This is a genomic window from Pedobacter sp. GR22-6, from assembly GCF_037402555.1.
Lineage (GTDB): Bacteria > Bacteroidota > Bacteroidia > Sphingobacteriales > Sphingobacteriaceae > Pedobacter.
Map to the genome: position 1 here is coordinate 980412 of NZ_JBBEUC010000003.1, position 57671 is coordinate 1038082.

The following is a 57671-nucleotide window of genomic DNA, read 5'->3' on the forward strand; positions in this document are numbered from 1 at the left end:
TGTTGTTTAGTCAGCAGGCAGATCCAAAAAAATGGGATCTCGCGGCCGATGCTTGTTTCGCAGCTTTGGATGCAAGTATTAAAAACGGGCTCAGGTTACATACATTTACCATTACTGGCAGAATTCCTACCACCCTGACAGATTCTTTGAAAAAGGTACTCACTTTGCAAACGGCAATCACTGAAAAATGGGAAATCAATAATGAGTTGATCTGGGCATTGAACCCAACTTATGGTTTTGGAAAACAGGAAAAAGCAATGCCAAGGTTAAATGCGCTGGCTGCGGGGAATCTGATCGCGCAGGGTACATTTGCAGTTCCGATTGCGCAGCAGGAACTATTTTACACGGATAAAGGCTTGCCCATCCAGGAAGATAAAACCTTCGACTACAGGAACCGCTACGCTTTGAAGACCGCGGCTTTTGCGGACAGGTTTTATGTCCATAATGGATATGAGACTGTTAATGCTCATTTTAACCGGGAACCCAGGTTTTATTCTTCTTTGGCCTTCGATGGAGGTGTTTGGTATGGAAATGGAAATGACGGCCTGGGCGATCCTGCAAATGCGCAGTATGTGCAAGCAAGGGGAGTCAACTCTTTTGCGGGGCCAAAAAATACTACCCACCTGAATATTTCAGGATACTGGCCGAAGAAATTGGTGCACTACCTTACCGCCTACAATGCAAATATGACCTGGGAAGATTTTCATTATCCACTCATCAGGCTATCTGATCTTTATTTGATGTATGCGGAAGCGCTGAATGAACAAGGTAAAAATTATGCACAGATCCTCCCATATATTGATGAGGTGAGGCAACGTGCGGGCATTCCGAAAGTAGCTGATGCCTGGACTGCCGCGCTGTCAACTAACCCAAATAAGTATACGACTCAGGCAGGCCTGCGTCAGATCATTCATCAGGAACGTAGGATTGAACTTGCCTTTGAATCCATTGCAGGTTGGGATTTGCGTCGCTGGAAAGAATTGCAGGCCGTCATGAGTGTGCCGGTACAAGGCTGGAGTATCTATGATGAGCAGCCCGTCAATTACTATCGCGCCCGCAATTTGTTCACCCCGGTATTCAATACCAAGGATTACCTGTGGCCTATTCGCGACGAGAGCATCACTGTAAATAGCAATTTGGTTCAAAACCCATTGTGGTAAACACATAACGATACTATTATGATACATATCAATAAACTCAGCCTATCATTACTCGTATTTGTGCTCATGGCGAGTATAACGGCCTGTAAAAAGAATAATGGCTTTAATGACGTCATCTCGGAGGATAAGACAAAGCCGGAACCGGTCAGCAATATCAAAGTCGACAATTTTAATGGTGGTGCCTACATTACCTATGATTTACCCAATTCGCCTAACATATTGTATGTGCAAGCCAAATATAAGATCAACGATGCTACTTCACGCGAAGCAAAATCCTCTTACTATCAGGATACTGTTGTCGTGAATGGCTTTGCAGAGGCTAAATCTTACGAGGTCACCTTGTATACTGTTTCCAGGGCCAATGTGAGTTCGGATCCAATAACGGTTACTGTAAATCCGACCACACCTGTTTATAAACTTGTTCGGCCAACTGTAAATATGACTGCAGATTTCGGGGGCATCAATGTGACCGCCAGCAACCCTGCTAAAATGGAAGTGGGCTTGATTTTCCTCAGCTACAATGCCAGTACACGGGCAATGGAAATTCAGGATCAGTTTTTTACGAAGGAGCCGGTCATTGATTACTCGGTTAGGGGCTACAGCTCTACCGCTCAGGATTTCGCCGTATATGTAACCGATCGCTGGGGCAACATTTCAGATACACTCAAACGCAATCTGACCCCAATCTTTGAAGTCGCCCTGGACAAAAGTAAGTTCAGTACGCTTAGTTTGGGCTCCGATACCCCAATCGACTTTGGCTGGAATACGCTTTATCTCTGGGATGGCAAAGGTGATGGAAACGGATGGCACACCAAATTTGGCGAGCCTTTACCCTACACGACTAGTTTTGGTGTAGGTGCAAGTTACAAATTGAGCCGTTTTGTTTTGTTTGAGCGGCTGGGAAATGGTTTTACATATAACTACGGTAACCCGAAGGAATTCTCTTTATGGGGCTCTAACCTAACCAATCCAAGAGATCAGCGGTTACCGGTACTTGCTGCCGAAGGTGCCGTCGTAGGTGATTGGGTCAACCTGGGGAACTTCAAATTTCCTGATCCGCCATCTGGAAACCCTCCTGGACAAACGATAGGTTCAGATGAGGACTTTGTTAGAAAGGGCGTCAACTTTAAGGTTTCTCTCCAGGCACCGGCAGTTAGGTTCCTGCGGATTTCAGTCGCGAGCAACTGGGGTAATGTTGCGGCTGCGCACATCATGGAAATTACGCCTTATGGAACCCCTCAATAAGCTCATGTTAATAGTTTTAAAATCTAGACAGATGAAACATCTTAAATATATCCTCGGATCATTATTGATCTTTATCGTATGGAGCTGCGAAAAACAGCAGACCGATTTCAAAGAATTTTTTGAGGGGAAAGAAATTGTCTACACAGGAAGTGTTGGCGATGTCATATCCCGGCCAGGGAACCTCAGAACAATGCTGAAATGGAAATCAAGTACAGATCCCAGTATTGTCAAGTACGTGGTATTTTACAATAAAAAAGATTCCACAGTGGTCAACATCACGAGTAAAACAGACAGTGTAACTGCGCTGATTCCAAATTTGGAAGAGTTTGTCTATTCCTTTACCATTTACTCTTACGATGCAAAGGGCAATAAGTCTATCCCGAAATTGGTTAATAATGTAAAGGTCTATGGGCCTACCTACACCACAGGCCTCTTAAATAGGGCATACAATGCCGCAAATCCTTATGTGGCTTACGCCAATGGTGAGGTAGAACTAAATTTCAATGCACCAGATACCATCAACATCACTACAAGAGTGAAGTATACAACCACGTCAAACGTAGTTAAAGAAGTCGATCTTGCACCTACTGCTAACGTACTGAAACTAACGGATTACAAACCTGGTACCCAAATCAGCTATAGATCTTCTTACATTCCGGAACGCAATTCTTTGGATATTTTCACTGTAACTGAATACAGCACGTTCCCTCAGGTGATCTTTTATATTCCTACGGACAAATCTCTCTTTAGGGAAGTTCGCTTACCTCAGGATGTCAATTACTATGAGTCGGGCACAAGTATCAGTAAGTTGTGGGATGGTAGCGTGGGGCCTCAGGGCTATCCAAATATTTTTCATAGCGATGGTAATCACATTCCTCATGTATTGACTTTCGATCTGGGCAGGAGTTACAACAGTCTGAGCCATATTGAAGAGACTGGCCGGGATTGCTGTAACAATCCGGACAAGTTCGAAGTTTGGGGCATCAATGACCTGAGCAATGCAACGACAACGCTCAGGGCTGATAACTCCGGCTGGAAAGCTGAAGCACTGGCCAAGGGTTGGGTGCTGCTCAAAGAAGTAACCCGTACAGATGATGGCAAAAATGCGCTAAGGGTTACGCTTATGGAGAATCCTCCTCCCGTTCGCTATATCCGTATCAGGGTATTGCATACCACCACAGGTTCCGGTTACAGCAATATGAGTGAGCTCTCTTTCTGGAACAAACAATAAAACATATCGTTACAGCATAATTACCAATACCATTCAGCAGGTAAATGAGCTCAGGCTTATTTACCTGCTTTTTTTTTAGGGCCAGCTATGTAATTTACAAGGTCTTTGTGCCTTAGCGATCCTGTCAGAATTTGAAAGCCATTCAGTATTTCTTCAAAATTGGATTCTAGTTTTGGAAGAAAAAACCATCATGCGTAGCATTATTTTCTTTCTGTTTTTGTTGTTTCCTTTGATGATCAGCGCCCAAACCGGTACAGGAATCACGGTGTCTGGTGTAATTAGAGATGCTGCTAAAGTTGGCATCCCCTATGCGAATGTTGCATTTAAATCGGCCAAAGACAGCAGTTTTGTCGTCGGGACGCTCAGCAATGAAGAAGGGAGATTTAGCTTGTCTGGCATAAAAAGCGACAACTATATCCTCGAAATATCGATGGTTGGCTTTAAAACAAAGCGACAGGCCTTTACAGTGGGTACTTTAAGTAAATTTCTGGACCTTGGTGTTTCAGAACTGGAAGAAGATTCCAGGTTACTGAATGAAGTAAAAATCAGCGCAAATCAGCAAGAAGGGCTTTCCTCCAAAATGGACAAGAAAAGTTTTACCCTTGCCAATAATGCAACCCAAACTGGCGGTTCTGTGCTTCAGGCCATGCAAAACCTTCCCGGTATAACGGTACAGGATGGCAAGATACAGTTTCGGGGCAATGATAAAGTTGCTGTACTCATAGATGGAAAGCAAAATGCAATAACCGGATTTGGCAGCCAGGTAGGATTGGACAATATCCCTGCTTCTGCAATAGATAGAATTGAGATCATCAACAACCCCTCAGCAAAGTATGATGCCAATGGCAATGCCGGTATCATCAACATCATTTATAAGAAAAACAGCCAGGAAGGATTTAATGGTAAAGTCGGCATGATGGCCGGGCTCGGCGCGCTTTGGCTCAGGAAAGAAAATTTGCCGGGTATCCGGCCTCAGTACCAGGCCACGCCAAAGTTAAATCCTTCCGTGTCCCTAAATTACCGGAGAAATAAACTCAATACCTTCTTGCAGGGAGACTGGCTGTATACGCAAACCTTAAACCGAAATGACTTCGGACAGCGGATTTATGATGACGGTACAATAATCAACCAGCAGGTAAAAAGGAACCGGACCACTACTTTTTCTACACTGAAGACGGGTATAGACTGGAACCCTGATGAAAGAAATACTTTTACCTTCTCTGCCTATTTGAACAGAGAGAAGATCCTGGATAGGGGAGATATCCCGTACTATAACGGGGATTTTAGCCTGCGCAACAGGTTATGGCAGTTTTTAGAAGATGAGGTAAAGTATACTGCTACAGGATCGGCACTTTATCAGCACAAATTTACTGAGCCAGGGCATTTGATGAATATAGGTTTCAATTATACCTTCCACCGGGAGGATGAAAAGTATTTTTTCACCAACATCATGCCCACTTTCACCGGCGAGGATGCTTTTAAATTGTTGTCTGATGAACATGTGGCAGATTTTAACCTGGACTATACCAAGCCTTTGAAACATGGGAGATTGGAAGGGGGCATCAAATTCAGGAGAAGGACCATACCCACCGACATGCAATTTTTTCCAGGTCTGAACTCACCTATAGACGTAAACGCAGGAGGTTGGGCAGATTATAAAGAAACCATTCCGGCAGTATATGGCAATTATGTTTTGGAACACAAGCGCTTCGAGCTGGAGGCTGGTCTAAGGTTTGAATACGTAAAGGTGAATTACGAGGTTAATCCAAAGCACAACACTTACACCAGCGATGGTTACGATTATACACGTCCATTTCCAAATGTCAGGCTGGGTTATAAGCTCAATGAAAAAAACAAGCTGTCTGTTTATTATAATGAGCGCGTCGACCGTCCAAACGAGGTCGATATCAGAATTTTTCCAAAATACGATGAGCCTGAAGTGATCAAGGTGGGCAATCCAACCCTGAGACCACAGTTCACCAGGAGTGTAGAGGCAGGGCATAAGCTAAGCTGGGAGAAGGGAAGTATATATTCTGCTGTGTTCCATAAGATGGTGGATGCAACGATTACGCGAATCGCGACTATAGTTCCGGGAAACACATTGATCTACAATATCTTTCAGAATGCCGGTAAGAGCCGCAATACCGGAGCAGAACTTAGCTATCAGCAGGAACTGGCCAGCTGGTTTTCATTTAATGTCAGTGCTACCTTGTACAGGAATACCATTGACGCCTTTAGGGTGACCAATAAATATCCTGTATTGACCGTGTATGATATGGAGGCGGAACGCATCACCTCCTGGAATACAAAGCTGAATGGAAATTTCAAATTACCTAAAAAAACAGAACTCCAGTTTTCAGCTGTCTACCTGGCACCGGACATCATTCCTCAGGGGCAGATCGGTTCCCGGTTTTCCTTAGACATGGGGATAAAGCAGCAGGTCCAAAATGGAAGGGCAGAGTTGTTCCTGAATGGTACGGATGTGTTGAATACCCTAAGTCCGAAAAGGGAAATACGTGGAAATGGCTTTAGGTTAACCAGTACGGATTACCTGGAAACCCAGGTATTCAGGTTGGGTTACAGCTACAAGTTCTAAGTTCAGGTATCATTTGCCGTTCAAAAAAACGTTTGCGTAAATAAAATTGACTTTCTCTGTAAGTCACTGATAAATACTGGGTATCTTTCTTAAATAACCCATATAAATTTAGATGATGTCATGTTTCCTTTAATCAAAAATGTGCTGTTGACGGGCCTGCTGACAGCTGTGGTTCTTTCTGTAGGTGCTCAGGCACGCAAGCCTTTTCCTCAGCATCCGCCCTACGCCAAGGGTATCATTATCCCGGACCATAAGCGAAGGGAACTGGTCGACGCAGATGTCATTAAGGTGTACCAGCGCTGGAAGAAGAACTACCTCACTGAGGATATTGGCGTAAGCGGTCAGTATTATATCAAATATCAGCCTGAAGCCGGAAAACCTGTCACCTGTTCTGAAGCTCATGGTTACGGAATGGTTGCCATGGCTTATATGGCGGGAGCCGATCCGGAAGCAAAAAAATATTTTGATGGCATGTATGCCTTCTTTAAAGCACATCCGAGTAAGGGTAATCCCAGGCTGATGAACTGGCAGCAGGCCATTAGAGACGGCAAGGTGCTTTCCGTTGGCGGGAGCTGCGCTACTGACGGGGATATGGATATTGCCTACGCGCTCCTGCTTGCCGACCAGCAATGGGGCAGTGCAGGTTTGATCAACTATAAGGCCGAGGCAATTGTGGTGATCAATGCATTGAAAGAAAGTATAGTGCATCACCAATACAAAACCTTGAAGATGGGAGACTGGGCCAGCAATGAGGGGAGCCGTGTCAATGATGCCACCAGGCCCTCCGATTTCATGTTCCAGCACCTGAAAGCTTTTAAAAAAGCCACTGCTGATCCCATCTGGGACCAGGTCGCCGAACAAACTTATGGGATCGTCAACCACATTTTTTCAAAATACAGCAATAAAACAGGACTTCTGCCGGATTTTGCTGAGCACAAGGATGGTTATTTCATACCAGCAATTGGACATTTACTGGAAGATAAAAACGACGGCAGCTATTCTTATAACTCGGCCCGTACACCCTGGCGGATCGGTACCGACATTGTTGTTACCCGAGACCAGCGTGCTAAAGCACAATTGACAACTTTAAACTCCTGGGTCCGCGCTGTGAGTAATGACAACCCTGCACAGATTTTTGCAGGCTACCATCTTGATGGAACAGTACTTCCCGGACGAAATTACCAGGACTTAACCTATCAAGCGCCCTTTATGGTCAGCGCGATGATCGATCCAAAGAATCAGGAATGGCTGAATAAACTATGGGATTATACGGTTAGCCATCACAATAGCTATTTTGGGGATTCTATTGCGATGCTCAGCATCATTACGGCTTCTGGCAATTGGTGGGTGCCGTAATATCTAAAATTCAGAATTTCTACTAAATTCAGTTCTAGGTTTGCACATATCGATTGAATATGCTGAACCAGTTTTATAGGAAATACAGCGTGCTGTTTTCATTTATTGTTGTTTTTGTCTCGACATCCTTCCTGATCAGGGCAGGCTTACTGATATGGTCATTGCCAAAGGCAGATTTTAATCTGTCATCCATATTGAAGGTTTTTTCCCTTGGTTTATGCTATGATCTTGCTGTGGCTTTAATGATCACATCAGTTTATAACCTCTATTTGCTTTTTATGCCGCGGAAGTGGTCTCTTTCAATTGTAAATAGAGGTTTTACTTATGTAGGTTTGTTTCTGGCGCTGCTCATCTCCTTCTTTTCCTTTTTTGCTGAGGTCACCTTCTGGCAGGAATTTGAAAGCCGCTTTAATTTTATCGCGGTAGATTACCTGATTTATACCTATGAGGTAGTGAACAATATCAATGAATCTTATCCTTTGCCCTTGCTGATCGGTGGAGTACTGGTATTGGTACTGATTGTCATGTGGCTTTTTCAGAAATTCAACCTGTTCCGGTTGTCTTTTCAGTCAGAAATGCCTTTCAGGCAAAGATTGATTCTATCGGTTTTCCTGATCTTAATTACCCTGTCCTTTCCCATTCTATTGAGCAATTCCTACGCCGAGTCAGGTACAAACCGTTATGCAAACGAACTATCGAAGGCAGGGATCTACTCGTTTTTTTCCGCCTTCAAAAACAATGAATTGAATTATAATGATTTTTACTCCCTATTGCCCGATGCAGAAGCTTACCGTCTGATGAGGGCAGAACTACATGAACAGCATTCAGAATTTCTGAATCAGGGGAAATCGATCAGTCGTAGGATCCAGAACAATGGTCGGTACTACAAGCCAAATGTCATCATGATCACCGTAGAAAGCCTCAGTGCCGATTTTATGCAACACTTTGGCAACACCCAGAATTTAATGCCGCAATTGGATTCCGCCGCCGATCAGGGCTTGCTTTTTACCAATATGTATGCAACAGGTACACGAACAGTCCGGGGAATGGAAGCGCTGACTTTATCTGTGCCACCTACACCGGGAAGCAGTATTGTCCGTCGTCAGGACAATCAAAACCTGACTACAGTTGGCTACATCTTTCAGAAGGCGGGTTACACAAGAACCTTCTACTATGGCGGGGACGGTTATTTCGATAACATGAATGAATACTTTGGCAGCAATGGTTTAGTAGACCGGGGGCGGAACCTGAAGATCAGCGATACCTACCAAACCCGAAGATCAGTCATCCCGGACAGTGTGGTCCATTTCGAAAATGCCTGGGGCATCAGCGATGGTGACCTGTTGGAAGAAGTAATCAGGGGAGCAGACCGGGACCATGCCTCAGGAAAACCTTTTTACGATTTTGTGATGACAACTTCTAACCATCGTCCCTTTACCTTTCCTGCGGTTAAAATAAAGGGATCTCCGGGTAGCCGCGAAGCTGCGGTTCGGTACACTGATTACGCTATAGGGACCTTTCTCAGGGAAATCCAGAGCAAACCCTGGTATAAGAATACAGTGGTCATTGTTGTTGCAGACCATTGTGCAGGCAGCGCGGGGAAAAATGAAATATCGATCAGTAAATACCATATTCCATGTCTGATCTTAAACCTGCCAGAAAAACGGACAGGAAAAATAGATCAGATGTGTTCCCAGATCGATCTGTATCCTACATTGTTTGGCATTTTAGGCTGGAAATATGAAAGTAATCTGTATGGTCAAAATGTATTGGACCCTACATTCCAGCCGAGAGCGGTTTTAGGTACCTACCAAAAGCTCGCCTATCTGAGAAATGATAGCCTGGTTATCCTGGGGCCACAGCAAAAGGTCGAGACATTCATTTATCGAAAATCAGATGATAGTCAAATCAGTAATAAACTATCCAGCTCGGTAATTAAGCAGGCAGAGGCCAACTATCAGACAGCATATGATCTGTTTAAGCATGGAGGTATGCGACAATGATTTTGTCCCTTTAAATTTATCACGATGAAATTAATAAGACCATGTGCGCTTTGTGCGCTGTTATATTTGGGCTTCAGCGCTCAGCTGCAGGCACAGGTACGGGATACAGTCGATCACAAACCAAAAATCAATTCATTTATTCTTCCCGCGGCCTTTATCGGTTATGGGCTGCTTTCGCTCGGCGAAAAAAACCTGTTTAGTGAACTGGACAGGACGACCAAGGAAGAGCTTCAGGAAGACCATCCGCTTTTTGCCGCCCATGCAGATGATTACCTGCAGTTTGCGCCAGCTGCGGCAGTATATGGCCTGCACATCGCCGGTATCAAGGGGAAGCATGATTTGGCAGATGCAACCGGAATATATCTTTTGTCAGAGGCGATTATGGGCGGAACCGTTCATGGCTTAAAATCCTGGACGCACCGTTTGCGGCCCAATGGTTCGGCATTCAACTCCTTTCCTTCGGGACATACTTCCAATGCATTTGCCTCAGCCGAGTTCCTCAATCAGGAGTACAAAGACAGTCATCCCTGGATTGGCGTCGCGGGATACACTGTCGCCACTGCCACAGGGGTCTTAAGGATGTACAACAACAAGCACTGGTTGAGCGATGTGGTTGCCGGAGCAGGTTTTGGTATATTATCCACTAAAATATCGTATCTTATTTACCCTAAACTAAAGCGTCTGGTTCTCGGTAAGGCTGGCTCCAATTATAACCTGGTACCTGCCTATCAGCAAAACAGGTTTGGGCTTATGTTCAGTGGCAGATTCTAATAATTTACAATGATGAAAAGTATAATGATCTTTTTTGTTTTTCTCGCAGCTTTCTCAACAGCAAGTGCCCAGAATGTTCCCCAGGAAAAAGATAGTCTCGGGATCCAGGATACCACGAGGGTCGAAATCAAATATAAACCCAAAGCAAGTGCCTATATTGTTCCCGGGGTGTTCATTGGTTACGGACTGATCTCCCTCGCCGGCGACAACGTGATCAGAAGGCTGGATTATACCACCAATGCCGAGCTTCAGGAGGACCATCCCAGTTTTGCATTTAAGTTGGACAACTACCTGCGTTATGCGCCGGCCGTAGCGGTATATGGTCTGGACTTGCTTGGGGTAAAGGCTAAGCACAGTATTGTCGACAGAAGTATCATGCTCCTTTCCTCCTATGCTTTGGTGACCGTAGGTGTCGGCTCCTTGAAAGGTGTGTCCAACCGTTTGCGCCCAAATGGTGCCAATGCACATTCTTTTCCCTCCGGGCATACCTCGCTGGCCTTCATGACGGCTGAATTCCTGCATCAGGAATATAAAGACCATTCGGTCTGGTACAGTATTGGGGGCTATGTCATTGCTACCGGAACGGGAATATTGAGGTTGTACAACAATGCCCATTGGGTCAGCGACGTAGTTGCGGGTGCTGGCTTTGGGATTTTGTCCACCAAAGTGACTTACCTGGTGTATCCGTATATTAAACGAAAACTATTCAAGAATAAATCAGTAGACATGTTGGTCAGCCCCAGCTATCAAAACGGAAGCATGGGTTTCAACCTGATCAAAAGATTCTAAAAAGATGAAGATCCTGATTATAGAAGATGAACCCGAACTGGCCAAAGGTATGGTCGACTACCTGTCCGGTCAGCATTATCTCTGCGAACTGGCCACCGACTACCATCAGGCCCGGGAAAAAATCGGTATGCACCAATACGACTGTATCTTGCTCGATTTAATGCTCCCCGGCGGAAGCGGAATGGAAATCCTGGACGAACTGAAGGCACAGCATAAAGAAGATGGGGTCATCATCATTTCCGCAAAAAACTCCCTGGAAGATAAAATCCATGGACTGGAACTCGGCGCAGATGATTACCTCGCGAAGCCCTTCCATTTGTCGGAGCTCTCTGCACGGATCTTTTCAGTGATCAGACGAAAGAATTTTGCCAATTCCAACATCATTCAGCAAGGCGAACTAAAGGTAGACCTCCTCGCGAAGACGGTAGAAGTAGCAGGTTCAGTTGTATTGTTGACAAAAAAAGAATTCGATTTATTGCTGTTCTTTATGGGCAACAAAAATAAGGTGATCTCCAAGAGTGCCCTGGCAGAACACCTGTCCGGAGATCTGGCAGACATGCTCGATAATCACGATTTCATTTACGCACACATCAAAAACCTGAAGAAAAAACTGGCCGAGGCCGGATCCGGAAGTTACCTGAAAACATTGTACGGCAATGGCTATAAATGGGAAATATGAGTAAACTGCTGAACAAATCACTCCGGCGTTTCGCCGCCTATGCTGGAATTGTACTGGCCTGCAGCATTCCGGTTTATTACTTCGCGATCAGCAAACTGTGGCAGTATGAATTGGATGAACACAACATCATTTTAACCCCTGAAGCCGGGCGTGAGGATACTTTTATCATCATCGGTGCGATTACACTGCTGACCGTTTTCTTCTTTGCACTGTTACTGGGCGGATTCATATGGCTCAACCGCAGCATCTCCCACCGGCTCTGGCAGCCTTTCTACCGTACACTTGAAAAGATCAGGGCTTTTGACCTGAGCAGCCATACCACTGTTGAATTTGAACACAGCAATATTGCCGAATTTGAAGAACTGAATTCCAGCATCAGCAGGCTTCTGGATAGCAACATCACCACTTTCCGGCAACAAAAAGAGTTCACGGAAAATGCCTCACATGAATTGCAGACGCCCCTGGCCATTGTACAGTCAAAACTGGATCTGTTGATGCAGGCGCCTTCCCTGACCTCTGCACAAGCTCAGATCATTGAAGAAACCCACAATGCACTGTCCAGGGTCTCCAGGATCAATAAGAACCTGCTGCTGCTGGCCAAAATCGAAAACCAGCAATTTTCTGAACTCGAGGACATCGATCTCGCTGAAAGCCTTCAACGGATACTGGAACTGCTTTCGGCATTGTTTGGCGAAAAGGCCATCCATTGTAAGATCGATTCTTCATACCTGCTGAAGGGGAATCCAATCCTGGTAGAGATCATGTTGACCAACTTGCTCATGAATGCCCTGCGCCATAGTGCTCCAGAAGAGGGGCTTGAACTTTCACTTTCAGCAAATGTATTGCGCATCTCCAATCCTGGCAGGAATGAGCTCGACAGCAGCAAGCTGTTCAGAAGGTTCAGTACAGCCTCTGCGCATACCCCTGGCAGTGGCCTTGGACTTTCTCTCGTCAAAGAAATCTGCAACCGCTATGGTTGGTCAGTCAGTTACAGGTTTGAGGGGCAGATGCACAGCTTCAGTGTGGCGTTTTAGCATTTCCTCCCGGGAGACGCACGAAAAACAGCTGTGTAACATAAAAAAGAGCTGGAAATTTTTATGTTCCTGCTTTTCCTTCTAACTTTGGGGCGTTGAAAAAGCTAGTTACCCTCTTTATATTGTGCACTTACCTGATTTCCAGCACCGAACTCCGTGAAATGGTGAAATTTCCGGTGCTTTTTCAGCATTTTTATGAGCACCAGCTCCTCAACAGCGAAATTACCTTCGCAGAATACCTCGTCGACCATTACAATTCCGTTCCGCATACCGACAATGACGAAGAAAGGGACCTACAGCTCCCTTTTAAAACTTTGGATTTAAGTGGTTTATTGACGCCGGCCATCCCGCAATGGTACCGCAGTTATTTCCAGAAGCACGTAAGGCTCATCGCTGTGAATGATGCTTTCCGTTACCAGGAAAGCCACATTCCTGCGCCCGATGCAGGCAAAATCTGGCAGCCGCCCAAAGCCTGATCATTTCGTAGTGTACCGGCCAGTCCCTTAGGACTGCGCCAGAACTGTTCAGGAACTGATCAAATCAAATTTTCATGCTTAATCAAATCATTGGGTTTTCTGTAAAGAATAAACTCATCATTGCGTTGTTTACCATCGCATTAATCATATATGGAGGCTTCGAGCTCTCCAAATTGCCGGTAGATGCCGTACCCGACATCACCAACAACCAGGTGCAGATCATCACGGTGGCACCCTCTTACGGCGCCACGGACATTGAACGCCTGGTGACCTTCCCAGTAGAACAGGCCAGCAGCAACATCGCGGGCATTAAAGAAATCAGGAGCTATAGCCGCTTTGGCTTGTCGCTCGTCACCCTGGTCTTCAATGACGATGTAGATGTCTACTGGGCCAGGCAACAGGTTTCAGAGCGGCTCGTTGTCGTGCAGGAATCCATTCCGGACGGGATCGGTAAACCAGAAATGGGCCCCATCTCTACCGGGCTTGGCGAAATTTATCAGTATGTGGTAAAACCCAAAAAGGGCTACGAAAGCAAATACGACATCACCGAACTGCGGACCGTCCAGGACTGGATCGTCCGCCGCCAGTTGCTCGGCGTCAAAGGCGTAGCAGAGGTCAGCAGTTTCGGTGGCAAGCTGAAACAATACCAGGTAGCCATTAACCCCGGTAAACTGCAGGCCCATCAGCTGACCATTGCTGATGTATTCAATGCCCTGGAAAGCAACAATCAGAATACCGGAGGTTCTTATATTGAAAAGCAGTCTACGGTACTATACATCAGGAGTGAAGGCCTGATCGGCAATGCGGCCGACATCGAGAACGTGGTGATCCGCAACAATGGCGGCAATGCACCCTTGCTCATCCGGGATGTGGCAGAGGTGACCCTGGGGGCTGCCACGCGCTACGGCGCGCTCACCTACAACGATGAAGGTGAAGTATCGGGCGCGATTGTCATGATGCTGAAGGGCGCCAACAGCAATGTGGTGATTGAAAATATCAAGGCCAGGATTGCCGAGATCCAGCAGACTTTACCGGAAGGTGTGGTCATAGAACCTTTCCTGGACCGCACCGATATGGTCAGCAATGCGATCAGTACCGTACAGACCAACCTCCTGGAAGGCGCACTCATTGTGGTCTTCGTGCTGGTACTCTTCCTGGGCAATTTCAGGGCCGGGCTCCTGGTGGCTTCGGTCATCCCCTTGTCGATGCTCTTTGCGGTCATCATGATGAACATGTTTGGGGTGAGCGGCAACCTGATGAGCCTTGGGGCACTCGATTTCGGATTGATCGTCGACGGTGCCGTCATCATCGTAGAGGCCGTTATGCACCAGCTCAGCCACAGTAAAAAGTTCGGGGGCCTGAGTATGCTTTCCCAGCACGATATGGACAAAGAAGTGAAAAGTGCCTCTTCCAAAATGATGAACAGTGCGGTATTCGGACAGATCATCATCCTGATCGTATACCTGCCCATTTTCAGTTTACAGGGCATTGAAGGGAAGATGTTCAAGCCGATGGCCCAGACGGTGGCCTTTGCGCTGCTGGGTGCATTTATCCTGTCCCTGACCTATATCCCGATGCTGAGCAGCGTTTTCCTGAGCAGGAAGATCAAACTGAAGCAGAATTTCTCTGACCGCATCATGGCCAAAACCGAGCGTGCTTACCAATCGCTGCTCGGCAAAGCCCTCCGGATCCCTAAAGCCATTATCGGCACGGTACTGGTCCTGTTCATCATGGCGGTCTTCCTGCTGAGCCATATGGGCGGCGAATTCATCCCTTCCATAGAAGAGGGCGACTATGCCGTAGAAACCCGGGTACTTTCGGGCAGTAACCTCAATACCACGATAGCGCATGTTCAAAAAGTGGCGGGTATCTTAAAATCACGCTTTCCGGAGGTGAAGAACATTGTCACCAAGATCGGCAGTAGTGAAGTACCTACGGAACCGCTGCCGATGGATATGGGTGATATGATCATCAACCTCAAGCCCAAATCGGAATGGACCTCTGCCAAATCATTTGACGAGCTTTCGGAGAAAATGGGGGCTGCTGCGACAGAAGTACCGGGAGTAACCACCAGTTTCCAGTTCCCGGTACAGATGCGTTTCAATGAACTCATGACCGGTGCACGGCAGGATGTGGTCTGCAAGATCTTTGGCGAAGACCTGGACACCCTGGGCATCTATGCCAAACAATTGGGGAATATCGTGAAAAGCGTAGCAGGAACTACCGAACTCTATGTGGAGCAGATCACGGGAACCCCCCAGATCGTCATCCGCTACAACCGTGCTGCCATTGCGCAGTACGGACTGAACATCTCGGACATCAACCGGAACATCAACGCCGCATTTGCGGGGCAGAGTACCGGGCTGGTCTTTGAAGGGGAGAAACGTTTCGATCTGGTGGTACGGCTTCAAAATGAGCAGCGCCAGGACATAAAAGATGTACAGAACCTCCTGATCCCCACACCCGCAGGCACGCAGATCCCTTTGAACCAGGTGGCTTCCGTGGAGTTGGTAGACAGTCCCAGTCAGATCCAGCGGGAAGATACCCGGCGCAGGATCCTGGTCGGCTTCAATGTCAGCGGCCGCGATGTGGAAAGCATTGTAGAGGAACTTCAGAAGAAGGTCAGCGCCAAAATCAAGCTCCCGGCGGGCTACATCCTCGCTTATGGCGGCTCCTTTGAAAACCTCAATGAAGCCAAATCGAGGTTGTCGGTAGCCGTTCCGGTTTCCCTGGTGCTCATTTTTCTGCTCCTTTATTTTGCGTTCAATTCCATCAAATACGGATTGCTCATTTATACCGCCATTCCACTTTCGGCCATTGGCGGGATTTTTCTGTTGGCCATGCGCGGTATGCCCTTCAGCATCAGTGCAGGTGTAGGTTTCATCGCCCTCTTCGGTATTGCCGTACTGAACGGCATTGTGCTGGTGGCCGAATTTAACAGGATCAGAACGACAGGGGAAACAGACCTCAAAACGATTGTGACCAAAGGTACCGTGACCCGTTTGCGGCCCGTACTCATGACCGCCTTCGTGGCCTCATTGGGTTTCCTGCCCATGGCATTGAGCAATGGCGCCGGGGCATCCGTCCAGCGTCCATTGGCTACCGTGGTCATTGGCGGACTCATGATCGCGACCTTACTGACCCTTTTTGTATTGCCGATCCTTTACATCGCCTTTGAGAAAGGCATCAAAGTCAAAAAAGGAAAAGCTGTGCTCGCGACACTGCTGCTAACCTTTGCCTTCCTGCCCACGCAGGCCCAAAAAACCATTGGTGTGGAAGAAGCTGCCGACTCGGCCGTAGCCAATAACCTCCAGGTCAGGAACCGCCAGCTTCGGGCTGAGCAGGCAAAAACCCTGATCGGGACGGGTGGGCAGTTGCCCAGGACTTCGGTAACTGCCGAGTATGGAAATTTCAACAGCCCTTTGAATGACGACAGGCTTTCTGTGAGCCAGAGCTTCAGTCTGCCAACAGTCTATAGCCGCCAGGGCAGGCAGCTGACCGAAGAATGGAAGTCGGCCCTCCTGGAGGTCGATCTGCAGGAAGCAGAGGTTCGGAAGATCACCCGTACGGTCTGTTACGAGCTCATCCTGCTTCAGCGCAAAGCAGACCTGCTCCATAAAATGGACTCGGCTTACACCGCCTTTCTGCGCGTGGCCGCCCTGAGGCTGAAAGCAGGGGAGAGCAATATGCTGGAAAAAGCGGCTGCAGAAAACCAGTTGATCCAGCTGAGGATCCAGCAAAAGAACCTGAAACAGGAAGAAGCAGTATTGCAGCAGGAATTGATGCTGCTGCTCAATACCAGCGAAAGGAGGATACCGGTAGCCGGACAGTTTAAAATCGCCCTTCCTGCTGCAGATAGCACTGAGCTGGCTGCCCATCCCTTTTTGAAATGGCAGCAACAACAGGAGCAGCGGGCAGCCGCCAGCCTGCTGCTGGAAAAATCCAGGCTGCTGCCCGACATCAGCATCGGCTACAACAACATGAGCCTTCAGGACGGCATCAGCTACAGCCGCGGAAACCGCTTCCAGTCCTTCCAGCTCGGACTGGAGATCCCGATTTTCGGAGGGGGGCAGCGGGCGAAGATCAGGTCTGCAAAGGCCCTTCAATCGATCAGCAAAAATGAAACGGATTTCCGGGCCAAACAGTTGCAGCATGAATATGCCGGTACCTGGAGCCAGGTGATACAGTACAGTGCAGTGGTGCAGGAGTTCGAAAAAGGTGCCCTTAAAAATGCGGAAGACATCACCCGGACACTCAGCAAGCAACTGCAAAACGGAGAAATCAATTACCTGGAGTGGACGGTATTGAACCAGCAGTCGCTCAGCATACAGCTGGATTACTTTGAAGCCATTAAAAATCTCAACAACAGCATTATCCATTTAAACTACCTTTTATCCAAATAATATGAACAGGAGCCTATTTATATCGCCCATCCTTACCATCGCCCTGACCGCGCTGTTGTCGGCCTGCAGCAGCAATGCAGAGCAACAGCCCACAGAAAATACGGCAGAAAGCAATGAGACCCTGGTAGAACTGAGCGCAGCACAAGCCAAAAATATCGGGTTAAAAACCGATACCATCCGCTTACAGCAGATCAGCAGCATCCTCAAGCTGAGCGGCCAGATCGATGTGCCGCCCCAAAACCTGGTTTCCGTCAGCATCCCCCTGGGAGGCTACCTGAAATCTACGGAGATGCTGCCCGGCACGCAGGTGCGCAAAGGCCAGCTCCTGGCGGTGATGGAAGACCCGCAGTACATCCAGTTGCAGCAGGACTACCTGAGTGCGAAGAACAAACTGAACTATGCATCCCTGGAATACGAGCGGCAGCGGGAGCTCAACAGCAGCAAGGCCAGCAGCGACAAAGTGCTGCAGCAGGCAGAAAACGAATTCAGGAACCTCAATATCGAGACCAGGGCCCTGGCCGCAAAACTGAGCCTGATCGGGATCAGCCCGGCGCGCCTGAACGAAAATGCCATTTCTAAAACAATCAACATCCATTCGCCCATCAACGGTTACATCAGCAAGGTGAATGTCAACATCGGAAAGTATGTGACGCCCTCTGACGTGATCTTCGAGCTGGTGAACCCTGCCGATATCCACCTGAACCTGACGGTCTATGAAAAAGACCTAAACAAGATCAGCATCGGCCAGCGGGTGAGGGCTTATACCAATGCCCGTCCCGACCAGCGGTATGACACCAGGATCATCCTGCTGAGCCATTCCCTGAATGAGCACCGGAGTGCGGAAGTGCATTGCCATTTTGAACATTACGACAAAAGCCTGGTGCCCGGCATGTATATGAATGCAGAGATCCAGCTGGACAACAACAAAGAAAAGGTTTTGCCCAGCGAAGCCCTCGTCAATTTCGAAAACCAGGACTATGTTTTTGTCGCAGAAGGCAGCAATCGCTTTCGCATGACACCGGTGCAGAAAGGGCAGTCGGAAAATGGCTTTAGTGTGGTAGGACCGGGCCTGGAAGGCAAAAAGGTCGTTAGTACCGGGGCTTATTCCCTGCTCATGAAATTGAAGAATACCAGCGAATAGCCATGCGGATAAGCGCTGAATTTTAACTAAATTCAGCAACAGAAAATCTTAATCCGCCGTTATGAGAATTTGGTCTTGTTTATTGCTCAGTTTGGGCCTGGTACTGGCTGGTATGGCCTTCATCGACCGCCGCTCGCCGGTCATTTCCACAGACGAAGGCTACCGCATAGATACGGTAGCCGACAACCTGAGGGTGCCCTGGCAACTGGTTTTCCTGCCCGACAAGAGCCTGCTTTTTACCGAGCGGGAGGGAAGGGTACGGATCATTCGGAACAATAAGCTCCTGGCCCGTCCGGTCCTGAACCTGAATGACATTGTATTGAGGAATAAATCGGGGGCGCTGGGGCTTTGCCTGCACCCCGATTTCCAGAAGAATAAATGGGTGTACCTGGCCAGCAATTACCTGCTCGACAACAGGATGAAGCTGCGCATTGTGCGTTATGAGCTGCGGCAGGACAGCCTGGTACGCCCTTTTGTGATCCTGAAAGAGCTCCCTGCCAATCAGAACCATACCGGCTGCAGGCTGGTTTTCGGGCCGGATCAGAAACTGTACATCAGCACCGGTGATGCCGATCAGCCCATGCTGTCGCAGGACCTGAAAGCCTACAATGGCAAAATCCTGAGGCTCAACAGCGACGGAAGCATACCTTCAGACAATCCCTTCTACCAGAATGATACGGCCAGGAAGGAAATCTGGTCCTATGGGCACCGCAATCCCCAGGGCCTCGCTTTTCAACCGGGTACAAACCTGCTCTACGAGTCGGAACATGGGCCCACGGGCGGTGATGAGATCAACCTCATCCTGAAAGGCGGCAACTATGGCTGGCCTGAAGTGCACCACGATGACCGGCGGGCAGGAATGGAATCCCCCTTACAGCAATATACCCCTTCCATTGGCCCGGGTGAAATCCTGTTTTATAATGGCAATCAGTTCCCCCAGCTGAAAGGGCATTTGTTGGTCGCCTGTCTGCGCGGCGAATCCATTTTAAATCTCGGCATCGCCGGCCGGGAAATCAGCAGTCAGTTGCTGATGCTCCGGAAGCGATATGGGCGGATCCGCTCGCTGGTTACGGGCCCCGACGGTTACCTCTATTTTTCTACTTCCATGCACGATCCGGGCGAGGGGCATCCCCGTGACGGGCATGACGATATGATCCTCAGGATGCGGCCTTCGGGAAAGACAGCGCTTGGCGGGCAACAACTGAGCAGCAGTCCAAAAACAAACACCGGAAACGCCGGTGCTGCAGGGCTTTTTCAACAGCTCTGTGCCTCCTGTCATGGCGATCAGCTCCAGGGGACTTCCAGCGCAAAAGCACTTGCAGGTACGAAATTCCTTTACGGATCGGACAAAAAATCCATTGTGGCCAGCATTACCAATGGCATTACCGACAAGGGAATGCCGGCCTGGAAGGGCGCGGTCAGCGCCGAAGACATCAGTAAACTCGCAGATTTCATCATTGAGAAGTCCGGGAAATAGCAGCAGTGTCTATCCTGACTATTGCTGGTATTCTGGCATAAGCCTCAAACGTGATTGAAAAGCGATTGGGCTGGGATTCGTAAGGCTAAAGGGTATCCTGACCCTTACAAAGCCCTTCGCATTCCCTTGCGAAGGGCTGAGCTGTTCAGGCCAGCTCCATTTCAAAACTGCAGCATCAATTCTCCATTCGGGTGTTTCAGGCTTCAAATTGTCCGCTTCAGTTTTAATTTTTAACAGATGGACTTTCAATGCGATACTTTCGGGACGTTGTATGAAAAGAAAACTGATTGCGCTATTTGTTCTTTCAAGCACCTGCAGTGCTTATGCCCAAACTGCCCCTGAAGCGGCCATGAAGAAGCTCAGGGATTCTATGACGATGGTCTACCTGAGCGAATTTGCCAAACGGCAGCCCATGTTGCGGCAGGGAGGGATCTCTTATGATGTAAGTAGCAATACCAACTCAAAAATGCTGGCCGAAGACGGTACATTGCTCTATCAGGGCGATATGGAGATCAGTCGGATGAAGATGAATTTCAACCTGCCCATTTCCTCATGGGGAAAAAACAGGTTGAATGGCGCTGTGGTCTACCAGAAACAGCACTACGCATTTGGTCAGAATTTTAACGCTGGGGTACCATCGCAGCCGGGGTCATTGGACAGGGCATCAGTTGGCCTTTCCGCAACCTATTCGCGCAGCGATTCGCTGTTCAACCGGCCGGTGATCTACAGCGCAGGAATTACGGCCTTTAGCAATGAACTCAATTCCATCCGGAGGCTCAGTTATTCAGGAACCATGATATTTCCACTGAAACAACAGGCCAATACCATGACCAATGTGGGGGTCGTACTGGCCATCGGGCCCAATGGGGTACTCCCGGTCCCCTTTTTCAGTTACTGGCACAGGTTCAACAGTAAATTGGAGTTTGACCTCCAGTTGCCGTATGGGGCATCTTTCCGGATCCCCTTTTCTACAGCTGCCTGGGCCACATTCGGCACGGCTCTGGATCCGAACTTCAGTTTTCTCAGCAAGAGTAATCCCAATGCCCCTGCGAACCTGACACACAACATGCTGGACCTGAAAACCGGTCTAAGCCTGGAGCACATGCTGGGCAAAAAACTGGTAGCAGGAGTCCGGGGCGGACTGGTGTCCAACCTGAGTTCCCGCGTCCAAAAGGACAATGCCGATGTGAACGATTACCTGTTGAAAATGAAGCGCGGCACCGTTCCTTTTGTCAATTTCTCGCTTTCCTTCCTGCCCTTCCTAAAATCAATCCGCTAGCTTAATTATTTGTTTTACCTTTGAAAATGTTGAAAAAATACCAGATGAAGTCATTTCTCATCCTGATCACGGTGCTGATCATGGGGGCAACGCTTCTGGGGGAACAATCTTCCAGCAAATTCCAGCTGGGCGGCTTTCTCATTTACATTTTCAGGGTGACCACCACGCTCTTAACCGGATGGCTCATAAATGGCTATATCCTGACCCACAGTTCGCCGCAACTCGTAGGCTTCAAAAGATATGCCCTGGCCATTGCTTTGTCGATGGCCGCCATATTTGTGATCAATTTTGTGCTGGACTCACTGGTGCCCGACCACTACATGGCCAAAAGAGAAGTGGGCTATGAGAGTTTCGCTGAAATCCAGCAGCACATCGGCGCTTCATTTTTCGTCAGCCTCATCTGTTACATTGTCTTTTACAGCACACATACCAATACCGTATTGCAGGATACGAAATACAAAAATGAGGTCCTGGAACAGAACCACCTGCGTGCACAGCTCATTTCACTGCAGCAGCAGATCAGTCCGCATTTCCTGTTCAATTCCCTGAGTACGCTCAAGACCATTGCGCAGGACCAGCCGACCAAGAACTATGTGGTGCAGCTGTCCAGTGTGTACCGCTATGTGCTCAATTTCAATGAGCGCTACCTTACGCCCTTGAAGGAGGAGCTCAGCTTCATCAAATCCTACATTTACATTTTAAACGAGCGCTTTGAAGAAAGCCTCGAAGTCCATATCGACATTGATGAGGCGCAACTGGAGCTGCTGATCCCCTCTCTGTCACTGCAGCTGCTGATCGAAAATGCCATTAAGCACAATACCATTTCTCCCGAGCAGCCCCTGCACATCTCCATCTTTTCCCCTGAACCCTACAGTTTGAGGGTAGAGAATGATTTCCAGCCCAAAAACATACCGGAAAATGGGACAGGCATGGGCTTGAAAAACATTTCAGAACGCTATAAACTGTTGGCAAACCGGAGCATCGACATCCAGAATGACCAGCGCAAATTTTCTGTCACTATCCCATTGTTAAAGCCATGAAAGTTGTCATCATAGAAGACGAGTTGAAGACCGCCAGAGAGCTCAAAAGCATGTTGCTGGCGCTTGACGAAGATATAGAAGTGCTGGCCGTTCTCAGATCGGTTTCTTCAGCAATCACCTGGCTGAGCAACAATCCCCAGCCGGAGCTGATCTTTTCAGACATCCAGTTGGGCGATGGCCTGAGCTTCGAGATCTTCCAGGCCGTGAAAGTAGAGGCCTCCATCATTTTCTGTACCGCCTTTGATGCCTATGCGATCCGGGCCTTTGAATCCAACAGCATCGATTACCTGCTGAAGCCGATAGAGGAGGGGATGTTGCAGAAGAGCATGGAAAAATACATCCGCTTCAAAGAGCACCTCCTGAATACCGAGCAGCCGGGCAAAAACCTGGAAAAGGTGCTGATCCAGATGGACACCGGCTATAAGCAAAATATCCTGGTCAACTTCAGGGAAAAGATCATCCCGGTCAGGGCCATCGACATACAGCTGATCTATGCCTCAGCGGGCAGTGTATTCCTCCATACCGGTGCAGATAAATCCTATGCCGTTCAGTACACGATAGAGCAGCTGGAAGCTTTGCTGAACCCTCGACAGTTTTTCAGGGCCAACCGGCAGTTCATCATCAATCGGGATTTCATTCAAAATATCGAATACTACTTCAACCGCAAGCTGATCGTGGCCCTTAAAATAGAATTTCCGGAAAAGATCGTGGTGAGTAAGATCAAGGCCCCTTCTTTTTTGAAGTGGATGGAAATGTAATTGTCCTCTTCATCGCTGATTTTGTCCTCTTCATTCCGATAAGCCAAAGCCGGGAAATGCTGTAGCCTACTTTTGTTCCCATCAAAGGAATATGAAAAAGAAAACAGCAATGGCGCTGATGCTGCTTTTTCCGGTCTGCCTGTTTGCCCAGGAAAGCTGGAATTTGAAAGCATGCATCGAGTTTGGCCTGAAGAACAACCGGAACAGTGTGATCTACGAAAATGAAAAACTGGCGGCAGACGCAGCAGCGAAAGAAGCCCTGGCCGAATACCTGCCCAAAATAGGCATCACCGGGACGTTGGACAACAACCTGAAGGTGCAGACCTCCATCATACCTGCCGGGGTTTTCGGTCCCACCGATATCAAGGTCGCCTTCAGTCAGAAATACAATACCAATGCGGCAGTACAGCTGGACCAGACCATTTACGATCAGTCGCTGCTGAACGGTTTTAAAGCCAATAAATACAACCGGGAGCAGGCGCAGCTGAACGTCCGGAAAAGCCAGGAGACGATCATTTACAACATTGCCAATGCCTATTACCAGATCCAGGTCTACAGGAAGCAACTGAGGCTGCTGGCAGAAAACATCAATACCTATCAGAAGCAGATGGATGTTTCTGCATTGCAGGTGCAGAAAGGCGTTACGCTGCAAAAGGACCTGGACAAGGTGATGGTCGACTACAACAATGCAAACTCAGAACTGCGCGTAGCAGAAAGTAACCTGAGCCTGGCGCTGAACCAGCTCAAATATGAGATGGGCTATCCCTTCAAACAGGAAATTCAGGTAGACAGCCTTTCCGGCAGGGAATTTCCTGAGGCAGCAGTTGAGGCCCGCCCGCAGCCTGCCTTCAGCGCCCAGAACCATACAGACTATCAATTGTCGGCAGTGAATACCAAGCTCCTGGCCATAGAGCTCAGCCGGATCAAATCAGGCTGGCTGCCAAAGCTCTCGGGCTATATCCGCTATGGCGGAAACGGTTTTGGGAGTGAGCTGGGGCCGGCAGTCCGGGATTTGAATGAGTATGCCGCCATCGGGCTGAAGCTGAACTTCCCCCTCTTCGATTTTTTCAAAAGGAATGCCCAGTACAAGCAGGCCGAGTACAAAAGCCTCAATGCAATGGAACAACTGCAGCTGGATGCCGGAAAATATGAGCTCGAGTATGAGAACGCAAAGACGAAGCTTGTCAAAGCACAAAGCAGCCTCGAGAGCGATCGGCGGAATATCGCGCTGGCCCATTCCGTTTTTAAAGTAACTGACCTGCAGTACCGCAAGGGTGTGGAGAGCCTGACCGAATGGCTGAACGCGCAGCAATCCATCAGCACTGCCCAGAATACTTACCTCAATTCCTTGTACACTTACCTGCAGGCGGGATTAGACCTTGAAAAAGCGACAGGTAACCTGAAAACATTTTATACTACCACTCATTTATGAAACGTAAACACATCATCGTCCTCATCGTTCTTGTCCTTGTTGGATTGATCATTTTTAAGCTCAGTTCCAATAAACGGATCCTGGAAGAAAAGAAACAGCCTGAAAAAGATACCCTTGTACGCATTCCGGTAAAAGTTGCCGCTGTGGTGGAAGAACTGCGGACGATCAACCTGGTGAAAACAGGCAGTCTTGCCCCATTCAAGGAGGCGAAAGTACTGGCGCCGATGGCAGGCACGATTGCGCAACTGAAAGTCAACCTGGGCGATCAGGTACAGGAGGGGCAGGTTTTGGCAGTGATCGATACCCGGCTGATGCAACTGGACTTGCAAAAAGCAGTCAGCAATGCGCGGAAGCTGGAGCGAGACCTGGCCACTTATACCGAACTGCTGGCCGGGCAGGCCGCTACCCAGGAGAAGGTCAATGAACTGAGGCAGAGCCATGCAGATGCCATCAACCAGGTTGCACAGTTGAAGAAACAGATTGCAGATGCCTACATCAAGGCCCCAACGAGTGGCACCGTAGCCACTAAAGCGGTAGAAGTAGGTGTTTTTGCCAATGCAGGAGCAGAGATCGCCACGATCGTGAATCTCTCGCAGGCCAAAGTACAGTTGAACCTGACAGAATCAGAAGTTTACCAGACCAGACAGGGTCAGGAGGTAAAGATCAGCACAGATGTTTATCCCGATGCCGAGTTTAAAGGCAAGGTATCCTTCATCAGTCCGCAGGCCGATGAAACCCGCAGCTACAAGGTAGAGCTCATTGCAGAAAACAAGCAGAGCAACCTGCTCCGCTCCGGTACATTTGTGTATGCCGATTTCTCCAGGCAAACGGAGCAGAAAATACTGTTGATTCCCCGGGAAGCCATCACAGAGAGCGTAAAAGATGCATTTGTGTATGTCCTGGACCAGGATAAGGTACGCCAGCGGCAGGTGAAGACCGGAATAGAAAGCGGCAGTTCGATCCAGATCATCAGCGGTCTGAAAGCAGGCGAGCGGGTAGTCACCTCCGGACAGATCAACCTGAAAGAAGGTACAGCAATCAGCATTTCCAAATAGAGATCAGCAACATGTCAATCACAGAAATAGCCGTTAAGCGGCCCCTACTCATCGTCGTTATTTTCACCGTTCTGTTCATCTTTGGGGCGAAGTCGTACTTCGGCTTAAACTATAACCTCTTGCCCAAACTGGAGATCCCGACCGTTTCCATCACTACCGTATATCCGGGGGCCGGGGCGGCAGAGGTAGAAACATCGGTGACGAAAAAGCTCGAAGATGCTTTTTCATCGATTGAGGGACTCGATAAAATCACTTCCAGCTCACAGGAGGGCCTATCCAGTGTGGTGGTGCAGCTCAAGAGCGGAACAGACATCGACCAGGCCGAACGTGACATCCAGCGCAAAGCCGACCAGATCCAGAATGAGCTCCCGGATAACGTGAACAAGCCGGTAGTAAACAAAATAAACCTGGAAGAAGCACCCGTACTCAGTGCCGGGGTAACCTCCAATATGGCGCCCAGGCCCTTGTATGATTTTGTAGACCAGCAACTGTTGCCGGTGCTGCAAAACGTGACCGGCGTAGGGCAGGTGAACATCATCGGGGGTGACGAGCGGCAGATCCGGGTCAACGTAGATCAGGAAAAGCTCAGGTCTTATGGTTTGTCGATCAACCAGGTTACGGAAGCCATCAGCAATGCCAATCAATCCTTTCCGGCGGGGAGCATAGAGACCCGGGACGAACAATTGTCGATCCGCTTTGACGCGAATGTAACCAGCATCCAGCAAGTTCGGGAGCTCATCGTTTTGCAGCGCCCGCAGACCGGCAGCGTATACCTCAAAGACCTGGCCGAGGTGGTAGATGCTACGGCCAAAACTACAGCGATCAACCACATCGACGGCGTACCCGCGATCGGGATCCAGATCATCAAACAAAGTGATGCCAATGCCGTAGAGGTTACCGAAGAAGTGAAGAAGAAGTTTTCAGAAATTGAAGCCCAGTACAAGCAAAATGCGATCAGCTTTAAAGTCTCTTCCGATCAGAGCGTCTATACCCTGAAATCGGCAGATGCAGTAATGGAAGACCTCGGCCTTGCAGTACTGATCGTAGGAATCGTGATGCTGGCCTTCCTGCACAGTTTCCGGAGCTCCATGTTCGTGCTGGTGGCCTTGCCCTCCTCGATCATCCCCACCTTTATCGTGATGTACTTCCTGGGCTTTTCGCTCAACCTGATGACCCTGATGGCCCTTTCCCTGGTGGTGGGGATCCTGGTAGATGATTCTATCGTGGTATTGGAGAACATCTACCGGCACCTGGAGATGGGCAAAGATAAAAGAGAGGCTGCGGTAGAAGGTCGCAGTGAAATCGGCTTTACCGCATTGGCGATCACCCTGGTGGATGTGGTGGTGTTCCTTCCGATCGCCTTTGCCGGAGGCATCATCGGATCCCTTTTGCAGGAATTTTCCCTGGTGGTGGTGTTCTCCACGCTGATGAGCTTATTTGTGTCCTTCACGGTCACGCCATTACTCGCCAGTCGTTTCGGTAAGGTAGAAGAACTACACAGCCGTACACTTTGGGGCAGGATCAACCTGGGCTTCGAAAAGTTCATCGATGGGCTAAAGGAAGATTACGTCCAGGCACTTAAATTTGTGCTGCATAAAAAAAGATGGTTACTTGGCGGGGTGATGCTGCTCATCATCGGCTCTCTGGCCTTGCTGCCATTTGGTTTTATCGGCGCGGCCTTCATGCCTCAGGCAGACCAGGGCCAATTGCTGATCAGCCTGGAACTGGCCCCTTCCGCATCGGTATACCAGACCAATATGCTGACACAGGAAGCAGAGCGGATGATCATGAAACAACCCGAAGTGACTGGCGTTTTTTCCAGCATTGGATTTGTGAGCGGCAGTGTAGCGGGTGCCAGCAACAGCAGTAACCTGGCAGACATTACCGTCACATTGAAAGACAAAAAAGAGCGGAGCATGACTGCAGAAGCCTTTGGAAACGTGATGCAGAAAAAGCTGAGCAGGGCATTGCCTGGCGCCAGGATAACTGCAGCCCCAACCTCGATTGCGGGGGGAGGCAATACAGCGCCCATACAGATCGCGATCCAGGGACTGGACCTGATGAAAATCCGCGCAGTAGCGGAGCAATACCGGAAAGTAGCCGCTGCTGTACCCGGTACCCGCTTTGTGCAGCTTTCCGTGAAGGACCAGAAGCAGCAGGTAGAAGTGAACCTGAACCGGGAGAAGATGACTGCGCTGGGCATCAATGCCAGCCAGGTAGGTGCAGCCCTGCAGAATGCTTTCAGTGGCAATGACCAGGGAAAGTTTAAGCAGGCGGGTAATGAGTACGACATATTAATCAGCCTGGACAGCTATGACCGCTCCAACATCAACAATGTGCGAAACCTTTCCTTCAGCAATGCCGATGGGCAGACATTTGTGCTCAGCCAGTTTGCCGAAGTAAAAACCGGCATGGGAGAGAGTGTCTTGCAGCGCAGTGACCGCCTGAATTCGATCACCGTAGAAGCCAACGTGGCCGGCCGGCCAACCGGCTCAGTCGCAGAAGACATTAAGGCCAAAGCTGCCGGGATTAAACTGCCTGAGGGTATCACGGTGGAGTACCTCGGGGAGGTAAAGAACCAGGGAGATGCTTTTGGCAGTTTGGGATTTGCGCTGGTGGTGGCTATTGTGCTGGTCTACCTCATCATGGTGGCCCTGTATGAAAATGCAATTTATCCTTTTGTGGTCCTCTTTTCCATCCCCGTAGCCCTGATCGGTGCCTTTTTGGCCCTGGCACTTACGATGGATACCCTGAATGTTTTTTCCATCATCGGGGTGATCATGCTGCTGGGCCTGGTGTCCAAGAATGCGATCCTGATTGTAGATTTTGCCAACCAGCTGAAGGCAGAAGGGTATGGCGTCGTGGAGGCACTTTTGGAAGCAGGAAAGGAACGTTTGCGCCCGATCCTGATGACTACACTGGCTATGATCCTGGGGATGTTGCCCATTGCCCTGGCCAGCGGGGCAGGCTCGGAGATTAAAAATGGAATGGCCTGGGTGATCATCGGCGGGCTGACCAGCTCTATGGTGCTGACGCTGTTTGTAGTTCCAAGCATGTACCTGATCGTAGAAAATCTGCTGTTGAAGTTCCGGAAAAAAAGCAAAGCGGTATGATCGATTTTAAAAAAAAATCGATGATGCTTACTGTTATCACCTAAGATTTATATAAACTTGCTGAAATAAATCAGTAAATTTAGTTTCAAAGGGATTTTAGATACATGTCTGCTTACAGCACATATTCTGACCAGGAACTTGTCGCGGCCATTAAAGACCGTGACCAGCTGGCTTTTGCTCAGGTGTACGACCGTTACCTGCCCTTGCTGCTGCGTCATGCGGTAGACATGCTGCGGGATGAAGAGCAGGCCAGGGATGTGGTACAGGACATTTTTCAAATGCTCTGGGAAAAAGCAGGGGAACTGGAAATCCACACTTCGCTTTCTTCCTTTTTGTATGCCTCTACACGCTTTCGCATCCTGAAGCAGATCCGCCACAGTAAAGTAGCGGAAGCTTATGCCGCTACTTTACAGCAGGAAATGGAGAGTGGGATAGCCAGCACCGATGAGCAATTAGAAGAAAAAGAACTGCGGAAGAAAATTGAAGAAGGCTTATCGAGATTGCCGGCGAAGATGCGGGAAGTTTTTGAGCTGAGCCGGATGCAGGAACTGTCGCATAAGGAGATTGCAAAGCAACTCAACCTGTCTGACCACACGGTGAAGAGACAAGTGAGTAATGCCCTGAAGATCATGAGGGAAAGCCTGAATAAGGGGCTCTCTTTTTTTATTTAGGTTCCCAGAGTTCTATGACGTTTCCTTCCGGATCCAGGATATGTACAAATTTGCCATAGTCGTATTCTGAGATCTCATCTACGATGGTCACGTTGTTCTTTTTCAGTTCAGCTACCAGTTCAAGGATATTTTCCACGCGGTAGTTGATCATAAAAGGCTTGGTAGAGGGGTTGAAATAGGGGGTGTCCTGCGGGAAAGTGCACCAGGAGGTAGATCCTGATTTATCCGGATCATCTGCCTCCCGCCATTCAAATGTGGCACCGTAGGCTGTGGTAGGCAATCCCAGGTTTTCAGCATACCATTCGTTCATACTTTTCGGATTGTCGCATTTAAAAAATACACCTCCGAGACCCGTTACTTTTTTCATAGTTATTGTATGTGTTTGTTTCCCAGTAATTTCAAGCTAATTTAGAAGATTACCAAAAGTCTTTTTTAATTTTTTTTAAATCTATCTAATACCAAATCGCTTTTCAGGGTTCATAGTATTGTAAGCCCGAAAAAAAGGGAAATGAATATGAAGGACGAAGAAGTTAAAGAATTGCTGGACAAATATTTTGCTGGGACATGTACGCCTGGAGAAAAGGTATTGGTAGAGCGTGCCTATAACTTGCAGGACTCAAAAAATGGCGGTGCTATAGACGAGGCCAGACTGGAAGCACTGAAAGCCGAAGTCTGGAACAGGCTTGAGTTCGGCGCGGCGTGGGATCACAATGCAGCTTCAGAGCTTGATGTGACGCCGGTCAAAGCAGCAAGGTCATTGTGGCCGCGCATCCGTATCGCGGTAAGCATAGCCGCCGCGGTAGCTACCATAGTGTTTGGAGTTTGGTTCTTTACTACTCCCCGTCATCTTGATAATGACCGTCATCCTGAACTTGTTTCAGGATCTGACATAGCACCCGGTAAGAACGGTGCTACCATCACGTTAGCCAATGGAGCAGTGATCGCACTTGATGGAAACAAAAAAGGTGTGATTGTAGGGGATGAGCTGAAGTATGACGATGGCGAGATCCTGAAACCAGTTCAGGATGACGACCGCCTGAGTAGCAAAGCGCAGAACCTAACCGCTTCTACAGCTAAAGGCCAAACTTACGAATTTACCCTCCCGGATGGAACCCACGTTTTTCTCAACGCAGATTCAAAAATTAGTTTCCCTTCACAATTTTCTGGTAAAGAACGCAAAATATTTCTTGAAGGTGAAGCGTACTTTGTAGTTACTCATGATGAAAAGCAACCCTTCCGTGTGGAGAGTAAGGGGCAGGTTGTGGAAGATATCGGAACAGAATTTAACATCAATGCCTATCGCAATGAACTGAGCGTGAAAACGACCCTGGTAGAGGGTAGTGCGCGTGTCATCCCTGACAAAGCAGCACAAAGCGTAGTACTGAAACCCAACCAGCAATCCGTTTTAACCGGAGCTCAGCGGATAGCCATAACGGAAGCCAATATAACTGAAGCTACTGCCTGGAAGGACGGATATTTCCGGTTTTATGATGAAAACATTGAAAATATCATGAAGCAACTGGCACGCTGGTATAATATAGAAGTGAGTTATGAAGGGAAGGTAACTACGGAAGGATTTACAGGGAGGGTTTCCCGGAGTAAAAACATTAGCCAGGCGCTGATGATGCTGGAGAAAACAAAGGGTGTTCATTTTAGAATAGAAGGAAGGAGGGTTACTGTTATCAATTAAATCGTTACCCCTGTTGTAAAAATGATCTTATTGGAATCACTAGATAAAAAAGCCACTTCAACGTGAATTGAAGTGACCTATGGTCTGGTAAGATTAAAAATTAATTAATTATCAACCTCGCAATGCTGTGCACTGGACATGTTAGGCAAAGCGATATCAACCAAACTGGAAGTAAATGTACAAAGTTTTACAACAAAAACTATGGGCGCCACCGCGCGTCATAGCCAAAATCTTGCTGATCATGAGGCTAACCACCATCATATTGATTACAGCCATTATGCAGGTAAGTGCAAGCAGTTTTGCACAGAGAATTACTTTGCGTGAAAAAAACGCGCCACTTGTAAGAATATTTGAACGGATCAGTGAGCAGAGCGGTTACGATTTCATGTTTAGTACCACCACGCTAAAAGGGGCAAAAAACGTAACCATAAACGTGAGCAATGCAGAATTGAAGGAGGTATTGCAAACCATTTTTAAAGATCAGCCGCTGGAATATGAGATCGATGCAAAGGCAGTAGTGGTTTCAAAGAAGGAAACGAGTTTTCTGGATAGGGTAATCGCCCGATTTCAGACGATTAATGTTGTGGGACAGGTGGTAGATGAGCAGGGTGTGCCCTTGCCGGGCGTGACAGTGAGAGTAAAGGGATCGGATCAAGGAACGACGACTAACAATGGTGGCGGTTTTTTTATCAAATCGGTAGAAGAAAACGCGACAATAGTGTTTTCTTATATAGGATTTAAGACGCTCGAAAAGAAGGCGACTGATGATTTAGGAGTTGTGAAAATGGAGCCTGCCGATTCGAAATTAGATGAAGTACAAGTGATCGCCTATGGCACTACTTCAAGAAGACTGGGCACAGGGAATGTGAGTACTGTGAAAGCAACTGATATTGAGAAGTCGCCGGTAGCGAACCCATTGCTGGCCATACAAGGCCGTGTGCCGGGAGTGATGATCCAGCAGTCGTCTGGCGTTCCCGGCAGTGGAATCAAGATCGTTATTCAAGGGGAGAACAGTTTCAATTCTGGCAGTGATCCTTTTTATGTGATCGATGGTGTGCCTTACACATCTCAGATGCTTCCGGGATTGACCAATGAACTGGGAGAATCTGGTACGCCAAGAAGAAGTATGATGCAAAACACCAATGGTAATCCGCTGAACTTCATTAACCCTCAGGATATTGAAAGTATTGATGTCTTGAAAGTGCGCGGCGGCGGTAAGCACCTGGTTCAGGGAAACGGGTTTTCCCGCTCCCAGGACTGCCTGGTCACCGTCAATGTTTCCGAAGGATAGGGTTGTGGAGTGGGGCGGTCGTTTAAGGGCCAGTCTGAAGACTGACCCCAGAGTGGCGAAGACTGACCCCAGAGTGGCGAAGACTGACCCCGGGGAGCTGAAGACTGACGCTAGAGGACTAGTGCTGGGCATTTACTTCCCTTCGCTCAAAAGGATTGGGCATGTAGGCCTGGTTGAATATGTAAAGGGTGATTATATACACAGCATAGAAGCCAATACCAATGTGATCGGCTCCCGCGAGGGCGACGGCGTTTACAGAAAAATAAGACATAGGAGAACGATTTATAAATACAGTGATTGGTTAAACTAAAAATATGGCTACATATAATAATGGAATAAATGGCCCGCTGAAAGGGAAAATTGGAAATGTAGTAGCGGTGAATTGGCGGGGAGTGAATCATTTCAGGAGCCTGCCGGAAGCCTCGGCCAAGCCACCAACGCAAAAGCAACTGGAGCATTGGAAGGTCTTTGGGATGGTCAGCAGCTGGTTGAAACCGCTTAAAGACCTGATCTGGATCGGTTTTCAGACCGTCACATCCGGTAAGACGCCCATGAATGAGGCAATTTCTTTTGTGTTCAGGGAAGCGCTGAAGAGCGAGGGGACTGAGCGCGAGATCAATTTTCCGATGGTGGTGTTTAGCCGTGGCGAACTTTTCAGTTCGTATATCCGCGAGTTTTCGAAACTGGATTCCGGCCTGATCCGCATTACCTGGCAAAATGGCTTCAGCTCTGCTTTCCATCAGGAGAATGACCGCGCCATTTTTATCTTTTACAATGTCACAAAAGGCAAGTTTGCAACTTATAAAGAAGTGGCTGATCGTGGCGACCAGGAGGCACTATTGCAATTGCCCGGGGGCTTTGCGCATGATGAACTACATGGTTACCTGTTTTATATGAGCATGGATGGCAAAGCTGTAAGTACTACGCAGTACCTGGGAAATTTATGAAACTGGATAAAGCGGGCTGCAACTCAGCCTGCTTTATCGGTTTTGATCAGCAGGTTCCTGACGACAAGAAAGATCACAAAGACGGCTAGGATGATGAGTAATATTTCTGAGGCACCAATCTGGTAACCGAAAAGCACAAAGTTTGGGACCATAATTTTCCTGAACATACCCAATTATAGTGCCCCGAATTGGAAATATAGAAATTAGGCTGGAAATAAGGCTAAAACCAATGCCGGTGCAGGATGTTTAATAGGTATCATCAAATAGAAAGAACATTATGAAAACATCCCTTCAACCTTCGAAATACCCTGCAATGCTGGCACTGGCCATCCTGTTAAATGCCTGCGGGACTGCAGACCGGAAAGACCGCGACGATAGTGCCAATCACATCATCGACTCAATAGGGGACACCACCCAGCGCGCGCAGGCACAGACTGCAGATGTGGCGCTCAATGGCGATGAAAAGACTTTCATGCTCGCTGCCGCAACTGGTGGAATGATGGAAGTGGAGGCTGCCAATATCGCCCTGCAGCAGTCCTCCGATCCGGCCATCAAGGCATTTGCCAATAAAATGATCGCAGACCATACGAAAGCGAACCAGGAATTATCGGGCATCGCAAATGGCGTAGGTATGCAGCTTCCGGCGACTTTGGCAGACGATAAAGCGCAGCACCTTGCAGGACTTAAAAAGCTGAAAGATAAAAAGTTTGACGAGCAGTACATGACCATGATGCTCGCCGATCATGCCCTGACGGTGCAATTGCTGACTGAAGGTAAATCATTGGCGAATGCACAGATCAAGGCTTTTGCAGCGAAGACTTTGCCTGTGGTGACCGGACATTATAATGAAGCAGTGAAAATAGGCAAGGGCATGAACCTGAGCAATACCGGAAATGGTGATGACCTGCAGGGGCTGAGCCCAACCGCAGGTAGTACCAATTAAATATTAGGCTGAGCAGCCTACTTCTTATTGAGCAGTAGGAGTAAACCGGCAGAGACAGCTAAAAGCCCGCCAGCAATGTATTTGCGGTGGGCTTTTGGTTTTCCGGGAAAACCCCATCCGCCATGCACTGCGTTTCCGTATTTTACGGTGTTGAAGATATTGCCGTCGGTCTTGTCGATACTTGCCGCCCGGTTCAGGTAGCCTTTGATGACATTGCCGGCGATGGTACGTGTGAGTGCCGGAAATAAGCCGTAAGATAACCTGAGCAATACAGAGATGCTGCCCACCATGGTCTCCGATCTGGGACGAGCAGCGATGTCCACAATGGCCATGGCCAGGCGGTTCGGATCGTAGGTGGGCGGTGCAGGCTTGAGCTGCTTACCGGTATAATTGGCAGCATGCTGAATGCCCGGAGTATCCAGGAAAGCTGGAAAGGCATCGCAGATATGAATGTCCGGATAGCCGGACAACTCGGCTTTTAATGCTGCGGAAAATCCCCTGATCCCAAATTTACTGGCCGAATAGCCCGCACCGTAGGGAACGGGAAGGAAACCGCCTATAGAGATGTTGTTGATCAATATTCCATAACCTTGTTTTTTGAAATATGGCAATGCGGCATGTGCGCCATGCATATAACCCATGAGGTTGGTGCGTACGACCTGGTCGAGCACTTCCATGGGCATTTCATCAAAAGCTCCTGCCGCAAGCACGCCGGCATTGTTTACCCAGACATCAATACTTCCGCGAAAATCTGCTGCCTGCGCTGCCAGGTTGATCATGGAGCCGGGATCAGTAACATCGGTTTCTACCAGCCGGACCACTGCGCCAAGTTCTTCGCAGTCGATGGCAACATTCTTTAGTTCTTCAAAGTTCCGGGATGCGAGTACCAAATGTTCTTTTTTTGCTGCAAATGCCAATGCGATGGCTCGTCCTGCTCCACTTGATGCTCCGGTAATGACTATTGTTCTTGACATACGATTCTGTTTAGGATGTTAGTGTTACAACAAGACAATAGCGGATCGGTTTTAGCCGAAATAATATTAAGTTTGCAGTTTATACCACAGAAAATATTGACATGCAAGAGCAAATCAGCACTTTATTACAAGACTTAAAATCGAAAAAAATCATTTTTTCAGATGTAATCGCTTTTATTGAAAGCCATTACCTCCACACGCCTACTGCTTTCAAAAATGGTGAAGCTTACAATGAGGCTACACAAAACCAAGGCAGCGCGAAGGTGTTTTCTTTTGCTCAGCTAAATGGACTCTCTGAGGCTGATACTTTAACTTTGTTCGCGGAACATTATCAGTCTGTACTGGATACTCCGGAAGCAACTGACCACCAGAACATCAGACAGTTTATGGCAAATGGATGGTCGGGAATTGTATTTGAAGGAACTGCCTTGCAAGGAAAATAAAATAATCCTGGATTTCAGCGGTATAACTGTTGAAATCCAGGATTAAATTTGTTATTTAATGCCTTCCGTTGAGACGAGTGGTTTAGCGATGATGATCTTTAATGCTGCGTCTGCGGGAAAACCGACCTTGATCAAGGCGTCGTAATAACTCTTGGTGATCCTGGCCAGCTGAGCGGTGATTTCAGGGTTGTCGTAGATAGCTAATTGTGAAGTAAGCATGCTGGTGTACATCTTGCTCATCATCGGACCCATGTTCTCAGGCATTCCTTGTACTGGCGGCGGTGGCATCACCATCACATCGACGCGGTTTGCATCAGTTGAATTGCCTGCAGGGCGGGAATTTTGTAAGCTCACCCGGTAAAAGTTTAAAAAATTTATTCCGTCGTTCATTTCATGAATGGAACGGGCCCTTTCAATGACGTTGATCTCTTTAGTGTCTGGTTTAAGCTTTTTGAAATATACTTTGAAGGTCACTTCCTGATTGTCTGCGTTGGTGACTAATTTTTCGGGTCTCAGTGGGATGCCTTCCGACCTTAGGTACTCATACCTTTCCTCGCCGTTGGCATCTTGTAAATACATGCTTTTGTTCAGTTGGACCCAGGCACCTTTGGCCGGACTGGTGTACTTGAAGGTGACTACCGTATTTTGAGCAGTGGTGTTGACCTCTGTGATGGTCGTGCTCGGATCTTCAGAACTGGAGATCATTGGCTGTTTGATCGACTGGGCAAACAGACTGGCGGGGAAAAGCAGTCCCGCGATTACAAATGCTTGAATTTTCATGGTTTGGCGATTGATTGGGTTAATTTAAATTTGAGACCTGTGGTGATGTCAAAAGTTACATCAGTAAGTAATTATTTTTTTCCAGAGGGATAAGCCTTGCGCAGGGCTGCGGCTTCTTTGGCGGTGATTTCAGATACACTGCCGTGCCTGGCATCTTCTGGCATGGAAATATTGGTTTCCAGATTCCAGTGAAACAGATCGGGAGATGAAGAAACCCCGTAACGGTCTACCATTGGGTAATCGTACAACAACAGCCAGCCATTCTTTATCGGATCTTTCATCACACTTGGGCCTTCGGTAATGACCGGGGCAATCTGTCCCTGGTTCAGTGGGCCATGGTAGATTTCGTAAGGGCCTTCCAGGGTTTTGGATGTAGCCAGCCGTATTCCCCGGCGTTCCCCGGTTTTCACTCCAAATTCCTCTTCTTTGTGGAACAGGTAATAGGTGTCTTTTTCCTTGATCAATGTGCCGTCTATGACTGAGTAAGGGGGCGCGAAAAGTACTTTGGCCGGACTGAAGCTCTTCCAGTCTTTTGTCTTGCAGTACCAGAGCTGACTCTCCTTCCAGCCTGCATCCTTAAAAGAGGAAGACCAGAATAAAGTGTATTCTTTAGTGGCTTTGTCATAAAAAAACTCAGGAGCCCAGATATTCCTGGCCAGTTCGCCGGATTCGTTCTTTGCGTCCTTCATGAGGTGTATCCGCTGGTTGAATTCCCAGTGGATCAAGTCTTTCGAAGTGGCGAGGGTGGCGGTAGGGCCATATTTTTTGCGGTCTTCTGCACTGGCTCCCCCTCCGGTGGCCAGGAGTCGCCATAGGCCATCTGAGCCCCGGTGGATAAATTGGTCGCGCATGAACTGATCCCAGATCGGCTTATTGTCATTCAGTGGTGTCCAATGCCTCCCGTCAGTAGACAATGCCATATGCAATTGCTCTACCTGCATGGGGTTGGGTAATGGAACTTCTACGGTTTCACCTTTTGCATTGATCTCGATGCGTGTGGGGTAGCGCTGCCTGAAATAGGTAAGCAGCCAGATTTTTTCTTTATTTTTTGTGGATTGCGACAGGCTGGCCTCTGGCATGGCGAGACACAATTGCAGCAGCAAGAGGAGGGAAAGGATTGGTTTCATTGTCTCTAAGTTAGCAAAAGAATCGCTAAATGTACTGCGCTATACTTAGAAATGGTTCGGGCGGGAAAGGCCCGAACCAGGTTTCATTACTGTGTTTGCGTTATTGATGTGCCTTGAGCCAATCCAGTCTGCGCTGATCCGGAAGGTGCGTCACTTTAAAGTGTTCGAATTTTGCTTCAAATCCATTGCCATCAGGACTAGCAGCCATGAGGCCGATCATCACTGGTGCATTGTCCTGCAGCGGTGCGTTGCGGGTCATGATGTAGGTTTTATCGTCCAATGAATAGAAGATTTCTACAGCATCCAGCCTGCGCACCACTTTGATCCAGATAAAAGGCGGTGCTTTTTCGAGGGGCAACACGCTCCAGTCGCTTTTTTCGTGGGTGACCACGGTGCTGACATTGAATTTTCCGTCTACAAATTCAACGCCTGTCTTGATGTAGTTTTTGTGGTCGGTGCGGATCATCAGGCCCATCTGATCAAAACGTACTTTGTATGCTCCTGTGAGCTTTACTTTTGCTTCAAACTCGCCACCATAGTTTCCATAATAAAATGGGGCATCGTCTACGGTGAAGCCGTAATGCGAGATCCGCCAGTAGTCGCTATTGGGCGTTACCTGCATGATCAGGCTGTTGTTCTTGATCTCCCATTGCTCCGGTTCATTGTACCAGTGCATTTTTTCGAGGCGCTGTGCTTTCATTTCGGTAAGGCTAAGCAGAAGGCCTAGCGTAAAAAGGATTTTTTTCATTCAAATTAGTAAGTTCGTAAAGTTATTGACTGCTTTGACCACATCAAATGGTGATTAATAACCATAGTAAACCGGAAAATATGCGTGATCTGCTTGACATTAAACTTTTGACCCAGCCTTTTGAGACGACTTCGAATCCCGGCCTTCAACTGGAAAATGCCAGGCTGATCGCCCGGATGTACACAAAGATGGAAAATAGCATGGCCGTACTCAGCGATATGCGGGCGAGGAAGAGCTATCTTTATTATGGTGCCGTTGCGGAACAGTTGGGGCTTGATCAGCAGGAGAGCGAGATCAATTCGATCTGGGAAGACCAATTGCTGAGCAGGGTGCATCCGGAGGATCTGCAAAAGAAATACCGTCTGGAATTTCAGTTCTTCCAACTCCTGAATGCCCTGGAAGTGGATGAGCGTAGCGATTATGAGGTGATCACCAGGCTCAGGATCCGCAACCGGGAGGGCAGGTACCTGATGATCCAGCACCGCCTGCTGTACATCAGCAGTGCTGAGGACGGCAGTGTCTGGCTGGCCCTCTGCCTGTACAACAGGGTCTATGACCATCCTGAGTTTGGGATCCCTCAGGGCCTGATCATCAATAAACGCTCCGGGGAAATTCTGGAAGACAAGCAGAACCGTTTCAATGAGCTGCTTTCCCTGCGGGAAGCAGAGGTGTTGCAGCTGATCAGACATGGGCGCAGGAGTAAGGAAATTGCAGCTAAACTGGGGCTGAGCATCCATACGGTGAACCGGCACCGGCAAAATATATTTGAGAAGCTGAATGTGACTAACGCACTGGAAGCCTGCCGGGTTGCAGAAAGTATTGGTTTGTTGTAATATCGAAATAATTCATTGCGATTGTTTATTGAATGTCTTAAATTTAGGTATCTGCACCGAGTGTGCCGGCTTGTTGTTCAACCCCAAAAATGTTAAAATATGGAAAACGAATCAAACGACATCAGCAAATGCCCCTTTCATAATGGAACCATGAAGCACAATGTAGGCGGTGGTGGTACCCGCAACCGCGACTGGTGGCCAAATCAATTGAAACTCAATATCCTTCGTCAGCATTCTGCTTTATCGGACCCAATGGGAGCTGGCTTCAGCTATGCGGAGGCCTTTAATAGCCTGGATCTGGAAGCGGTAAAACGCGACCTCCATGCGCTGATGACCGATTCGCAGGAATGGTGGCCGGCAGATTTTGGGCATTATGGCCCTTTGTTCATCCGGATGGCCTGGCACAGTGCTGGTACTTACCGTGTGGGGGATGGCCGTGGTGGCGCGGGATCCGGGCAGCAGCGCTTTGCGCCGCTAAACAGTTGGCCCGACAATGTGAGCCTGGATAAAGCCCGCAGGCTGCTCTGGCCGATTAAACAAAAATACGGCCGTAACATTTCATGGGCGGATCTCCTGATCCTGACCGGAAATGTAGCCCTGGAGTCTATGGGTTTTAAAACCTTTGGCTTTGCCGGTGGCCGTGAAGATGTATGGGAGCCTTCGGAAGATATCTATTGGGGTGCCGAAAACACCTGGCTGGGTGGAGACCTCCGCTATGCACATGGTTCTGAAGGTGTGCCAAAGGAACATGGAGTGGTGTCGTCTGACGATGATGCCGATGGGGATATCCACAGCCGTAAACTGGAAAAGCCGCTTGCTGCGGTACAGATGGGACTGATTTATGTAAACCCTGAAGGACCGGACGGAAATCCCGATCCTATAGCTGCTGCAAGAGATATTCGCGATACTTTCGGCCGTATGGCCATGAATGATGAAGAAACCGTGGCGCTGATTGCGGGCGGACATAGCTTTGGTAAGACCCATGGTGCTGCTCCCGCCACGCATGTGGGTAAGGAACCTGAAGCGGCCGACCTGGAACTGCAGGGCCTGGGCTGGAGCAACAGCTATGGCTCGGGCAAAGGTGCAGACGCGATCACCAGTGGTCTGGAAGTGATCTGGACAAAAACACCAACACAATGGAGCAACAACTTCTTCGAAAACCTGTTTGGCTTTGAATGGCAATTGTCTAAAAGTCCCGCAGGTGCGCATCAGTGGGTAGCTAAAGATGCACCCGGCATCATCCCTGATGCCTTTGATGATTCAAAGAAACACTTGCCTACGATGCTGACCACCGATCTTTCTTTGCGGTTTGATCCGGTGTATGAAAAGATCTCGAGGAACTTCCTGGAAAATCCGGATGCTTTTGCTGACGCCTTTGCCAGGGCCTGGTTTAAGTTGACGCACCGCGATATGGGCCCCCGTGCCCGTTACCTGGGACCAGAGGTGCCTGAGGAAATATTGTTGTGGCAGGATCCCATTCCGGCGATGGACCATCCATTGATCGATGGGCAGGATATAGCCGCACTGAAGTCGACCCTGCTGGGATCTGGCCTGAGTGTATCGGAACTGGTAGCTACGGCATGGGCTTCGGCCGCTACATTCCGTAGTTCTGACAAACGCGGAGGTGCCAACGGTGCACGCATCCGACTGGCTCCCCAGCGCTTCTGGGTGGTGAATAATCCGCCTCAGTTGCAGCGGGTCCTGGATGTCCTGGAGGGCATTCAACATGAGTTCAACGGCAGGCAAGGGGATGATAAAAAGGTCTCCCTGGCAGATTTGATCGTACTTGGTGGATGTGCTGCCCTGGAAAAGGCCGCAGCGGAAGCCGGACACGCGATCAGCGTCCCTTTCAAAGCGGGCCGTATGGACGCTTCACAGGAAGAGACTGATGTGGAATCCTTTGGTTACCTGGAGCCAATTGCTGATGGTTTCCGTAATTACCGCAAATCGAAAATTCCGGTGTCTACGGAAGAACTTCTGATTGATAAAGCACAGTTGCTCAGTCTTACAGGACCGGAACTGACTGTGCTGCTGGGCGGTTTGAGGATGATAAATATCAATTTCGATGGCAGCAAACACGGTGTGTTCACGGAAAGACCGGGCTTGCTGAGCAATGATTTCTTTGTGAACCTGCTTGATATGAATACCTCCTGGAAGGCCGTATCTCCCGACCGCGAACTATACGAAGGCCGTAGCCGGACAACCGGCGAGGTCAAATGGACGGCCACACGGGCTGACCTGGTATTCGGATCTAATGCAGAACTTCGCGCGATTGCAGAAGTGTATGGAAGTGCAGATGCCGGGGAGCAGTTTTTAAAAGATTTTGTAGCGGCCTGGGATAAAGTGATGAATCTGGACCGGTTTGAGTAAAAGGCGGGGGGAGCATCGATCAGATTGGGGACAATCGTATTGCGGCGTATCGGAAAAATATAGCCGGATATGATATGTTTATTTATATGCCGCAAATCAAACTTTTTTGCCGAAATTTAGTTATATAAAATAAGCGCAATCTACTATAGACCGGCGCTTTGAACCAAATAAGAAAAGCCGCATGTCAATCTATTTAGAATTTCCGTCCATAGAGGATTATCCGGTATATTCCGCTTACCCTGAAGGCCAGTCTGCAGATGGCCTGATCCCCGCCTCACCATTCAATTGGTTATTGAGCCTGGAATTCTCCGCAATAAAGTTTCCTGGTTTGGATGCCGCTGCTGAAACAGGGGAAGAGCAGGAAGGGCTGTAAAAGGCCCCGGGGAATATTTTTCCGTTTTATACCAGAACTGTAGATTAAATACTGCCATTTTGGTAGTCTATCTGCGAAAATTAGGTAAGAATGGCAGATCAATGTGGCTGAAAAATGATTACATTTATTGGACAATTGCTCTTTGTAGGCGCGAAAACCAATAACAAGGCCGTTTTCTTTAATTGATTAGCCGATTTACAGCGCCATACCTATGGTCAATAATTGGTAACATTTATGAAATAACGGCAATTATCACATCTGTTTATCATCCAATGGCGTAATTGTTGATAAAATAAAATTGTCAGGAGTGCATTTATAAAACAAATTTTTTAGTTTAGGGCATTCCGGATTTAGAAAGGTTATATATGGAAGCTAAATTTTCTCCACAAGTAAAAGACGTGATTTCTTTTAGCAGGGAAGAAGCCCTGAGATTAGGTCACGATTACATAGGCGCAGAACATCTATTGTTAGGCCTTATTCGCGAAGGCGATGGTATGGCCATCAAGATATTGAAATCATTGGGAGTTGATACCTCAAAACTGCGCCGTTCGATTGAGGACTCCGTAAGGGGTACCTCCAGTGTTACAGTTAATCTGGGGAACATTCCATTAACTAAGCAAGCTGAAAAAGTATTAAAAATCACTTATCTGGAAGCAAAGATCTTCAAAAGCGACCTGATTGGAACAGAGCACCTGTTGTTGTCTATCCTGCGTGATGACGATAACATTGCATCACAGATCCTGTTGCAGTTCAGCATCAATTATGAAATCTTCAAACAGGAAGTAGAAGTCAATAAAAACGGATTCAGAGATGATGTCCAAAATAGTGCTTCTACTGGCGGGGACGATGATTACCGTGAAGAAGAAAGTTTCAGCAGTCCGAAAAAGGTTTCGGACATCAAATCTAAAACTCCGGTACTGGACAACTTTGGACGCGACTTGACAAAAGCCGCTGAAGAGGGACGTTTAGACCCTATCGTTGGGCGTGAGAAAGAGATTGAGCGTGTGTCGCAAATCTTGTCGAGACGTAAAAAGAACAACCCGATCCTGATCGGTGAGCCTGGTGTTGGTAAATCTGCCATTGCAGAGGGGCTGGCACTGCGTATTGTGCAGAGGAAGGTGTCCAGGGTATTGTTCAACAAACGTGTGGTTACTTTGGACCTTGCTTCCTTGGTAGCTGGCACAAAATACCGTGGTCAGTTTGAGGAGCGCATGAAAGCAGTGATGAACGAACTGGAGAAATCTACAGACGTGATTCTGTTCATTGATGAGATCCACACGATAGTAGGTGCTGGTGGAGCTTCCGGCTCACTGGACGCCTCTAACATGTTCAAACCTGCCCTGGCAAGGGGAGAAATTCAATGCATCGGTGCAACTACCCTGGATGAATACCGTCAGTATATCGAGAAAGATGGTGCCCTGGACCGTCGTTTCCAAAAGGTAATGATCGAGCCTGCAACTCCGGATGAAACCATTGAGATCCTGAACCGCATCAAAGAGAAATACGAAGACCATCACGGTGTAACTTATACAGATGAAGCCATTAATGCTTGCGTTGCCCTGACTTCAAGGTACATCACAGACAGGTTCCTGCCGGATAAAGCGATTGATGCGCTGGATGAGGCGGGGTCAAGGGTTCACCTGACCAATATCCATGTTCCTGAAAACATCATCGAAATTGAAAGCAAGATCGAAGAGATCAAGCTCGAAAAAAATAAGGTGGTAAAAAGCCAGAAATATGAAGAGGCAGCTAAGTTAAGGGATACTGAAAAGAATCTTTTGGAAGAGCTGGACCGTGCTAAAGCAGCATGGGAAGCAGATACTAAAACCAAACGCTATACGGTATCTGAGGATAATGTAGCTGAGGTGGTGTCTATGATGACTGGTATTCCATTGCAGCGTGTAGGACAAACCGATAGCGTGAAGCTGTTGAATATGTACGATACGGTGAACCAGAAAATCATCGGCCAGGATGACGCGATCAAGAAATTGACCAGGGCCATCCAGCGTACAAGAGCAGGATTGAAAGATCCTAAAAAGCCAATCGGTTCATTCATCTTCCTGGGACCTACAGGTGTGGGTAAGACGGAACTGGCGAAAGAACTTGCACGTTTCATGTTCGATAGCGACGATTCCCTGATCCAGATTGACATGAGTGAATACATGGAGAAATTTGCGGTTTCCCGTTTAGTGGGCGCTCCTCCGGGATACGTGGGGTATGAAGAAGGTGGACAATTGACCGAAAAGGTTCGTCGTAAACCATATGCCGTAATCTTGCTGGATGAGATCGAAAAAGCTCACCCTGATGTATTCAACATCTTATTGCAAGTGCTGGACGAAGGTCAGCTGACTGATAGTTTGGGCCGCAAAGTGGATTTTAGAAATACGATCATCATCATGACCTCTAACATCGGTGCACGCCAATTGAAAGATTTCGGTCAGGGCGTTGGTTTCTCTACCTCTGCTAAAGTGAACCAGGTAGATGCGCATTCAAGGGGTGTAATTGAAAGTGCACTGAAACGTGCCTTTGCTCCTGAATTCCTGAACCGTGTGGATGATGTGGTCGTGTTCAACACACTGGGCAGAGAAGAAATTTTCAAAATCATCGATATCGAATTGAAATCATTGTTCGGACGCGTTCATAACCTGGGTTATGAAGTGAAACTGACCGACAGAGCGAAAGATTTCATTGCTGATAAAGGTTTTGATTCTAACTTTGGAGCCAGACCATTGAAACGCGCCATTCAGAAATACCTGGAAGATCCGATTGCGGAAGAAATCCTGAAAGGTGAGATCCACGATGGAGACATTCTGGAAATCGACTACGACAAAGAAAAAGATGAGATCGTAGTGGAAAATAAAAGTCCAGGAAAAAAAAAGAAAAAAGAAGAAGGTAGCGTAGAATAAGCAATCTTTAGTTGAAATAATAACCCCGGTTTGTTTGACAAGCCGGGGTTTTTTATGACTGCGGCTTGTCAATTTTGTAACAACTTAGTGTTTGATTTACACATTTTGTAAATTATCTCCGCTTATATTTTGGTTTATGGATAATTGCCTCTATTTTAGGGAATAAATAGGTTAGGTAAACTATTATAACACCAAGTATTCAAATGAACGTAAAACTATTATTGCTGGTTCCCATACTGGCAATTGCTGTGGAAACTACTACAGCGCAGGACAAACCCGCAGCTTACACACAACAGATCGACGGTACAAAACTCTCGTTTAACATGCAGGCCATTCCCGGTGGGGAATTCTTAATGGGCAGCAAAAAAGGTAAGGCGGATGAACAGCCTGTACATAAAGTAAAAATAGCCCCTTTCTGGATCGGCACCCACGAAGTGACCTGGGATATCTATGAGCCTTTCCTGTACCGCGATTATGAAACTGCACACAGTACAGTACCTGTTCCTAAAAATGTAGATGCGGTAACCCGGCCGACCAAACCTTATCTTGACATGACCTTTGGCATGGGCAAAGAAGGGCAACCTGCACTGGCCATGACACACTATAATGCCATTCAGTATTGTAAGTGGCTGTACGCCCGCACCGGTGTTTTCTATAGATTGCCGACGGAAGCGGAATGGGAATACGCTTGTCGCGCAGGTACTACTACTGAGTATTCCTTTGGAAATGACGAGGGCAAACTCGGAGAATACGCATGGTTTGCGGCAAATAGTGAAGGCAAAACCCAGCTTGTCGGAAAGAAAAAGCCCAATCCCTGGGGACTCTACGACATGTACGGCAATGTGGCAGAATGGACTTATGATCAGTATACAGAGAACGCATACGCCTCTTCCAAACCTGAGAACCCGGTTGTGGTGCCGGATAAGTTATACCCCCATGCCATAAGAGGCGGTGCTTATAACGATGAAGCGAAAGATTCACGCTCGGCTTCCAGATTACCATCTGATCCGTCCTGGAAACAACTGGATCCCCAGATCCCGAAAAGCAACTGGTGGTTTCCGGAGGCTCCTTTTGTTGGGATGCGCCTGGTAAGACCGGTCACTCCCCCTTCAAAAGCAGAAATAGAGGCCTATTACGATAAAGCACCAATCAAGGACAATTAGTCAAAAAACACAAATTAAGAACCATATAAACCTGAATCAAAATGAACAATGAAGAACTGCGCGATCAGCGACGCGATTTCCTTAAAACTTCGGCCCTTGTTGCCGGAGGTGTGATGCTCAACGGGGTAGCTTTTGCAGGAGGTGGACATTCCTCTGTAGATGATACCATCAAGATTGCATTGATCGGTTGCGGCGGCCGCGGCGCGGGTGCGGCTACACAAGCATTGAGTACCAAACAAAATATCAAGTTAGTGGCCCTGGCAGATGCCTTCCAGGACCGTCTGGACGAAACTTATAACTCTCTTGCAGAGAAATTTAAAGATAAGGTAGATGTACCTAAGGAACGCAGGTTCGTCGGCTTTGATGCTTATGAGAAAGCGATAGCTTTGGCAGATGTGGTTTTATTGGCTACGCCTCCGGGTTTCAGGCCAATGCATTTCGAGGAAGCAGTGAATAAAGGGAAGCACGTATTTATGGAGAAGCCGGTAGCGGTAGATTCTCCGGGAATACGCCGGGTATTGGCAGCTGCTGAACTTGCAAAGAAAAAGAAACTGAACGTAGTGGTAGGGCTGCAACGCCGTTACCAGACGAACTATAGGGAAACCATCAAACGCATTGAAGACGGTGCAATCGGTGACATCACCGGTGGACAAGTCTATTGGAACAGTGGTGGTGTATGGGTGAACCGCCGTAAGCCTGAGCAGACAGAAATGGAATACCAGATGCGTAACTGGTACTATTTCAACTGGCTGTGCGGTGATCATATCGTAGAGCAGCATGTACACAATATTGATATCGCAAACTGGGTGAAGAACGCTTATCCGGTATCGATTCAAGGAACGGGAAGTCGCGCCTGGAGAACGGGCAAGGATTACGGCGAAATCTACGACAACCATGCAGTAGAACTGACTTACGCGGATGGTGCGGTGATCTATAGCCAGTGCCGTCACTTTGAAGGAATCTCCAATCGTGTAGATGAAACTTTTCAGGGTACAAAAGGCCGGGTATACCTCTCGGCAGGTAATACGGGTAAATTGTGGGACCATAAAGGCACGCAGATTTATAACTATTCTTCAAAGACCAATCCCAATCCTTACCAGACTGAGCATGACGAACTGTTTGCTGCAATCGCAAAAGGGGAATACAAATTCTGGGATGCGGAAAGGGGAGCGAAGAGCTGCCTGACTTCGATCATTGGTCGATATGCCACTTATTCCGGACAGACCATCAAATGGGAAGATGCCCTGAATGCAAATAACAGCTTATTTCCTGAGCGCCTGGCATGGGATGCCAATCCTAAATTGATGCCGGATGCAAATGGACTGTATCCTATCCCTACACCTGGACAAACAAAGGTGCTGTAATGATAACCGATGCTTTCTGCAAATAAAAGTCTTTTTATAGGTATACCGCTGCTGATCTCTTTTTTCCTTAAGAAGGATGATCAGCAGCAATATACCATACATGGCTATGCGCAGGGTACCGATTACTCCATTAAGTATTTTGCGAAAGATAGCCTCGTTACCAAAGCTGATATAGACAGAATATTGGTCAGCATTGATTCTTCCATGTCGCTATATAAACCTTATTCACGCATCAACCAGTTCAATGCCTCCACTGACGGCCTGCTCCTGGACCCTGGTTTTCTTAAGGTGATGCGCAAGTCTTTCGAGATCAACAAAGCCACAAAAAGTAAATTTGATGTAACTGTGGCTCCATTGGTACAGGCCTGGGGCTTCGGAGTGAAACCAATTTCCGAATTTCCGGATAGCGGGATGATCCGGTCTGCACTGAATTGTGTGGGTATGCAGCACCTACAGTTGAAAGGCATACTGCTTAAAAAAGACAAGCCCTGTGTCCAGTTGGATCTAAATGGCATTGCGCAAGGGTATAGCGTGGATGTGGTCGCCGATCACCTCCTCAGCAAAGGCATTAAGTCTTTTGTAGTAGAGATCGGAGGGGAAATCAGAATGAAGGGGCCGAAGCCGGACGGGAGTCCGATGCGCATCGGGATAGAAGGGCCTGCTGCGGATGGGGCAGAGCCGGTAGTGAAACATGTGGTAAGCATCAATAACGGTGCGATTACGACCTCGGGCAATTACCGGAAGTTCCTGCAAAAAGGAAGTCGAAAAGTCAGTCACCTCATCAATCCCCTCACGGGATATCCCCTTGACAATGCGATGATCAGCGTGACGGTATATGCAAAAAACGCGATCACGGCTGATGGTTACGACAATGCATTGATGGCCATGGAGCTGGAAGAGGCGCTTGCATTTGTAGCGAAGAGAAAAGACCTTGAAGCATATTTCATTTACCATTGCAAGGATGGGCGTGTAGCCGATACGCTGTCGGCAGGATTTAAAAAACTGATCACAGAATAACCAACATTAACCGCATTCAAATGAACAGAACAGAATTTTTAAGAAATAGTTTATTCGCAACAGGAGCACTGGTCACGGGATCTGCGCTGGAAGCTGCTGCGGAGAAAAAAATGCCCCTCCAGCAGGAAATGGCTGGAAAAACCTTTAACCTCGATTATGCACCGCATGATGGCATGTTTAAAAATGCCGGTGGCGCTACTTTTCTTGAGCAAATTCAATACATGTACGACCAGGGCTTTAGGTCCATTGAAGACAATGGCTACCTGAACAGGCCGGTAGAGGAACAAACTAAAATAGGTAATCTGCTGGCTAAGCTGGGAATGCGCATGGGGGTATTTGTTGTCGACGGTGGCGACAACTGGAAGACTTCCCTCACTACAGGTAAGAAAGAATTTAAAGATAAATTTGTAGAGACCTGCAAACGTTCGGTGGAAGCAGCGAAGCGTTGCAATGCGAAATGGCTGACGGTAGTACCGGGCTTTTATGAACGTAAATTGCCTTATGGAAACCAGTTTGCGAATGTGATTGACGCCATGCGCGCAGGTGCGGAAATTTTTGAACCTCATGGACTGGTCATGGTATTGGAAACTTTGAGTGATACACCTGAACTTTTCCTGCAGCAGACACATGAAACTTATGCAGTTTGTAAAGCAGTAAACAGCCCTTCATGCAAAATCCTGTATGACATTTATCACATGCAGAAAACAGAAGGGCAGTTGATCGTAAACATGGACCGTTGCTGGGACGAGATCGCCTATATCCAGATTGGCGACAATCCGGGACGGAAAGAGCCGACTACGGGTGAAATCAACTATAAGAACCTTTTCAAGCACATCCATGAGAAAGGCTATAAAGGAATCATGGGCATGGAACATGGCAATTCCAAATCCGGTAAAGAAGGGGAGTTGCGGGTGATACAGGCTTACAGAGAAGTAGATAACTTCCTGGTATAAATACTAAAATAAACGGAGCTGTGATCTGGGAATCTGAAAGAGACTGGAATCCAGCTCCGTCCTTTTTTCATTGAGGTGATTGAGCCGGCAATGGAGTTTGAAAGTATCTCTGATCAGTTGTGCAATATTGCCATCGCCCCTCATTCGATCTCCAAAACGGCTATCGTTCACATTTCCGCCATGGCAGGACTGAATCATATGCCATACCTTATCAAAGCGGTCGGGGTAATTTTTTCTGAGCCAGTCTTCAAATATCCCCCCTATAGCGCCATTCAGTCTAACAATGGTATATCCTGCAGAGATGGCTCCGCAATCTGCAATGGTTTTCAGTATCTTCGGGACTTCATGCTCGCTTAGGCCTGGAACGAGTGGTGCGACCATGACGCCCACCGGGATCCCTGTATGGCTCAGCTGCTCTACGATTTTCAGTCGCTGCTTTGCTGTAGTTGTTCTGGGCTCCATTTTTTGCCGTAGTGATTCATTCAGGCTGTTGATGGAAACATACACAGAACAGAGATTGAGGCTGGCCATTTCCTGAAGGATATCAATGTCGCGCAGGATCAATGCATTTTTTGTGATCATGCCGATCGGTTGTTTATACTCCAGGGCAATTTCCAGCAATCGTCTGGTGATCCCAAACTTCCGCTCCGCTGGTTGGTAACAATCCGTATTTCCGGAAAGTGAGATCACAGAAGCATCCCAACCTTTGCGCTCCAGGAATTTTTTGAAAAGCTCCGGGGCATCTTGTTTGACGATGATCTTCCGCTCAAAATCAAGACCGGCGCTAAAGCCCCAATACTCATGGGCATTGCGTGCGTAGCAATACGTACAACCATGTTCGCAGCCTTGATATGGGTTTAGGGAGTACAACATGCCCACATCCGGACTGTCGACCTTGTTGACAATGCTCTTTGATTTACCAAAAATGAAAGTGGTTTTATGATCTTCCTCCTCCCATTCATCGATGCCCTCATCATGCTCCTTTACATAGTCATTTTTTGCAAAGCGGTTGTGGGGATTAAATTGAGCACCTCTGCCTTTGAAGTAGTTTTCGGGATTATCAGTTGCTGTTGCCATCTATCAAAAATACTAATAATATTAGTATTTTTGATAGGTCAATCCTGATAAAATGTTTAGTTCATTCCCAAAAGTTCCTGTGCATTTTTCAGGGCAGACGCTCCGGGAGTTTTGCCACTCAGCATTTCTGCGATCACCTGGATGCGTTCCTCCGGTTTTAATTTCCGGATTCCTGTAGTCGTGCGTTCGCCTTCTTCCTGCTTATAAACGAAATAGTGTGCGTCGCCCTTGGCTGCAATTTGTGGAAGGTGGGTGATGCAGACCACCTGCATATTTTGCTCCAGATCTCCGATCACATTCCCGACACGCAGCGCTGTTTCTCCGGAAATACCTGTATCGATTTCATCAAAGATCAGCGTAGGTAATGCAGTATGTTTCGCCATAATGGATTTGATGGCAAGCATCAGCCGGGAAAGTTCACCTCCGGATGCCACCTTACCTACCGGTGCAGGCGCCTGTCCGCTGTTGGCAGAAAATAGAAGGTTGATCGCATCAATGCCATCTCTGTTGAGTTCTTCCAGCTTCCCTTGCGTAATCTGGATCCTGGCATTTGGCATGCCTACCTGGTTCAATACCTCTTTGACCTGATTCTCAGCCGTTACTATCGCTTTGCTGCGGTTACCGGAAAGCAAGTCCGACTGTTGCTCAAGCTGTTTTCTGATCGCTGAGATCTCCTGGTTCAGCCGTTCTATTTGCTCATCGCTGTTCAGCAGCGAACTGAGGTTGTCCGATAGCTGCTCCTGGATCACCAGTAATTCCTGGATGCCATTCACCCTGTGCTTCTGCTGCAGGCTATAAATCAGGTCCAGGCGGCTGTTGATCTCTTCGATCCTCGATGGATTGAAGACAATGTTTTCCTCAAAACCAACAGTTTCCTGGGCAATATCTTTTAATTCTATTAGTGCGGAACGCAGGCGCTCAGTCAGTGCAGTATAATCGGGATCGAATTTCTCGATGGACTGCAGCTGTACAATAACTTCTTTGAGCATAGGCAATACAGCAGTTTCCTGTTCGCTAAGCAACTGGTAACTATTGACCAGGCTTCTTTTGATGCTTTCTGCATTATTCAGTAGTTCCAGTTCAGCTTCCAGTGATTCCTGCTCTCCGGTTTTCAGTGCGGCCTGTTCCAGTTCGCTGAAAAGAAATTGCTCGTAATCCTGTTTGCTACGGGCTTCGTTTGCGGCTTGCTGCATGGCCTGCAACTGCTGTTGTTTCTTTTTGTAATCTTTGAACAACGAACGGTAGTTGAGGAGTAAATCCTGATGGTCTGCCAGGGTATCTACAACTTCCAGTTGGAAGCCGGCATCGTTTACCGCCAGCGTTGCATGTTGCGAATGGATATCGATCAGCTTTTCCCCAACCTGTTTCATCAGCGAAAGCGCAACAGGGGTATCGTTGATAAAAGCGCGGGACTTTCCGTCTTTCGATATTTCACGTCTGAGTATACCCTCTTCCTGGAAGTCAATTTCATTGTCTTCAAAGAGCGGGCGCATACGCTCTTCAATATGGAAGAAACCTTCTATGATGCACTTCTTATCTTGATTGAAGAAATACTTCGTCTCAGCCCGCTGGCCCAAAATCAGGGACAAAGCCCCCAGCATAATGGATTTACCCGCACCGGTTTCCCCTGTGATGATGTTTAGCCCTTTGTCAAGTTCCAGCTCTACGCTGTCTATCAAAGCGTAATTACGAATAGAAAGTTTCTGTAGCATATACACTGCTAAATTAGGAAAACTTAGGCAATGGCTGATAATACTTGTCAACAAAAAAGAGGCTGAAGGATATGGTCATCCTTCAGCCTCCATGAGGTTTTATCGGTGTGTAAAAATGTATTAAGTTTAATTGGTCTCTATCCTCAGTTCTCTGGGTTCTGCAGATGCTCCCTCCGTTTGATACTGGAAATTGTAGTTGAAGGTATTGTTGTTATTGCTTTTGATCCCTTTTTTCTTTTTGATTTTCTCCAGGTCTTCATCAAATTTCTTTTTTAGTTTTTTATATTCTGGCGAGTTGTGAAATTCTCTTACTTTCTGTATTTGTTCTTTTACCTCAGGAGAAGGATCTTTTAATTTGAACCCGTTTACGACAATACTATTCATTTTCGACAATTCCAACTGCAGGTTCTTCATATCTTCCGATTTGTAGATGTCTGCCTGAATGGCTTTGCTGTTTGCCTTAGCGATCTCCGCGCCCTTGATCCGGACTTCGATGGCACGTTTGGCCGCATCTATCGACTTAGCCTGATTGGCCAATGCTTCTCCACTAATTTTCAATTGATTGACATAAACATCGGCCATATTTGGCGAATGGATAATGATGTTTCCAAGAGAATCTTTATTGATGGATTTAAGCCGGATTGCCATAGTTTTGAAAGCATCACCGAAGTCTGCAGGAAAATAATCCCTGTTGCTGAAAGTCTCCCGGATCACTTCTTTTTTCAGACTGTCGGGCATTTCGTTGATAGAACTGTATTCCTGCTGATTGCCTTGTGCATCAACCGCAACGATCTTAAATTTCTTTTTCTTTTTAGTGGTATCGCAGGGTGCTGCCTGCTGCACTGTAGAAGAACTAAGGTTGATTTGCTGTAGATTCATTTTCAGGCTATTCGACTGAACAGTCTTGGTGACTTTTTTCACTTTAGCTGTTTTTACATCAGCGGCCTTAGTTTTTTCGGGGCTGATCCAGGCGAGTGAGATGACGGTTGCTACGCTGAGCGTGATGGCAAAGAACTGTTGCTTTGCATTCATGTAGTTGGTTTTCATATCTGTGATTCTTTTAATGCGTTGATACAAATGTTGGTTACTGCCGGTTGCCGCCATCGAAAGCGCCGGACTGCTTTTGTCTTTTAAGATTTCAAGTTTGAGCAGGGCATGTGCATAGGTAACGGGAGTTCCGGTGAAGGACAGAACGAGGTCGTCACAGGCATGTTCCCTCTCGATATTGATGAGTTTGCTGCCGAGCCAGATGAAAGGATTGAAGAAAAGCAAGGTCTCTATCCCTGTCTTGATGAGGTTGAGCAAGTAGTCATTTCTGCGGATATGCGAAAGCTCATGGATGAGTATGGCCTCTACCTGTTTGATGTCCAATTGGCTGGCCAGGGCTGCGGGAAATAGGACGATGGGCTTCAGGTATCCGATCACGAGCGGCACATTTACCTGTTCGGAAAGGAAAAAGCCAATCTTACGGCGCAAGTCTAAGCGGGCAACCATGGTCTGGAATACTGTTTGCCATTCTTCAGGAACTGCTTCACGGCTTGCTTTTTTCAGGTTCAAAAGCTTTTTATAGCCTACAGTAAGGATGCAAAGCTGAAACAGCAATCCGGCAGCATATAGTGCTACCAAGTAAGGGAAAAGCTGTTCCGCCCTATGGTATAGCCCCTCACTGATATTGATCAGCTGTGCTGTTTCACTAATTCTGAAGTTTTCAGCAGCTGCTATGCCAACAGGAGCAGGAGAGCTGGGGAGCTTAAACAGCGAGAAAAAGGTGATGCAAAATCCCGCGAAAGTAAGGCACATTGCGGCATAAGCCATATTGTGCTTCATACCGGCACTTTTTTTCGGTAAGACACTAAGGGCCAGCAAGAGGATGCCGTATACCACAGCGCCTTGCCAAAGGGAGTGAAAGATGCTCCAGCCAATGGCTTTGATCAGGTTATTTAGAATTGCTTCCATGATTTTATTTTTTGCTTAGTTCATCAAGATATTTTTTTATGGAATCGATCTCGTCTTTGCTCGCACTATGGTTGCCTAAAGCCTGCATCACCAGCCTGGCTGCAGAGCCATTGAATACATTGTCTATCATTTTACTGACCAGCTGCTGTTGCGTTTTTTGCTGGTTCACCAATGCACGGTAGATATGGGTTTTGGAAGAAGTGTCCCTGGATACCAAACCTTTTTCATGCATGATCTGCATCAGTTTCAATGTAGTGGTATAACCCGCCTCTTTGCTTTTCTCTAAAATTTCATGAACATCCCTTACGGTACAATCTCCCTTTTCCCATAAGATCTGGAGGATCTCCATCTCACTTTCCGTAGGTTTAGTCTGATGTGGTGTTGACATATATTGATATACGAATTGTTTCGTAATCAAATGTACGAATGTATTCGTATAAACAAAATATTTTTAACAAATTTTAACGGATTTTAGATAAGGTGTTGTTTTCTAGTTATTTCAGAGGAATGTTAAGCTGTTTCAGTGCTTCGTACTTGTTGAGGTTGGCCGGGTCAATCTGGGAAAGCAGGTTGTAAGCTTTGACCGCATCGGAGGGATCTCCTGTGGCGATAGAGAATACATTGACGATTTCATCGGCCTTACTTGCAAAATAGAAATTGGGGAATATAGAGCCCACTTTTTGCTTGTCCATGGTTTTTAAGCCCGAAAGCAGGTTGAGCATCTTTTTAACACCACGCCCAGCATTATCCTGCAGCCTGTCCAGACCGTTGTAATGATAATCGTAGATGAAACTCCGGAGCTCTTCAAAGCCTTTGTTGAGCAGGTTCTCATTCAGCCAGTAACGGTTGCGCAGACCATCAATTGCTTTCCAGCCTTTATTCCCGGAAGTCTGGGCATTGTTTACCACGTTTAACGCTTTTTTAAAATAGGGGGTACCGCCCAGGCTACTGAAACTGTCTTTGTCCAGGCCAATGATGGTGTAGGCATAGAAACCCAGCAGGGAGCTGAGGTTGGAAATGAAGTTTTGGTCGGAGAAATCAAGCGATTGTCCTTCTGTATAATTGAAGTCAAAGTCTTTGTCGCTCAGGTTCAGTAAAGTACTGTTATAAGAGCTGCCGTACACAGGCCTGCTCGACTGCAACTGGGCTTCTGCTTTATAATTCGAATTGCCGTCCCATTCGGTGATGGTGATTACAAAATTACACTCAATGCGCTCCTGCGGGGCATAACTTTCATTAGACCACTTATTGTTGTTCAGGAATTCCCTGATGTTGGTCTGTAGCACTTCAATATTCCTTTTGTCTATATTGGGTACAGAAGGAGCTTGCACTTGTACCCTTGCATTGAGTTCCTGTGCCTGGATAGTACCTGAACAGATCAGTAGAAAGATCAGAAATAAGCAGTAGCGTTTCATGCTTGGTTAGAGGAGCTTTAAGATTTCAAGGCAAATGTCTTTGGCAACTTCGCTTTTCGACTTCATTTCGAAGACGGTTTTCTCTGATGCCTGATTAAAGATAGTGATTTTATTGGTATCCATCTTAAAACCTGCGCCTTTATCATTTAAAGAATTGAGGACAATGAGGTCCAGGTTTTTCTTGATCAGTTTTGCTTTGGCATGCACTTCTTCGTTTTCAGTCTCCAGGGCAAAACCCACCAGGATCTGTTGTGCTGTTTTTAGCTTACCCAGACTGGCCAGTATATCGGTTGTTTTTTTGAGCTGAAGCTGGAACTGTTCTTCTGATTTCTTTATTTTTTGCGCTGCTGCCTGAACGGGCGTATAGTCGGCTACAGCAGCACTCATCACTGTGATTTTTGCTTCACTGAATTCCCTGAGACAGGCATCCAGCATATCAGCGGCACTCAGTACATCAATCCTTCTCAATTGCTGTGCGCTCTTTTCTGCAGTGGGACCAGTAATCAGCGTCACTTCGGCACCCATTGCAGCAAACTGATTGGCAATGGCGAAACCCATTTTACCGGAGGAATGATTACCGATGAACCGTACCGGGTCTATCGCTTCGTAAGTTGGCCCTGCAGTGACCAGTACTTTCGTACCCAATAAAGGCAGTCCTTTTTTGATCAGTTGTTCTAAAAATACCAGGATTTCTTCCGGTTCGGCCATGCGCCCCTGTCCATGTAAGCCACTGGCGAGTTCACCTGTGCCCGGAGCGATGAGGATATTGCCATAGGAGAGGAGCTGTGACACGTTTTGCTGTGTGCTTTCATGCGCCCACATGTCCAGATCCATTGCTGGTGCAAACAATACAGGGCATTTTGCAGAAAGATATACTGCAGTGAGCAGGTTATCACAAAGGCCTTTGGCCATTTTAGCAATAGTGTTGGCACTTGCAGGGGCGACCAGCAGGTAATCTGCCCAGAGGCCAAGTTCTACATGGTTGCTCCATACCCCGGTTTCTTCTTCAAAGTACTGGGTATATACAGGATTTTTAGAAAGTGTAGCGAGTGTGAGCGGTGTGATGAAATTCGCCGCATCGGACGTAAGGATAACTTTAACGTTTGCGCCAGCCTTTACCAGTAATCTTACCAGTGTGGCCGCTTTATAGGCTGCAATGCTGCCGCAAACGCCAAGAATGATGTTTTTATCTTTGAGCATGGTTTTCCCTATGCCAAATGTTACTGTTGCTCTTTAGCAGGATTTCTGTGGTAAACCTTGTCGTTCAAAAATTCGTCAATAGCGATCAATGAAGGCTTAGGTAAGCGCTCATAGTGCTTGCTGATTTCGATTTGCTCACGGTTTTCAAAAATCTCTTCCAGATTGTCGTTTGAAGAAGCAAACTCGGCCAGTTTACCGTGCAATTCTTCCTTCATGTTGTTGGAAATCTGATTTGCCCTTTTGGAAATAATGACTAAAGACTCATAAAGATTTCCTGTTTTCTGATCAAGATCATTAACATTTCTGGTAACCGTTGTGTTCGGTATAGTGGGTTTATTAGCATTCATCACTTATTGGGGGTTTTAATTGTAGTCGTTGTTGTGTCTTTTCCTTGTTTGGCCTCTTTTTCAAGTTGTGCCCTGTATTTATCGTAGTCAGCAAGAATGCGCTTCGCATTGGCAATTCCCGCTTCACTGTCTTTTTTCAATCCTTTGGCCTCAGGTAACAGTTTGCTTTCCGGATATTTTTCAACAAACTCATCTGCATAAGCTATAGCCTCATTGAAACGGTCTTCCTGACGGATTTCGTAGCTGTTTTTAGCATAGGCGAATTGTGATTTTACGATTAGCAAATCCATTTCCTCTGCATATTTGATATCCGGGTAATCTACCTGGGCATTC

General features: G+C 47.5%; 50 protein-coding genes (2 of these 50 cut by a window edge). 35 read left to right on the plus strand and 15 right to left on the minus strand.

The annotated features are described in order from the left end of the window. From WAE59_RS18035 to WAE59_RS18100, 14 genes are all read left to right on the plus strand, one after another. A protein-coding gene (locus WAE59_RS18035; RefSeq protein ID WP_337857361.1) for a RagB/SusD family nutrient uptake outer membrane protein crosses the window boundary here: on the plus strand, positions 1–1160 show its 3' portion. It extends 775 nt beyond the left edge of the window; the window shows 1160 of its 1935 coding nt (coding positions 776–1935); its start codon lies off the left edge, out of view; the stop codon is at positions 1158–1160. A gap of 18 nt (positions 1161–1178) precedes the next feature. Continuing rightward, positions 1179–2405, plus strand: coding sequence for a DUF4959 domain-containing protein (locus WAE59_RS18040; protein WP_337857362.1), 1227 nt, complete (start codon positions 1179–1181; stop codon positions 2403–2405). A gap of 31 nt (positions 2406–2436) precedes the next feature. After that, positions 2437–3636, plus strand: coding sequence for a DUF4998 domain-containing protein (locus tag WAE59_RS18045; protein WP_337857363.1), 1200 nt, complete (start codon positions 2437–2439; stop codon positions 3634–3636). Between the two features lie 190 nt (positions 3637–3826). After that, positions 3827–6232, plus strand: a complete 2406-nt coding sequence (locus tag WAE59_RS18050) for a TonB-dependent receptor domain-containing protein (RefSeq protein WP_337857364.1) — start codon at positions 3827–3829, stop codon at positions 6230–6232. A 120-nt stretch (positions 6233–6352) separates the two neighbouring features. Beyond that, positions 6353–7588: a glycosyl hydrolase family 8 gene (locus WAE59_RS18055; protein WP_337857365.1), complete on the plus strand. Its 1236-nt coding sequence runs from the start codon at positions 6353–6355 to the stop codon at positions 7586–7588. A gap of 242 nt (positions 7589–7830) precedes the next feature. Further along, complete coding sequence (locus WAE59_RS18060; protein ID WP_337857366.1) at positions 7831–9591, plus strand: LTA synthase family protein; 1761 nt, start codon at positions 7831–7833, stop codon at positions 9589–9591. Between the two features lie 24 nt (positions 9592–9615). Next, complete coding sequence (locus WAE59_RS18065; RefSeq protein WP_337857367.1) at positions 9616–10362, plus strand: phosphatase PAP2 family protein; 747 nt, start codon at positions 9616–9618, stop codon at positions 10360–10362. A 9-nt stretch (positions 10363–10371) separates the two neighbouring features. Next, complete coding sequence (locus WAE59_RS18070; protein WP_337857368.1) at positions 10372–11151, plus strand: phosphatase PAP2 family protein; 780 nt, start codon at positions 10372–10374, stop codon at positions 11149–11151. Between the two features lie 4 nt (positions 11152–11155). Continuing rightward, positions 11156–11830, plus strand: a complete 675-nt coding sequence (locus tag WAE59_RS18075; protein ID WP_337857369.1) for a response regulator transcription factor — start codon at positions 11156–11158, stop codon at positions 11828–11830. Beyond that, positions 11827–12864, plus strand: a complete 1038-nt coding sequence (locus WAE59_RS18080) for a sensor histidine kinase (RefSeq protein ID WP_337857370.1) — start codon at positions 11827–11829, stop codon at positions 12862–12864. The genes WAE59_RS18075 and WAE59_RS18080 overlap by 4 nt, the downstream gene beginning before the upstream one ends. 95 nt (positions 12865–12959) lie before the next feature. Next, on the plus strand, positions 12960–13340 hold the full coding sequence (locus tag WAE59_RS18085; protein ID WP_337857371.1) for a hypothetical protein: 381 nt from the start codon (positions 12960–12962) through the stop codon (positions 13338–13340). Between the two features lie 74 nt (positions 13341–13414). After that, positions 13415–17743 (plus strand): CusA/CzcA family heavy metal efflux RND transporter, encoded by a 4329-nt coding sequence (locus WAE59_RS18090; protein ID WP_337857372.1) that lies wholly within the window; start codon positions 13415–13417, stop codon positions 17741–17743. A gap of 1 nt (position 17744) precedes the next feature. Beyond that, entirely contained in the window at positions 17745–18884 is a 1140-nt protein-coding gene (locus WAE59_RS18095; protein ID WP_337857373.1) for an efflux RND transporter periplasmic adaptor subunit, read from the plus strand. 61 nt (positions 18885–18945) lie between these two features. Then, positions 18946–20361 carry a PQQ-dependent sugar dehydrogenase gene (locus WAE59_RS18100; RefSeq protein ID WP_337857374.1) on the plus strand — a complete coding sequence of 472 codons (1416 nt, stop codon included), beginning with the start codon at positions 18946–18948 and terminating at the stop codon, positions 20359–20361. 18 nt (positions 20362–20379) lie between these two features. Here the strand turns inward: WAE59_RS18100 and WAE59_RS18105 are convergent, their stop codons facing one another. Then, the gene (locus WAE59_RS18105; RefSeq protein WP_337857375.1) at positions 20380–20568 is read right to left on the minus strand and encodes a hypothetical protein; all 189 of its coding nucleotides are present in this window, start codon (positions 20566–20568) and stop codon (positions 20380–20382) included. Positions 20569–20632: 64 nt separating this feature from the next. On the opposite strand from WAE59_RS18105, the gene WAE59_RS18110 reads away from it, so the two are divergent. The 7 genes from WAE59_RS18110 to WAE59_RS18140 all read left to right on the plus strand — a co-directional run bounded on the left by WAE59_RS18110 (position 20633) and on the right by WAE59_RS18140 (position 29709). Next, complete coding sequence (locus WAE59_RS18110; protein WP_337857376.1) at positions 20633–21640, plus strand: hypothetical protein; 1008 nt, start codon at positions 20633–20635, stop codon at positions 21638–21640. Between the two features lie 44 nt (positions 21641–21684). Then, positions 21685–22680 carry a sensor histidine kinase gene (locus WAE59_RS18115; RefSeq protein WP_337857377.1) on the plus strand — a complete coding sequence of 332 codons (996 nt, stop codon included), beginning with the start codon at positions 21685–21687 and terminating at the stop codon, positions 22678–22680. Next, entirely contained in the window at positions 22677–23438 is a 762-nt protein-coding gene (locus WAE59_RS18120; RefSeq protein ID WP_337857378.1) for a LytR/AlgR family response regulator transcription factor, read from the plus strand. The genes WAE59_RS18115 and WAE59_RS18120 overlap by 4 nt, the downstream gene beginning before the upstream one ends. 91 nt (positions 23439–23529) lie before the next feature. Continuing rightward, positions 23530–24870 (plus strand): TolC family protein, encoded by a 1341-nt coding sequence (locus tag WAE59_RS18125; RefSeq protein ID WP_337857379.1) that lies wholly within the window; start codon positions 23530–23532, stop codon positions 24868–24870. Then, on the plus strand, positions 24867–25925 hold the full coding sequence (locus WAE59_RS18130) for an efflux RND transporter periplasmic adaptor subunit (protein ID WP_337857380.1): 1059 nt from the start codon (positions 24867–24869) through the stop codon (positions 25923–25925). The genes WAE59_RS18125 and WAE59_RS18130 overlap by 4 nt, the downstream gene beginning before the upstream one ends. An 11-nt stretch (positions 25926–25936) precedes the next feature. Continuing rightward, entirely contained in the window at positions 25937–29038 is a 3102-nt protein-coding gene (locus WAE59_RS18135) for an efflux RND transporter permease subunit (protein WP_337857381.1), read from the plus strand. Positions 29039–29142: 104 nt separating this feature from the next. Continuing rightward, complete coding sequence (locus WAE59_RS18140) at positions 29143–29709, plus strand: RNA polymerase sigma factor (protein ID WP_337857382.1); 567 nt, start codon at positions 29143–29145, stop codon at positions 29707–29709. Here the strand turns inward: WAE59_RS18140 and WAE59_RS18145 are convergent. Next, a complete protein-coding gene (locus WAE59_RS18145; RefSeq protein ID WP_337857383.1) occupies positions 29702–30076 on the minus strand; it encodes a VOC family protein in 375 nt (124 codons plus the stop codon). The genes WAE59_RS18140 and WAE59_RS18145 overlap by 8 nt on opposite strands. A gap of 147 nt (positions 30077–30223) precedes the next feature. Here WAE59_RS18145 and WAE59_RS18150 point away from each other — a divergent pair, with 147 nt between their 5' ends. The 4 genes from WAE59_RS18150 (at position 30224) to WAE59_RS18165 (ending at position 33637) form a co-directional block, all read left to right on the plus strand. After that, positions 30224–31399 carry a FecR family protein gene (locus WAE59_RS18150; RefSeq protein ID WP_337857384.1) on the plus strand — a complete coding sequence of 392 codons (1176 nt, stop codon included), beginning with the start codon at positions 30224–30226 and terminating at the stop codon, positions 31397–31399. Between the two features lie 175 nt (positions 31400–31574). Then, positions 31575–32690: an STN domain-containing protein gene (locus WAE59_RS18155; protein WP_337857385.1), complete on the plus strand. Its 1116-nt coding sequence runs from the start codon at positions 31575–31577 to the stop codon at positions 32688–32690. 73 nt (positions 32691–32763) lie between these two features. After that, on the plus strand, positions 32764–33000 hold the full coding sequence (locus WAE59_RS18160) for a hypothetical protein (RefSeq protein ID WP_337857386.1): 237 nt from the start codon (positions 32764–32766) through the stop codon (positions 32998–33000). A gap of 4 nt (positions 33001–33004) precedes the next feature. Continuing rightward, positions 33005–33637, plus strand: coding sequence for a DUF6266 family protein (locus tag WAE59_RS18165; RefSeq protein WP_337857387.1), 633 nt, complete (start codon positions 33005–33007; stop codon positions 33635–33637). A 23-nt stretch (positions 33638–33660) separates the two neighbouring features. Here the strand turns inward: WAE59_RS18165 and WAE59_RS18170 are convergent, their stop codons facing one another. After that, the gene (locus WAE59_RS18170; protein WP_337857388.1) at positions 33661–33804 is read right to left on the minus strand and encodes a hypothetical protein; all 144 of its coding nucleotides are present in this window, start codon (positions 33802–33804) and stop codon (positions 33661–33663) included. Between the two features lie 110 nt (positions 33805–33914). Here WAE59_RS18170 and WAE59_RS18175 point away from each other — a divergent pair, with 110 nt between their 5' ends. Next, the gene (locus WAE59_RS18175; protein ID WP_337857389.1) at positions 33915–34580 is read left to right on the plus strand and encodes a DUF4142 domain-containing protein; all 666 of its coding nucleotides are present in this window, start codon (positions 33915–33917) and stop codon (positions 34578–34580) included. A 17-nt stretch (positions 34581–34597) separates the two neighbouring features. Here WAE59_RS18175 and WAE59_RS18180 read toward each other — a convergent pair whose 3' ends face one another. Then, a complete protein-coding gene (locus WAE59_RS18180) occupies positions 34598–35554 on the minus strand; it encodes an SDR family oxidoreductase (RefSeq protein WP_337857390.1) in 957 nt (318 codons plus the stop codon). A 101-nt stretch (positions 35555–35655) separates the two neighbouring features. Between WAE59_RS18180 and WAE59_RS18185 the strand changes: the two genes are divergently transcribed. Beyond that, the gene (locus tag WAE59_RS18185) at positions 35656–35997 is read left to right on the plus strand and encodes a HopJ type III effector protein (RefSeq protein WP_337857391.1); all 342 of its coding nucleotides are present in this window, start codon (positions 35656–35658) and stop codon (positions 35995–35997) included. Between the two features lie 51 nt (positions 35998–36048). On the opposite strand, the gene WAE59_RS18190 is transcribed toward WAE59_RS18185, so the two are convergent. The 3 genes from WAE59_RS18190 to WAE59_RS18200 all read right to left on the minus strand — a co-directional run bounded on the left by WAE59_RS18190 (position 36049) and on the right by WAE59_RS18200 (position 38652). Then, the gene (locus WAE59_RS18190) at positions 36049–36777 is read right to left on the minus strand and encodes a hypothetical protein (RefSeq protein ID WP_337857392.1); all 729 of its coding nucleotides are present in this window, start codon (positions 36775–36777) and stop codon (positions 36049–36051) included. 71 nt (positions 36778–36848) lie between these two features. Next, positions 36849–37904, minus strand: a complete 1056-nt coding sequence (locus WAE59_RS18195) for a glycoside hydrolase family 43 protein (RefSeq protein WP_337857393.1) — start codon at positions 37902–37904, stop codon at positions 36849–36851. Between the two features lie 100 nt (positions 37905–38004). Then, a complete protein-coding gene (locus WAE59_RS18200; protein WP_337857394.1) occupies positions 38005–38652 on the minus strand; it encodes a DUF1349 domain-containing protein in 648 nt (215 codons plus the stop codon). A gap of 80 nt (positions 38653–38732) precedes the next feature. On the opposite strand from WAE59_RS18200, the gene WAE59_RS18205 reads away from it, so the two are divergent. The 8 genes from WAE59_RS18205 (at position 38733) to WAE59_RS18240 (ending at position 49631) form a co-directional block, all read left to right on the plus strand. Then, on the plus strand, positions 38733–39485 hold the full coding sequence (locus WAE59_RS18205) for a response regulator transcription factor (RefSeq protein WP_337857395.1): 753 nt from the start codon (positions 38733–38735) through the stop codon (positions 39483–39485). Positions 39486–39584: 99 nt separating this feature from the next. Further along, positions 39585–41855 (plus strand): catalase/peroxidase HPI, encoded by a 2271-nt coding sequence (katG, locus tag WAE59_RS18210; RefSeq protein ID WP_337857396.1) that lies wholly within the window; start codon positions 39585–39587, stop codon positions 41853–41855. Positions 41856–42036: 181 nt separating this feature from the next. After that, on the plus strand, positions 42037–42228 hold the full coding sequence (locus WAE59_RS18215; protein WP_337857397.1) for a hypothetical protein: 192 nt from the start codon (positions 42037–42039) through the stop codon (positions 42226–42228). Between the two features lie 365 nt (positions 42229–42593). Further along, positions 42594–45134, plus strand: coding sequence for an ATP-dependent Clp protease ATP-binding subunit (locus WAE59_RS18220; RefSeq protein ID WP_337857398.1), 2541 nt, complete (start codon positions 42594–42596; stop codon positions 45132–45134). Positions 45135–45337: 203 nt separating this feature from the next. Further along, positions 45338–46297: a formylglycine-generating enzyme family protein gene (locus WAE59_RS18225; RefSeq protein ID WP_337857399.1), complete on the plus strand. Its 960-nt coding sequence runs from the start codon at positions 45338–45340 to the stop codon at positions 46295–46297. 41 nt (positions 46298–46338) lie between these two features. Continuing rightward, positions 46339–47661 (plus strand): Gfo/Idh/MocA family oxidoreductase, encoded by a 1323-nt coding sequence (locus tag WAE59_RS18230; protein WP_337857400.1) that lies wholly within the window; start codon positions 46339–46341, stop codon positions 47659–47661. A 9-nt stretch (positions 47662–47670) separates the two neighbouring features. After that, positions 47671–48678 carry an FAD:protein FMN transferase gene (locus WAE59_RS18235; RefSeq protein ID WP_337857401.1) on the plus strand — a complete coding sequence of 336 codons (1008 nt, stop codon included), beginning with the start codon at positions 47671–47673 and terminating at the stop codon, positions 48676–48678. A gap of 20 nt (positions 48679–48698) precedes the next feature. Then, entirely contained in the window at positions 48699–49631 is a 933-nt protein-coding gene (locus WAE59_RS18240; RefSeq protein ID WP_337857402.1) for a hydroxypyruvate isomerase family protein, read from the plus strand. 3 nt (positions 49632–49634) lie between these two features. On the opposite strand, the gene WAE59_RS18245 is transcribed toward WAE59_RS18240, so the two are convergent. The 8 genes from WAE59_RS18245 to WAE59_RS18280 form a co-directional block, all read right to left on the minus strand. Then, on the minus strand, positions 49635–50708 hold the full coding sequence (locus tag WAE59_RS18245; RefSeq protein WP_337857403.1) for a PA0069 family radical SAM protein: 1074 nt from the start codon (positions 50706–50708) through the stop codon (positions 49635–49637). A 56-nt stretch (positions 50709–50764) separates the two neighbouring features. Beyond that, a complete protein-coding gene (gene recN / locus WAE59_RS18250; RefSeq protein ID WP_337857404.1) occupies positions 50765–52420 on the minus strand; it encodes a DNA repair protein RecN in 1656 nt (551 codons plus the stop codon). A gap of 126 nt (positions 52421–52546) precedes the next feature. Continuing rightward, complete coding sequence (locus WAE59_RS18255; protein ID WP_337857405.1) at positions 52547–54376, minus strand: M56 family metallopeptidase; 1830 nt, start codon at positions 54374–54376, stop codon at positions 52547–52549. A 4-nt stretch (positions 54377–54380) separates the two neighbouring features. Then, a complete protein-coding gene (locus WAE59_RS18260; RefSeq protein ID WP_337857406.1) occupies positions 54381–54764 on the minus strand; it encodes a BlaI/MecI/CopY family transcriptional regulator in 384 nt (127 codons plus the stop codon). A gap of 106 nt (positions 54765–54870) precedes the next feature. Continuing rightward, positions 54871–55791 (minus strand): type IX secretion system protein PorD, encoded by a 921-nt coding sequence (gene porD / locus WAE59_RS18265; protein ID WP_337857407.1) that lies wholly within the window; start codon positions 55789–55791, stop codon positions 54871–54873. A 6-nt stretch (positions 55792–55797) separates the two neighbouring features. Further along, positions 55798–56991 carry a bifunctional phosphopantothenoylcysteine decarboxylase/phosphopantothenate--cysteine ligase CoaBC gene (gene coaBC, locus WAE59_RS18270; protein ID WP_337857408.1) on the minus strand — a complete coding sequence of 398 codons (1194 nt, stop codon included), beginning with the start codon at positions 56989–56991 and terminating at the stop codon, positions 55798–55800. Positions 56992–57011: 20 nt separating this feature from the next. Continuing rightward, the gene (locus tag WAE59_RS18275) at positions 57012–57338 is read right to left on the minus strand and encodes a DNA-directed RNA polymerase subunit omega (protein ID WP_337857409.1); all 327 of its coding nucleotides are present in this window, start codon (positions 57336–57338) and stop codon (positions 57012–57014) included. After that, a protein-coding gene (locus WAE59_RS18280; RefSeq protein WP_337857410.1) for an outer membrane protein assembly factor BamD crosses the window boundary here: on the minus strand, positions 57338–57671 show its final stretch. It continues 590 nt past the right edge of the window; 334 of the gene's 924 nt are visible here — the last part of the coding sequence; the start codon falls outside the window, past its right edge; it ends in the stop codon at positions 57338–57340. The genes WAE59_RS18275 and WAE59_RS18280 overlap by 1 nt, the downstream gene beginning before the upstream one ends.

Coding starts and splice junctions, on each gene's coding strand:
- WAE59_RS18040 (WP_337857362.1), top strand. CDS start 1,179: ATGATACATATCAATAAACTCAGCCTATCATTACTCGTATTTGTGCTC.
- WAE59_RS18045 (WP_337857363.1), top strand. CDS start 2,437: ATGAAACATCTTAAATATATCCTCGGATCATTATTGATCTTTATCGTA.
- WAE59_RS18050 (WP_337857364.1), top strand. CDS start 3,827: ATGCGTAGCATTATTTTCTTTCTGTTTTTGTTGTTTCCTTTGATGATC.
- WAE59_RS18055 (WP_337857365.1), top strand. CDS start 6,353: ATGTTTCCTTTAATCAAAAATGTGCTGTTGACGGGCCTGCTGACAGCT.
- WAE59_RS18060 (WP_337857366.1), top strand. CDS start 7,831: ATGATCACATCAGTTTATAACCTCTATTTGCTTTTTATGCCGCGGAAG.
- WAE59_RS18065 (WP_337857367.1), top strand. CDS start 9,616: ATGAAATTAATAAGACCATGTGCGCTTTGTGCGCTGTTATATTTGGGC.
- WAE59_RS18070 (WP_337857368.1), top strand. CDS start 10,372: ATGATGAAAAGTATAATGATCTTTTTTGTTTTTCTCGCAGCTTTCTCA.
- WAE59_RS18075 (WP_337857369.1), top strand. CDS start 11,156: ATGAAGATCCTGATTATAGAAGATGAACCCGAACTGGCCAAAGGTATG.
- WAE59_RS18080 (WP_337857370.1), top strand. CDS start 11,827: ATGAGTAAACTGCTGAACAAATCACTCCGGCGTTTCGCCGCCTATGCT.
- WAE59_RS18090 (WP_337857372.1), top strand. CDS start 13,415: ATGCTTAATCAAATCATTGGGTTTTCTGTAAAGAATAAACTCATCATT.
- WAE59_RS18095 (WP_337857373.1), top strand. CDS start 17,745: ATGAACAGGAGCCTATTTATATCGCCCATCCTTACCATCGCCCTGACC.
- WAE59_RS18100 (WP_337857374.1), top strand. CDS start 18,946: ATGAGAATTTGGTCTTGTTTATTGCTCAGTTTGGGCCTGGTACTGGCT.
- WAE59_RS18110 (WP_337857376.1), top strand. CDS start 20,633: ATGAAAAGAAAACTGATTGCGCTATTTGTTCTTTCAAGCACCTGCAGT.
- WAE59_RS18115 (WP_337857377.1), top strand. CDS start 21,685: ATGAAGTCATTTCTCATCCTGATCACGGTGCTGATCATGGGGGCAACG.
- WAE59_RS18120 (WP_337857378.1), top strand. CDS start 22,677: ATGAAAGTTGTCATCATAGAAGACGAGTTGAAGACCGCCAGAGAGCTC.
- WAE59_RS18125 (WP_337857379.1), top strand. CDS start 23,530: ATGAAAAAGAAAACAGCAATGGCGCTGATGCTGCTTTTTCCGGTCTGC.
- WAE59_RS18130 (WP_337857380.1), top strand. CDS start 24,867: ATGAAACGTAAACACATCATCGTCCTCATCGTTCTTGTCCTTGTTGGA.
- WAE59_RS18135 (WP_337857381.1), top strand. CDS start 25,937: ATGTCAATCACAGAAATAGCCGTTAAGCGGCCCCTACTCATCGTCGTT.
- WAE59_RS18140 (WP_337857382.1), top strand. CDS start 29,143: ATGTCTGCTTACAGCACATATTCTGACCAGGAACTTGTCGCGGCCATT.
- WAE59_RS18145 (WP_337857383.1), bottom strand. CDS start 30,076: ATGAAAAAAGTAACGGGTCTCGGAGGTGTATTTTTTAAATGCGACAAT.
- WAE59_RS18150 (WP_337857384.1), top strand. CDS start 30,224: ATGAAGGACGAAGAAGTTAAAGAATTGCTGGACAAATATTTTGCTGGG.
- WAE59_RS18155 (WP_337857385.1), top strand. CDS start 31,575: ATGTACAAAGTTTTACAACAAAAACTATGGGCGCCACCGCGCGTCATA.
- WAE59_RS18165 (WP_337857387.1), top strand. CDS start 33,005: ATGGCTACATATAATAATGGAATAAATGGCCCGCTGAAAGGGAAAATT.
- WAE59_RS18170 (WP_337857388.1), bottom strand. CDS start 33,804: ATGTTCAGGAAAATTATGGTCCCAAACTTTGTGCTTTTCGGTTACCAG.
- WAE59_RS18175 (WP_337857389.1), top strand. CDS start 33,915: ATGAAAACATCCCTTCAACCTTCGAAATACCCTGCAATGCTGGCACTG.
- WAE59_RS18180 (WP_337857390.1), bottom strand. CDS start 35,554: ATGTCAAGAACAATAGTCATTACCGGAGCATCAAGTGGAGCAGGACGA.
- WAE59_RS18185 (WP_337857391.1), top strand. CDS start 35,656: ATGCAAGAGCAAATCAGCACTTTATTACAAGACTTAAAATCGAAAAAA.
- WAE59_RS18190 (WP_337857392.1), bottom strand. CDS start 36,777: ATGAAAATTCAAGCATTTGTAATCGCGGGACTGCTTTTCCCCGCCAGT.
- WAE59_RS18195 (WP_337857393.1), bottom strand. CDS start 37,904: ATGAAACCAATCCTTTCCCTCCTCTTGCTGCTGCAATTGTGTCTCGCC.
- WAE59_RS18200 (WP_337857394.1), bottom strand. CDS start 38,652: ATGAAAAAAATCCTTTTTACGCTAGGCCTTCTGCTTAGCCTTACCGAA.
- WAE59_RS18205 (WP_337857395.1), top strand. CDS start 38,733: ATGCGTGATCTGCTTGACATTAAACTTTTGACCCAGCCTTTTGAGACG.
- katG (WP_337857396.1), top strand. CDS start 39,585: ATGGAAAACGAATCAAACGACATCAGCAAATGCCCCTTTCATAATGGA.
- WAE59_RS18215 (WP_337857397.1), top strand. CDS start 42,037: ATGTCAATCTATTTAGAATTTCCGTCCATAGAGGATTATCCGGTATAT.
- WAE59_RS18220 (WP_337857398.1), top strand. CDS start 42,594: ATGGAAGCTAAATTTTCTCCACAAGTAAAAGACGTGATTTCTTTTAGC.
- WAE59_RS18225 (WP_337857399.1), top strand. CDS start 45,338: ATGAACGTAAAACTATTATTGCTGGTTCCCATACTGGCAATTGCTGTG.
- WAE59_RS18230 (WP_337857400.1), top strand. CDS start 46,339: ATGAACAATGAAGAACTGCGCGATCAGCGACGCGATTTCCTTAAAACT.
- WAE59_RS18235 (WP_337857401.1), top strand. CDS start 47,671: ATGCTTTCTGCAAATAAAAGTCTTTTTATAGGTATACCGCTGCTGATC.
- WAE59_RS18240 (WP_337857402.1), top strand. CDS start 48,699: ATGAACAGAACAGAATTTTTAAGAAATAGTTTATTCGCAACAGGAGCA.
- WAE59_RS18245 (WP_337857403.1), bottom strand. CDS start 50,708: ATGGCAACAGCAACTGATAATCCCGAAAACTACTTCAAAGGCAGAGGT.
- recN (WP_337857404.1), bottom strand. CDS start 52,420: ATGCTACAGAAACTTTCTATTCGTAATTACGCTTTGATAGACAGCGTA.
- WAE59_RS18255 (WP_337857405.1), bottom strand. CDS start 54,376: ATGGAAGCAATTCTAAATAACCTGATCAAAGCCATTGGCTGGAGCATC.
- WAE59_RS18260 (WP_337857406.1), bottom strand. CDS start 54,764: ATGTCAACACCACATCAGACTAAACCTACGGAAAGTGAGATGGAGATC.
- porD (WP_337857407.1), bottom strand. CDS start 55,791: ATGAAACGCTACTGCTTATTTCTGATCTTTCTACTGATCTGTTCAGGT.
- coaBC (WP_337857408.1), bottom strand. CDS start 56,991: ATGCTCAAAGATAAAAACATCATTCTTGGCGTTTGCGGCAGCATTGCA.
- WAE59_RS18275 (WP_337857409.1), bottom strand. CDS start 57,338: ATGAATGCTAATAAACCCACTATACCGAACACAACGGTTACCAGAAAT.